The organism is Micromonospora sp. CNZ299, assembly GCF_002754415.1.
Genome location: NZ_PEFG01000001.1, coordinates 4,911,665 through 4,969,125 on the forward strand (window position 1 = coordinate 4,911,665; position 57,461 = coordinate 4,969,125).

Here is a 57,461-nt window from a genome sequence, read left to right on the forward strand (position 1 = left end):
GCCGGCCGCTACCTGGACCGCCTGGCCGAGCAACGCTTCGGACGTTACGGCCTGAGCGCCGCCGACATCGCCCAGGTCCGGCAGCGCTTCGACGCCTGGCCGCGCTGACCCAGCCGCCGTCGGCGAACCACGCAACGAGACGGCCCACGCCCTTGCGGCGGTGATCTGGTCGGCGGGTCCGCCGCCCGCGCAACGAACCACGCACCGAGACGGGCCGCCGGCCCAGCGCAGCGCCCGGAGGCCGGAGGCCGACTCTCCGGACCGAGCCGCGTCGGGGCGGGCACCCGAACAGCGCCCGCCCCGACGGCAGATCACTTGGTCGGTCGGCCGCCCGTGACGCCCAGGATCTCGCCGGTGACGTAGCTGGATTCCTGCGAGGCGAAGAAGACGTACGCCGGGGCCAGCTCCGCCGGCTGGCCGGGGCGACCCTCCGGGGTGTCGGTGCCGAACTGCTTCACCTTCTCCTCCGGCATCGTCGACGGGATCAGCGGCGTCCAGACCGGACCGGGCGCGACCGCGTTGACCCGGATGCCCTGCTCGGCCAGGTCGGCGGCGAGGGCCTTGGTGAAGTTGGCGATCCCCGCCTTCGTGGTCGCGTAGTCCAACAGCTGCGGCGACGGGTCGAACGCCTGGATCGACGCCGTGTTGATGATCGCCGACCCCTCGGCCAGGTGCGGAATGGCGGCCTTGCACAGCCAGAACATCGCGTACAGGTTGGTCTTGAGCACTCGGTCGAACTGCTCGGTGCTGATTCCGAGGATGCCCTCGTCCTGCGACATCTGGTACGCCGCGTTGTTGACCAGGATGTCGATGCCGCCCAGGTCACGGACCGTCCGGTCGACAAGCTCCTGGCAGTGCGCCTCGTCGGTGACGTCGCCGCGGACCGCGATCCCCCGCCGGCCGGCGTCCTCGATCAGGCGGATCGTCTCCTGGGCGTCGGCGTCCTCCTCCTCGCTCAGGTACGAGATCAGCACGTCGGCGCCCTCCCGGGCGAACGCCAGCGCGACCGCCCGGCCGATCCCCGAGTCACCCCCGGTGATCAGCGCCCGTTTGCCGTCGAGCTTGCCGCTGCCCCGGTACGACTCCTCGCCGTGGTCCGGCTTCGGAGTCATGTCGGCGGTCGAGCCGGGCGGTGACTGCTGTTGTGCGGGCTGGCCGGACTGCTGGCCGTACTGGCTGGTGGGGTCCTGCTGGGTGTGCTGGTCCTCGCTCACCGATCTCTCCTCGCGCCGCGCGGGAAGCGGGGGCTGCCCCGCGAATGTCGTCCTGACCGCCGTACCCTGCGCCGGCCTGCGGAAACCGCAGCAGCACCTGGGGCTGGCGTGGCAGGAGTGTCCGCTGCTGGTTATGGTGCGCAAGGCGCTCACGAGGCGCGTCCACCCCCATGGAAAGGCACGTCATGACCTCTCCCTCCGGCCCGTCGCGTCGCCAGGTGCTCGTCGCCGCGGCGGCGGCCGCGACCGCCCCGCTGATCGCCGCCGCGCCCGCGCAGGCGGCCGGCGCGGCCCGGCCGCGCACCTGGGACCTCACCCTCCTGGGCACGTCGGACACGCACGGCAACGTCTACAACTGGGACTACTACCGCGACGCCGAGTACGACGACAGCAAGCAGAACGACATCGGCGTCGCGAAGCTGGCGACTCTGATCAACCAGATCCGTCGGGAGCGGCGCGGCAAGGCGACGCTGGTGCTCGACGCCGGCGACACCATCCAGGGCACGCCGCTGGCCACGTACTACGCCAAGCAGGAGCCGATCACCGCCACCGGGGAGAAGCACCCGATGGCCCGGGCGATGAACGTCATCGACTACGACGCGGTGACGCTGGGCAACCACGAGTTCAACTACGGCCTGCCGTTGCTGGACCTGTGGATCCGTCAGCTCGGCTTCCCGGCCCTCGCCGCGAACGCGGTCAACGCGAAGACCGGCAAGCCGGCCTTCCTGCCGTACGTCATCAAGAAGGTCTCCCTCGGTTTCGCCGCACCGACCCTGCGGGTCGGCATCCTGGGGTTGACCAACCCCGGTGTGGCCATCTGGGACAAGGGCAACGTTGAGGGCAAGCTGCGCTTCGACGACATGGTCGCGACCGCGGCGAAGTGGGTGCCGATCATGCGGGCCCGCGGCGCGGACCTCGTGCTGATCTCCGCGCACGGCGGTGACAGCGGCACCTCCAGCTACGGCCCGGAGCTGCCGAACGAGAACCCGGTGGCGTTGATCGCGCAGCAGGTGCCGGGGATCGACGCGATCCTCTTCGGTCACGCGCACAACGAGGTGGTCGAGCGGTTCGTCACCAACGAGCGGACCGGCACGCAGGTGCTGCTCTCCGAGCCGTCGAAGTGGGGCCAGCGGCTCACCCGGATGGACTTCACCCTGACCCGCGAGCGTGGCCGGTGGACGATCACCAAGAAGGCCGCCAGCATGTTGAACACCAACACCGTGGTCGAGGACCCGAAGGTGCTCGCCGCCGTGCGGGCCCAACACCAGAAGACCATCGCGTACGTGAACCAGGTGGTGGCGCAGTCCACTGTGGAGTTGTCGGCGGCGGAGTCGCGGTACAAGGACACGCCGATCCTGGACTTCATCAACCACGTGCAGACCGAGGTGGTCGGCGCGGCCCTGGCCGGCACCACGTACGCGGACCTGCCGGTGCTGTCGATCGCGGCGCCGTTCAGCCGTACCGCGGTCTTCCCCGCCGGGGACGTCAAGATCCGCGATGTGGCCGGCCTGTACGTGTACGACAACACCCTCGAGGCGGTCGTGCTCAGCGGCGCCGAGGTGCGCGCGTACCTGGAGTACTCGGCGAAGTACTTCCGTACCCTCGCGCCGGGCGCCCCGGTCGACCCGGAGCAGATCAGTGACCCGGCGGTGCCGGACTACAACTACGACGTGTTCTCCGGCCTCGACTACGACATCGACATCTCCAAGCCGGTCGGGCAGCGGATCACCCGCCTGGTGCTGTCCGGCACCGACACTCCGGTGGCGGACAACGCCCAGTTCGTGGTGGCGGTGAACAACTACCGGCGCAGCGGCGGCGGCAACTTCCCCGGCATCGTGAAGACCCAGGTCTACAACGCGCAGCAGGAGATCCGTCAGCTGCTCATCGACTGGGCGCAGGCCAAGGGGACGATCGACCCGGCCGACTTCTTCCAGCAGAACTGGCGACTGGTACGCGAGGGCGTGCCGGTCTTCTGACCCCAGCACATCGCGAACGGGCCGTGGGTGGCGACACCCGCGGCCCGTCGTGCGTTCTCAGCCCTGCACGTTCCAGCGGATCGGGTCCTCGGCCTCCTCCGGGCGGTCGCGCCCGGGGTCGGTCTCGGTCAGGGCGACGCGTTCGTCGGGACGCACCGCGAGCGGCAACTCGCCGAACCGCGCGTGGCGCAGGAACGCGTACTCGTCATCGGTGAACGGCTGCTCGGCCATCTGCACCTCCCACTCCCCCACCATTGTTCAGCGGCTGGGCCACCGGGCACCAGTGCGCGGCCACACCGCGTAGGGCATCCTAGGATCCTGGGTGAATAGAAGGAGCCCGGCGCGGGGCTGGCACCCGATCCAGCACCGCGAGGGCCGCCCGGATGGGCCGACGCCGCAGCATCTCGTCGAAGCTCGCCCGCCCCTGGCAGAACTGGACGAACATCCGCCAGCCCGGCGGCGTCGCCAGCAGGGCGTGGAACACGTCCGGGCGGCGGGTGAACACGCCCAGCAGCCGGAAGCCCGCCCGCATCTCCGGCACAAGCCCCTCGGCGACCGCCCGCTCGTACCCGGACAGGTCACCGGCCGCGACCGCCGCACCGGCCAGCCCACCGGAACGCAACGCGAAGCTGATGCCCTCCCGGCTCCACGGCTCCAACAGCCCCGCCGCATCCCCCACGACCAGCACCCGGCCGTTGCGCAACGGCGAGTCCTCCTCCCGGCACCGGGTCAGGTGCCCGGAGTCGTGCTCCGCCGGTAAGCCGGTCAGCCCCAACCGGTCCACGAACCGCCGCAGGTACTCCCGGGTCCCCTCCCCCGCGCCCCGCCCGGCGATCACCCCGACAGTCAACCGGTCACCCTTGGGAAAGACCCATGCGTACGACCCCGGCATCGCTCCCCAGTCCAGCAGCAACCGCCCCCGCCACCGCTCCTGCTCGGCCGGGGGCACCGGGATCTCCAGCTCCAGACCCAGGTCCACCTGCCGGTACCGGACCCCCACATGCCGGGCGGTCACCCCCGACGAACCGTCCGCCCCGATCACCGCGCGGGCCGCGATCGTCGTACCGTCGGCCAGCCGCAGGCGTACCCCCTCGGGGTCCTGCTCGATCGCGCGGACGGCGACCCGCTCCCGCATCTGCGCGCCCGCAGCGACCGCCGCCGCGCGCAGCCGGTCGTCGAACTCCTCGCGGCGCACCATGGTCACGACCGGGCTGTCGTTGCGGCGGGTGAACTCCCGACGGCCGTCGCGGGTGAACGTGACCCGGTCCACCCGGTCGTGCGCCGGCACCTCGATCCGATCCGCGACGGCCGCCAGGGAGGTGCCGATCAGGCCACCACCACAGGTCTTGTAGCGCGGATGCGCGGCTCGCTCGACAACAAGGGTGGAGACACCGGCGCGGGCAGCGGCGTGCGCCGCGGAGAGCCCGGCGGGGCCGGCGCCGACGACGACGAGGTCCCAAACGATCACGAAAGCAGCCTAGGGCACCACCGAAGGCCCGGACCGTTCGCCACAGCCGACACCGACCGCCCGATCGGGTGTGCATCTTCGGTCACCCAGGGGGTAACCCGCGCACGGCAGCCGCCGCACGACGGCGGACGAACGAAGGAGGAAGCATGCAGCAGGTGCAACTGTCGGAGGCCGAGCAACGCGTGTACCAGGCGGTCACCACCCTGGAGGCACGCGGGCAGGTGCCGTACCCGGACCTCATCGCCGAGGTATCAGGGCTGACCCAGGAGCAGGTGGACAGCCCTCTGCACCTGCTCACCGAGAAGGGCCTGCTGCACCGCGAGGACTCGCCGATGGCCGGCCTCGACTTCGGCCCCCGGTTCTGCGCCCGCCAGATGGCGTGAGGGCACCGAACAAATCCACGACGATTCGCCCCCCGATGCTCCGGGTAGCGATCAGCAATGCGTGATCGACGGCAACGGGGGGCGCGATGAGTGCGGCGCAGACGCCGCAGCCGGTGACGGCGGCCGAGAACCGACGACGCTGGCAGGCGGTCGGTGTCGGGTTGGTCGCCGCGTTCATGACGCTGCTCGACGTGAGCATCGTCAACGTCGCGGTGCCCTCCATCGACCGGGCGCTGCACGCGTCGCCGAGCGACCTGCAGTGGATCCTCTCCGGGTACGCGCTCACCTTCGGCCTGGCGCTGGTCCCCGCCGGCCGCTTCGGCGACGCACGCGGTCGGCGCAACGCGTTCGTCTTCGGCATCTCGCTCTTCACCGTGACCAGCGCGCTCGCCGGCCTCGCCACCTCACCGACGTGGCTGGTCATCGCCCGACTGCTTCAGGGTGCCGCCGCCGGCGTCGTCAACCCGCAGGTCATCGGGCTCATCCAGCAACTCTTCCGGGGGCCCGAACGGGCGCGCCCGTTCGGGCTGCTCGGCGCAACCATCGGAATCTCCACAGCGGTCGGGCCGTTGCTCGGCGGGCTGCTCATCGCCATCGGCGGCGAGGACCACGGGTGGCGGTGGGTCTTCTTCGTCAACGTGCCCGTCGGCATCGTCGCGGTGATTCTCGGCTGGCGTCTGCTGCCCGGCCGCCCCGCCGGTCAGGTCGGCTGGCATCGACTCGACCCCGTCGGTGTCCTGCTGCTCGGTGTGGGCGTCGTCCTCGTCCTGCTTCCGCTCGTGCAGGAGCAGCAGTGGCAGACCCCCTGGAAGTGGGCGCTCATCCCGGTCGGCCTGGCCGTGCTGGTCGTCTTCGGGCTCTGGGAGCGGCGCTTCGCACGCCGTTACGAACCCCTGTTCGACCTTCGACTGTTCAACCTCCAGTCGTACACACTGGGCTCGATCCTGGCGCTGGTCTACTTCGGCGGCTTCACCGCGATCTTCTTCATCTTCACCCTGTTCCTACAGATGGGTCTCGGTTACAGCGCGTTCATCGCCGGTCTGGCCATCACCCCGTTCGCCCTGGGATCGGCGGCTGCCGCCGTGCTCGGTGGCCGCGTCGTCAACCGCTTCGGCCGACCACTGGTCGCCATCGGTCTGCTCACCGTGGTGATCGGCCTGGCCGCAACTGTGGTCGCGCTGAAACTCGCGCCGGACGCCCCCGCGCCCTGGGTTGCCGCCGGTCCACTGCTCGTCGCCGGCATCGGCAGTGGGCTGGTGATCGCCCCCAACCAGACGATCACCCTCTCCGAAGTGCCGGTAGGGCAGTCGGGCAGCGGCGCCGGGATGCTCCAGACGGGTCAGCGCATCGGCGCCGCGGCCGGCATCGCCGCCGTCGGTTCGATGTTCTTCTCGTCGCTGGCCGACAGCCGCGGCAACTGGACCAGCGCCTTCGAGCGATCGCTCCTGCTGGCCACCGGCATCATCGTGCTCGCGCTGATCTGCGCGCTGATCGACATCGTCCGCACCCACAACCACCACAAGATCTGACACGGGTACGCCGCTGGCCGGCACCCCGGGTAGGGGTGCCGGCCAGCGGCGGGTCGTTCAGTGTTCGTGTTGGTATCAGTGTCAGCTGTTCCAGTGCTGGGCGACGAGGTCGGTGGCCTGCTGCTCCCACTGGGCGTAGGCGTCGGGGTACGCCGACACCTGCACCGTCTGCGCGGCGTCGGTCAGCGCCATGTCCTGCCACCCGTCAACCTGCTTGAGGCCCTTGAGGAACGCGGTCGTCGAGTAGGCCGGGTCGGTGATCTGCTCCGGCGTGCCCCAACCACTGGACGGGCGCTGCTGGAACAGGCCCAGCGAGTCATGGTCATTGGCGTCGCCGAGGTGGCCCAGGTTCTCCAGCTTCGACTCCTGCAGGCTCGTCGCGATCGAGATCACCGCGGCGCGCTCGGGCAGGCCGGCCTTCTTCGTCGCGGCGATGATCGCCTTCACGTTCGCGGTCTGCTCATCATTCAACGTGATCCGGGACTGCTCGCCCTGCGGCTTCGGTGCGGCCGACTGCACCGCCACCGCCACCGGCTTGCCATCCACCGGGTTGGCAGCGTGGGCGGCGATCGGGCCGGCGAAGACACCACCGACGAACGCGAGACCAGCAACAGACAGCACGCTCTTACGGAAGATCGTGTTCATGGGGGTAGCTCCTTCGGGGGTAGGAAACACCCGCACCGCCAATGGGGGTCGGCGACACAAGGGTGTGAGCACCTCGTCCGGCGCAGCATCAAACAAAGGGGAAAAGTCTTCGGGGAGATCGGCACCGTCAGGCCGGGGGGCTTGTGGGGGCCGGGTCGGCGACCTGCGAGCGGGGCTCGGGCGCCGGGGTCGGCGGCCTACGAGCGGGGCTTGTGGCGCCGGGTCCATGTGTAACGACCGGGGGTCGGGGGTCATTCCCCGGTGGGCCCACCCGCCGATGTCCGCTCGGGTGAAGCGGTGCTCGGGTGGTCGCTCGTGGGGACTGCAACGACCGGGGGCCCGGGGTCATTCCGGGGGCCGGGCCATTCCGGGGGCCGGGCCATCCCGTGACACCCGATGGCGCGGGGTGCTGCAACGATGTGGCCCGTGGCCGCATTCCAACCCCGCCACCAGCGGTTTCGACCCCGTGGGCGGGGCGGTGAGGCGGTGGTCCTGCGATCGTCAGAGTGTTTAACGACCCCGCCCCGGCCATCATTCCGACCCACCGGTGCGACCGGTCACAGCCCAGACCCCCCTGAAACGGACAAACTTGCGTCAGCCTGTCGCCGGCACCCCGGCACCCCGGCACCCCGGCACCCGCGACAAATCACCCGAGCCGGGCGTGATCCACTCGGGTTCACGGATGACGCGGTAACCGGGACGGGTTGACACCCCGACTTCAAGGAAACCGAGTCGATCAAAGAGGTCTCGCCTGCGCCGAGGCTGCTAAACCCGGACAAATGACCCCGGGCGGGCTGACGAAGAGCTGGCGCCCGTCGGAGTGGTCCGACGGGCGCCAGCTTCAGTGCGAACCGGGCGTTGCCCGGTGGTGCGGGTTAGTGCGCAGCACCGCCGAGGCGCTGGCGGCGACGCCAGGCCAGGGTCAGCAGCAGCATGACCGCTCCGGCGCCGACCAGGCCACCGCCGAGCTTCATGGGCGTACCCATGCTGTCACCGGTGACGGGCAGCGGCTGCTTCTTGTGCAGCACCCGCAGCTGCGTGCTGGCCGTGCGGCCGGACTCGCGACCGGTCGCGGTGAAGGTCAGCAGACCCGTCACCGACGGCTTGTAGCTCCTGGTGAAACGACCCTGGGCGTCGGTTCGCGCCGTGAAGGTCAGGGGCGCGCTCGCCTGGTGGGCCACCGGGGCCATGGCGACGGTGCTGCCGTCGCTGCGGCGAGCCGGAGCCTGACCGCCGGCCGGAGCGGCGAACGGGGTCACCGTCACCACGATGTCGACGGTCTCGTTCGGACCGAAGCCGGTGCCGGTCAGGATGACCGTCTCGCCGAGGTAGATCGTCGGCCGGTTGACGGTGAGCGACGCGGCGGCCGGTGGGTACGGCGGCGGCTGCGGCGGGTCAGTGGTCGCGGTCGCGCTGGGCGTCGGCTGCGGCTGTGCCGCCACCGCTGCCGTCGGCACGGCCACCACGGCCAGGCCGACCGTGAGCGCCATGATGATGCGGGATAGCCGCATGATTGGTTCCCTCCTACTGGTCACAGCTTGGTGCGGAATGAACTTGGGTGGTCCAGGGGCTGGCGGTGGGGGTCAGTCGCAACTCGGCCTGGCCGACGCCGGTCTTGGCCGTCAGCACGGTGACCTCCAGCGCCCTCTCGGCACCGGGGCCGACGTCGACGCTGGCCGTCGCCACCTGGCGGTGGCGTTCGGTGCCGCTGCCAAGCGCCGTCTCGGCCCCGTCTAGCCGGGCGTCGAGCACCGCCCCGCCGGCCGGGCTGAAGATCGACACCAACGTGCGGGCGGTGTACGGATCGCCGGCCAGGCCGAGGCCGAGGACCGACTCGCTAAGTCCGGACTTCGGCGCCGTCGAGCGCAGAGTCACCCGCAACCGGAGCTCACGGCGTCCGTCGGGTCGGCATTCGCCCACCGTGAGGTTCGCCGTCGGCCGCAGGTAGTAGCCGAGCTTCGCGCCGCTGCCGTCGTTGAGGAACACGCCGACGGTCGGCACGGTGTCCTGTTCCGGAAGCGTCCCGGCCATCCGGCTGTCGCCGAACGTCCGCTGTTCCTCAGGTCGGGCACTCCAGAACAATATCCGCCGTTCGGTGATAGCACGGTCAAATGCGGACAACAACACCCGTGGGTTGACATTCTTCTTGAAGAAGGCATCAAACACCGAGGCTGCTGACGAGGCGAAGAACTCGTCCTGCTGCTTCACGTTCAGCCGTTGGTAGCTGTCGTTGAGCAGGGTCTGCACGACCTTCTCGCTGGCGAGCGGGACCCCGCCGGGCACCAGAACCGGGCCGGTCGCCTTGAGCAGATAGGACAGCACCACCGGGTCCACGGCGAGCACACCGTCGACTGTGGTGCCCGTCTTACGGCGGAACATCTCGCGGTACAGCGCGGCCGCGGTCGGGAAGTGCGGGGAGAGATTGACGTCGGCCGGGTAGATGCCGGGCAGGTCGGTCCAGAGCGCGCGGGTCTCGGCGGGCAGCTTCAACGCCGGGGTGAACTGGCCGAGCGAGGCACTGCTGCCCTGCTTTCCCATCTTCACCTTGCCGTTCTCCGCCTCCATGATCGCGTACGCGCCGAACATGCCGCCGGTGGCGCGCAACTCGGCGAGGTTCTGCGAGACCAGCAGGTAGCGTCGCGGGCCGCTCGCGCCGAGCAGTGGCGGCAGCAGACGGGCTCCCTGGTCGGCGGCCGAGGTGAGGCTGGCCAGGCGGTCGATCTCGCCGCGCAGGTCGATCAGCGCCTGCCGGACCTGACTGACCAGACTCTCGGCGGGCACCGCGGCCAGGTCTCGACGCGTCCGCTGCACCGACTCGTCCGCGCGAGTCAGTTCGGCGGAGACGTCGCTGAGCCGGGCCAGGTCCAGTCGACCACCGGCCGGCACCAGGCTGGTCAGATCCGTCCGGAGCAGGGTCGGGAACGCCTGCCGGGCCAGCTCGTCGATGGCGATGGCGATCCGCCGGACGGCGTCGAGGTCGTCGCCTGCGATCGGGGTACGCCGACCGAGTTGCCAGCTCGGGTCGCCCGTCGCCTTCCGGGCCGCGCCCGACTGCGACTGCAGAGCGGCGAGCGTCCGCAGAGCCCGGTCGGTGTCCCCACCGACGACCTGGGCGCTCAACTCCCGAGCCAGACCGGCGGCGTTGAGCAGGTGGGCGCGCGCCTGCCAGCCGCGGAAGCCGACCCACCCGCCGGCCGCCAGCAGCAGCGAGCCGACCACCAGGGCACTGAGGAGGACACGTCGCAGTCGGGCACGCCGACGACGCCGGGACCGGCTCCTTCGCCGGGTCGGCCGTTCGCTTTCCGTCACACCACACTCCCGTTCGCGGAATCGGACAGATGGTCGATTCCCTGACGTTCTTAGCACGCGCCAGGGAGCTTCGTACCGTTATTGCGATTGTTGTCCTTTAGGCGAGGTTTCCTCGCGAGTTGCCGGCCGGCTCCGCGACTCGTCCTGCCGCCTCATGCAGCAGTCGCTCGATCCGGTCCACACCGGCGGGCAGCGACATCTCCCGCAGGTACGCCGCCCGGCCGCGCCGACCCATCTCGGCCCGGGTCGGCGGAGGAATGGTGGCGGCCAACCAGAACCGGTCGGCCAGAGCCGCCCAGTCCTCCGGGGGGCAGGAGAGCCCCGCTCTGGCTCGTTCGACAAGCTCGGCCGTGTCCCCGCCGGCCGACGCCACCACCGGTGCGGCACACGAGAGCGCGGCCTGGAGCTTGCCCGGCACCGTGCCGCGCAGCTCCGGAAGGTCACGCAGCATGACGAGCTGATAGTCGGCGGCGGCATACAGCTCGGGCATGTCGACGGGCGACCGTCGCTCCATGAAGCGGACGTTGTCCGCGCCCAGCTCGGCGGCGAGCCCCCGCACCCGCCGCTCTTCAGCGCCCGAACCGACCAGGACCAGATCCATCGTCCGGTCCAGTGCCGCCGCCGCCCGGACAGCGGTCTCCAGTCCTTGCCGGGCACCAATGGTCCCGGCGTGCATCACCACGCACCGGCCGTCCCGGCGAACCAGCTGACGGGCAGCCGCGCCGGGCGCCACCGGATGGAAGATCCGCTCGTCGGTCCAGTTCAGCACCAGTCGGACCCGGGTCGGGTCGGCGCCCGCGGCGACCACCAGGTCCCGCATCGACGGTGCGGCTACCGCGATCCGCGCCGCGGCCCGGTAGATCCGGGTCATCGCGCTGCCCATCCGCACCGCCCAGCGGCCCTCGCCCGTCTCGTCGACGCCGTCCGAGGCCCAGACATCCTGCACGTGCAGCACCGCCGGCACCCGGCCGAGCAGCCGGAGCACCCCGGCGGTGGCGAACGTCGTTGCCGGCAGTTGAAAGACGTAGAGCGCGTCCACGTCGCGGAAGTACCGGCGCGCGGCCAGCGTCGCGCTGCCGGCGAAAGAGAGGTAGCTGGCCATCCGGGTACCGGTGGACGCGGCACGCCCGGGGTAGCGCGGCACCCGTCGGACGGTCAGCCGTTCGCTGTGCGTCTCGTGGTGCCAACGCTGCCGCCAGCCGGGATAGACGTGCCCACCGGGATAGTCCGGAAAGCCGGTGAGCACCCGGACCTCGTGCCCCCGCGCGGCCAGTTCCTCGGCGAGGCTGCCCGGGATGAACGCCGGCTCGGGCGGAAAGTGGTACGACAGGATTCCGATCCTCACCGCAGCGCCCCCGTCCGGCGTGGATCGACGTCGACCGGCGCGGCACCACGACCGGCAGGCGCCCGGCCCGCGTACGATGCCGACAACCCCTCCCCGCGCGGCCTCCGGCGTCGACGCACCGCCCTCGCGGTGCGGACACCCGCGTCCGCACCGATGAGAGGGGCACCGATGGCTGATCGCGTGTTGTTCGTCTGCCACGCCAACCTGTGCCGGTCGCCGATGGCCGAGTTCCTGGCCCGCCGGCTGTTGGCCGACCGGCCCGTCACCGTGGCCAGCGCCGGCACCGACGCGATCGACGGGCTGGCGATGCACCCGTACGCGATGGAGGTCGCGGCCGACAGCGGCGCCGACCCGGCGGAGTTCCGGACCCGGGGGTTGCGTCCCGAGTACCTGGCCGACGCGACGCTGGTGCTGACCGCGACCCGACGCCAGCGCTCGGTCTGCACCGCGCTGACACCGGCGGCGCTGCACCGGACGTTCACCGTGCGCCAGTTCGGCCGGCTGGCCGCGGCGGCCGAGCCACTCGACGGATCGAGCGACGACCCGTTGGGCGCGGCGATCGCCGCCGCCGCCCAGGCCCGGGGACGGCTGCAACCTGCCGCCCCCGAGGCGGACGACCTTCGGGACCCGATCGGCGGCACCGCCGCCGACTTCCGACGCTGTGCCGAGGAGATCGAACGGTCGCTGCGACCCCTCGCCGCGCTCATCGGGGCAACCGGCTGAGTTCCTGGGTGTGGTCGGCGACGCCGTTGACCCCGTCGGTGGTCGCGACGTGTCTGCCGGACGCGGCCCGGTCGGCCGGCACCGACGCCTTGGGCGTCGAGGTGACCACCCGGTAAGCCTCGTACTGGTACGCCTCGGCCTTGGCCACCTTCGCCATGTTCAGCACGCAGCCGAGCAGCCGGACCGAGACCGAGTGCAGCGAGCGGGCCGCGGCGGCCACCTGGGTCCGGGAGGTACGGCCCTGCTGGGTCACCAGCAGGGCACCGTCGGCCTGCACGGCGACGACCACGCCGTCGGTCACCGCGAGCAGCGGCGCGGTGTCGATGATCACGATGTCCGCCGACTCGCGCAGCGCCAGCAACAAATCCGACATCGCCTTGGAGCCGAGCAGTTCGCTCGGGTTCGGCGGGGCCGACCCGCTGGGCAGCACCAGGAGCGACTTGTCCCCCCAGCGCTGCACGACATCACCGACCTGCACGTCGCCGACCAGCACGTCGGTGAGACCGACACCGGCGTCCAGGCCCAGGTAGTCGTCGACCTTCGGGCGGCGCAGGTCCGCGTCGACCAGCAGCACCCGCCAGCCGGCCTCGGCGAGCGCGATGGCCAGGTTGCAGGAGAGGGTGGTCTTGCCCTCCCCCTGCAGGGCGCTGGTCACGGCGATGACCCGGGCCGGCTCGTGGACATCGACGAAGCGCAGGTTGGTCCGCAGCTTGCGAACCGCCTCGGCACGCGCCGAGGTCGCGGCCTCGCCCACGATCAGCGGCGCGGTGCGGGCGCTGGCCTCGAACGGGATCTCGCCGAGCAGCGGGCTGCCGGTGGCGCGTTGCAGGCCCGCGGAGTCGCGCAACCGTACGTCGGCGATGCCGCGCAGGATCGCCAGGCCGACGCCGAGGAGCAGCCCGATCAGGCCGCCGAGGGTGAGGTTGCGGACCGGCTGCGGCGAGACAGGGTTGGCGCTCACCCGAGGGCCGCTGACCACTTCGATCTTGATCGGCGCCTTACCTTCGGGCGTCGTCTCGACCTTCTGCACCAGTTCGACGAACTTCGCGGCCAGGGACTCCGTCACCCGCAGCGCGCGGGTCTGGTCGGTGTCGGTGACCGACGCCCGCAGCAGAACCGTGCCGGTCTCGGTCGAGGTGGTCACCCGGCGCTGCACCTCGTCCGCGGTCAGGCCCACCGGGGTCTCGGCCACCACGCTCTGCGCCAGCCGGTCACTGCTGAGCAGGTCGGCGTACGACTTGACGCGCTGCTGGAGGAAGAGCCCGCCCTGGTAGGCGTCGCTGATGCCCGAGTTGGGGGTGGTGACGAAGAAGGTCACCGAGGCGACGTACCGGGGTTGGGCCCGCACGGTCAGGAACGCCGAGACGCCCAGAGCCACCATGATCGTGACCAGCGGTACCCACCAGTGCCGACGCACGTGACGCAAATGGCGGAGCAGGTCCATCAGGAGCGCCTCCGTGCCGGTCCGGTTACGCCAATAAACTTCACGAAAACCCCCAAGGTCGTCTCTAAACTCGTGAAACCATTAAAGCCGTTGGTGCGCCTTATGTCCGGAGTTATGTATTTTCCGCTTGTGCGATGTGCATCCGGATGACCAACCCGAGAAACGCCCATTCGGCAGCGGCGACAACGAGGAAAAGGTCGAAAGCCGATCAGGTCGCGTCCGATCGGCCCAGCGTTCGCCGCCCGACGCGAAGCCGGATAGGGTCGGTGGCGGTGTGCCGGGAAGTCTGGTCGGCGAGTGGATTCCTGCCGTCCTGACTCCCGAGGTGACCCCGCACATGACCTCCCGCACTCCGCCGTCCGAGCAGCGCCCGCCGAGGGTCCGGCTGTTCTCCCGCTCGTCCTGGCCACAGGCCCGACACCTGGCCGACGTGCTGCGTACCGAGACCGTCGGCGGGGCGCTGCTGCTGCTCGGTGCCGTGATCGCGCTGATCTGGGCAAACTCCCCCTGGTCCGACTCGTACACCCGGCTCGGCGCCTGGGTGCCCTGGCCCGGCGGCGCGTGGGCGCACCTCGACCTGAACCTGGCCACCTGGGCGGCGGACGGCCTGCTGGCCGTCTTCTTCTTCGTGGTGGGTCTGGAACTCAAACGGGAGTTCGTCGCCGGGGAACTGCGCGACCCGCGCCGGGCGGCGCTGCCCGTGGTGGCCGCCCTCGGGGGAATGCTGCTGCCGGCGCTGATCTACGTGGGGGTCGTCCTGAGCGCCGGCGGGGACGGGTTGCGCGGCTGGGCCATCCCGACCGCGACCGACATCGCCTTCGCGCTGGCCGTGCTCGCGGTGGTCAGCTCACACCTGCCCCAGGGCCTGCGCGCCTTCCTGCTCACCCTCGCCGTGGTCGACGACCTCTTCGCGATCACCATCATCGCGGTCTTCTACACCGCCGACTTCCAACCTCTTCCGCTGCTCGCGGCGCTGCTGCCGATCGGGCTCTTCGCCCTGCTGGTGCAGCGCGGGCGCACCTGGTGGTGGGCGCTGATCCCCCTCGCGGTCGCCGCCTGGGCGCTGATGCACGCCTCGGGTGTGCACGCGACGGTGGCCGGTGTCCTGCTCGGTTTCACGGTCCCGGTGCTGGCCCGCCGCGGAACGGTGGCTGGTGGCCAGCCGGCCGCCGCGTCGGACGAGGGCGGGCTCGCCGAACGCCTGGAGCACCGGTGGCGCCCGGTGTCGGCCGGCTTCGCGGTGCCGGTCTTCGCGCTGTTCGCCGCCGGGGTCACGCTGCGCGGCAGCGACCTCGGCGCCCTGCTGACCGACCCGATCGTGATCGCCGTCGTCGCCGGCCTGGTCTTCGGCAAGAGCATCGGCATCTTCGGATCGACGTACCTGCTGGCCCGATTCACCCGCGCCGAACTGGACGAGGACATCAGCTGGTCGGACCTGCTCGGGATCGCACTGCTGGCCGGCGTCGGGTTCACTGTGTCGCTGCTCATCGGCGATCTGGCCTTCGGCGCCGGCAGCGCGACCGACGGTCGGGTCAAGGTGGCCGTGCTGCTCGGGTCGGTGATCTCCGCCGGCCTGGCCGCCACGGTGCTCGTCCGCCGCAACGCGACGTACCGCCGGGTGGCGGAGCGGGAGCGGCTCGACGCCGACGGCGACGGTGTACCCGACGTCTACCAGCGACCCGCGGGCGCTTGAACGGGTGGCCGCGCGGGCCGGCGAACGGCCGACCCGCGCGGTGTGCCGCCTGAGCGCCGTACGACGGACCTCCGGTCAGCGACGACGACCGGCGGCCGGCGGCTCCTCGGTCTCTAGGTATTGATCGTCCCGGCCGCAGGGTGCCGGGGATTGTCGCCCGGACCACGGCGGTGGAGCGCTCATCGCCGCACCGAGCAGTTGCCGCAGGGCGATGATCGCCACCGCGCCGGCCAGACCGCTCCAGCCAGGGTCGCCGGCCAGCCGCAGCAGGCCGGCCGCGGTCAGCAGGTCCAACAGCAGCCGTACGCCGGTTCGCAGCACCCCGGTGCTGAGCACGGTGACCACCCCGACGACCAGGGCCAGAGCGGTGACCGCCGTGAGCAGGAGGCCCATCACCGGGAATGCTCCCCCTCGGCCACCTGGCGCTGCTCCTGACGGATCTCGCGGCCCAGGAAGTAGTTCAACGCCGTTCGGATCGTGGCGATGGCCGCCAACTGGCCGATCTGCTCGAACGACGGCGACACCGCGGTCCGCAGCACGTCGGCCGCCAACTGGAACTCCAGGCCGAGGGTCAGAAACCGGCCGAGCGAGAGCCGGATCGGCGTGAAGAGGGCGGCGGAGCGGTGTCGTAGTCCCTCGACCACGAACCGCACCGCCGCCCAGACCGCGCCAACGAAGATCACCAGTGCGCCGGCCACCTCCACCACAGCCACCAGCACCTGGTCGCCCTGACGCAACAGCTCGGCCGGCTCCACCCCGGGCCGTTACCCGCCCTCGGGGCAGCTAGTCGACACTCAGGTCAGCTCGTTCACCGCCTCCAGGATCAACCAGAGACCGGAGATGGCGAACAGGATCGCGGCACCGTACTTGATGGCCTTCTCCGGCAGCCGGCGACCCAGCATCCGGCCGACCAGGATGGCCAACGCGTCCGCCGCCACCATGCCCAGCGTGGAGCCGAGCCAGGTGCCGAACCAGCCGTACTTGGTGGCGAGCGTGATCGTGGCGAGCATCGTCTTGTCACCCAGCTCGGCCAGGAAGAACGCCACCGACACCGCCACCAGCGCGGTCTTGCTGGTCTTCTCCGCCTTCCGCTTCTCCTCCTCGGTGAGCTTGTCCCCGCGCAGGGTCCACGCGCCGAAACCGAGGAACGCCACTCCGGCCACCAGGGAGATCCACTCGGTCGGCAGCACCGCCCCGAGACCCGCGCCGATGGCCACCGACGCCAGGTGCACCACCGCCGTGGCGATGGTGATGCCGATCAGCACCGGGATCGGCTTGAACCGCGTGGCGAAGGTCAGCGCCATCAGCTGGGACTTGTCCCCCAGCTCGGCGACGAAGATGACGCCGAAGCTGACGACCAGCGCGGCGAAAAATCCCTCCATGACGTCCTTCCCGCTCATGCCGGGAGGAGGTACAGGGGCGCCCTCGACCCGGCTGCAACAGCCTGAGTCGAAGGTCTCGCCCGCCTCGGAGACCGAGGCCGCGTGGCCGGATGCGGAACGCACCAGTATGTCGACCACGACATTGGGGGCTACTCCCCTTCGCCCGGTCAGCCTATCCGATCATCGGAGGGCCGTTTCCAGGCGGGTTGACAGGCTCACCGGGCTCGCGCCAACGTGACCCCGAAGAGCCCATCCGGGTCGGTCCAGAACTCCGTCGTCTCGAAGCCCGCAGTGGCCAACTCCGCGGCGATCCCCTCCGGGTGGAACTTCGCCGAGACCTCGGTGCGCAGATCCTCCCCGGCCGCGAAGTCGACGGTCAGGCCCAACACCCGCACCCGCATCGCCCGGGTCGCCCGCAACCGCATCTCGATCCACTCATGGTCCGGGTCCCAGAGGGCGACGTGTTCGAACGCCGCCGGCTCGAAGTCCGCACCCAACTCACGGTTGATCACCCGCAGCACGTTGCGGTTGAACTCGGCGGTGACCCCGGCCGCGTCGTCGTAGGCGGGCACGATCACCGACGGATCCTTCACCAGGTCGGTGCCGAGCAACAGCCAGTCGCCGACCTCCAACGCGGCGCGCATCGCCGTCAGGAAACCGGCCCGCTCGGCGGGCAGCAGGTTGCCGATGGTGCCGCCCAGGAAAACCACCAGCCGCCGGCCGCCGGTGGGCAGCCGGTCCAGTTGCCGGGTGAAGTCCCCCACGATGCCCCGAACCCGCAGGCCCGGATAGTCGGCGGCGATCTGGGCGGTGGACCCCCGCAGCGCGCTGACCGACACGTCGAGCGGAACGAACGTGCCCAGCCCGCCCTGACGGGTGAGGGCGTCCAACAGCAGCCGGGTCTTCTCCGACGAACCGGAGCCCAACTCGATCAGGGTCTTGGCCGAGGTCAGCGCCGCGATGTCGGAGGCCCGCTCGGCCAGCACCGCCCGCTCGGCCCGGGTGGGGTAGTACTCGGGAAGTCGGGTTATCTCCTCGAACAGCTCACTGCCCCGGGCGTCGTAGAACCACTTCGGCGGCAGCCACTTCTGCCCGGCGCTCAGCCCGGCCCGGACGTCGTCGCGCAGGCCACGCTCCAGATCGCGCTCTTCGAGGTAGATCTCCAGCGGTTCCGCGGTCATCGGTTCGCCTCTCTGCTCGATCAACTCTGCTCGATCAACCGTTGCGTGCCCGACCGATGCGACTCACCGGGTCGGCAGGGGACGTGTCCGCACCTCGTCAGCGGTGGCGACGACCAGATGCCCCTCCGGCACCGCCCGCCACCCGGGATCGTCGTCGTGCGGCTCCGAGGCGAGCAGCACCGAACCGGGCCCCTCGCGGACCGACAGCGCGTGCCCGGCCACGCTGGCCACCGCCCGGTGACCGTCGGTGAGCAGCAGGTTGAGCCGCGATCCGGGGGCGGCCGCGGCGACGTCGGCCACCGTCTGCCCGACCGCGTCCGCCGGGTCGTCGCCGGCCCGCAGCCGATGCCGCACCAACGCCCACAGCAACGCCGAGTCGGTGGCGGCGTCCAGGGTGAGCAGGTCACGGACCGGCAGGTCGGCCGCGAGTGGCACCACGGTGTCCGGCCAGCCACGAACCACCCCGTTGTGGCTGAACAGCCACCGCCCCTCGGCGAAGGGCGCGGCGGCGCCGTCGAGCACCGCCATCCCGACGGTGGCCGAGCGCACCGCCGCGAGCACCGCACCGGAGCGGGTCACCGACGCGAGCTGGGCGATGGTCGGGTCGCTCCAGATCGGCTGCGCCCGCCGGTAGCGCACCGGCTCACCCTCGCCCGGGTACCAGCCGACGCCGAACCCGTCAGCGTTGATCGTGCCGCCGCCGCGCATGTCCCGGGGCGCCCAGGACTGCCGCACCAACGAGTGCGAGGGGTCGAACAGGACCTCGGCCAGGGTGACCGGCGGCCCCAGATAGGCAAGGTGACGACACATCAGCGCGCCCAGCCCGCCGGGCCGCCGACAACGCAGTGGATCACCGGTGCGACTCGTCGGGCCGGGCGTCGCGGGCGCAGCGGAAACCGCTGAAGATCTGCCGGCGGATCGGATAGTCCCAGTTGCGGAAGGTGCCCCGGCAGGCGGAACGGTCGGTGCCGAACGAGCCGCCCCGCAGCACCCGGTAGTCGCCACCGAAGAAGACCTCCGAGTATTCGCGGTAGGGAAACGCGGTGAAGCCGGGATGCCCGCCGAACGTGCTCGACGTCCACTCCCAGACGTCACCGATGAGCTGGTGCACCCCCAACGGCGACACACCGGCCGGGTACGCGCCCACCGGCGCCGGCCGCAGGTGACGTTGGTCGAGGTTGGCGTGCGCCTCGGTGGGGTCGTCGTCCCCCCAGGGATAACGGCGCGAGCGCCCGGTCGCCGGGTCCCAACGGGCCGCCTTCTCCCACTCCGCCTCGGTCGGCAACCGCTTACCGGCCCACGCCGCGTACGCCTGCGCCTCGTAGAAGCACACGTGCACCACCGGCTCGTCGGCGCGCACCCGGCTCCACCGGCCGAAACGCTGGTAGGACCATTCGTCGCCGTCCCGACGCCAGTGCATCGGCGCCTCCAGCCCATCCCGGAGCCGATGCGCCCAGCCGGCCGCGCTCCACCAGCGCTGATCGCGATAGCCGTCCTCCGCGATGAACGCCGCGAACTCCCCGTTGGTGACCGGGGCGGCGTCGATGACGTACGCCGGGAGGTCGACCCGGTGCGCCGGACGTTCGTTGTCCAACGCCCACGGGTCGGTGTCGGTGCCCATGGTGAACTCCCCGGCCGGCACCAGCACCTCCCCACCGACCCGCACGGACGGCTCCGGCGGCGGCGGGGCGTGCAACACCGCCGGCCCCGAGCGCAGTTGATGGGTGGCGAGCATGGTCTCGTCGTGCTGCTGCTCGTGCTGCACGATCATGCCGAACGCGAACCCGTCGGCGACCAGCGGCCGCTCGGTGAAGGTCACCGCGTCGAGCAGATCGTGCACCTTGTCCCGGACGGTGCCCAGGTAGGCACGCGCCTCGGCGGGCGGCAGCAGGGGCAGCGCCGGGCGGTCCCGGCGCGGCTGCTTGAACGCGTCGTACAGCTCGTCGATGTCGCACCGGACCGGCTCGCGGCCCCCGACATCGCGCACCAACCACAGCTCCTCCTGGTTGCCCACGTGGGCGAGGTCCCAGACCAGCGGCGACATCAGCGGAGAGTGTTGGCGCATCAGGTCGGCGTCGTCGACCACCTCGGTCAACAACGTGGTGCGGGCACGGGCGCGCGCCAGCTCCACCGCGATCCGCTCGCGCAACCGCTCGCCGTCGACGTGCCCCATGGCGCCGGCGGGCACCGCGTCCCCCTTCACACTCACCGCGTCCCTCTCCGTTCGCGACTGCGGGGCTCGCAACCCCGGCTCACTACTCGCGCTCACCGCCTCCCCTTCCGTTCGCGACTGCGGGGCTCGCAACCCCGGCTCACTCCTCGCGCTCACCGGTCGTCTCCCCTCTGGGCGGCGGCCAGCCGCCCTCGTACGCCTCGCTCGATGTCGTCGTGGGTGCCGGCCGGCAGGTCCAGCCGGGGCAGGGTGGTCAGCGCCAGGTCGAGCAGGGCCGCCGCGGCGGCGGCCAGCGCGGCGTCGGCCAGACCGTGCCGGGCGGCAGCCGACCAGCGGTGCGCCACCGGCGCGGCGATCGCGTACGCCCCGCGCAGCGTGCCCGGGTCGTGGAAGAGGGCGCTCAGCACCGCCAGCGGGAGCCGCCAGTCCCGGTCGGGTTGGGCGTCCAGGTAGCGCAGCTCCAGGTAACCGCGCGGCCGCACCGGCGGAAAGAGGGTGCTGACGTGGTAGTCGAGGTCATCGGTGGTGGGTGGTTCCGGCAGCGCGCCGTCGAGCCAGTCGGCGAAGGTCACACCGGCCGGCGCGGTCCAGTCCGAGCCGTCCCGACGCCGGCACAGCAGCGGCGCGGCCAGCACGTACCGGATCCAGGCGGCGGTCGGGTCCTCATCGGCGCGGCCCGGCGTCCAGACCGGGCGGGTGCGGGCCGGGTCGATGGCCAGCCAGGTGGCCATCCGGGCGGAGGCCCAGCCGGTGCGCCGCCCGGCGTGTCGGGCGGCGGATGCGAACGCCGCGAGCAGCGGCGGCCCGACGGCGTGGGCCGCGGCCCAGCGGTCAGCGACCTGGTCCGGCTCACCGGCGTCCAGACAGACCTGGAGGCCGGCGGTGCTGTACATCATGGTGCGGCCGGCCGGACCGCGCCGGTCGAAGGCACCGCGCATCGCGCGGTAGCGGGGAGTTTCCAGCACCGGGCGGGGCCGTCGGTGTGGGTCGATGCCGCTGCGGCCGAGAATCAGCCCGGCGGTGGCCAGCAGGTCGGTGACCTGGGCGATGTCAGCCTCGGTGGCTCGGATCAATGCGGCGGTCGAGGCGCGGGGCGGGGTGGAGATCTCCAACTGGCCACCCGGCTCCAGGGTCACCATGCCGCCGTGCCGCAGAGGCTCGGAAGGGCTGGTGGGATCCAGTGTGACGGGGCTGTGCCGCCCCAGCGCCGCCCGCAGCCTTGTCGGATCGACGGGGCGGACGGGGTCGGCGGCGTCGTGCACGGTCCATTCCAGTTCGACGCCGGTGTGTGTCGGTGGACCGGTCTTGAAGCAGATCCGGGCGAGGTGCCGGCCTGCGGCTGCGGACTCGCGCAGAATGGCGCTGCGGTCCAGCTCGGGCGACGTCACCAACGGTCAGGCCCCCTCTCGTGTGCCGCCTTCGCGACACTGTGCCACCGTAAACCCACCCACCGACACCGTCGGGGGCATGCACGGCGCCACCAACTTCTGTCTAACAGACGAATTTCCGACGCAGGGCGGAACCGACCGCCCCCGGCCGCCGGCCGATCACTGCGGGGTGGGGCGGCCCGTCGGTGGAGGTGGCGGGCTGACCTTCGCCGGTTCCGACCGCTTCTCCTCGGGCACCAGCCGCCGGCAGTACTCCTCGACCTGGCCGGCACTGCCCGCTGCCGTCACCAGCCTCTCGTAGGCCGGCGTTCGCAGCGCCTTGTCCCGCTGGTCGGGCTTCTTGGCCAGCCAGGCGCGGCACAGACCGTGCAACGACCCGCCAGGCGCGGTCTGCGCCGATGGTGTGCCGGGGGCAGATGGCGTGCCGGGCGACGGCGGGCGGGGCGACGGGGTGCCGGCCGACGGGGTGCCCGGGGAGGACGGCGATCGACTGGGCTCTCCGGACCGGGGAGAACCCTGGCCCGGGGTTGGTGACGTGCGGGTCGGCTCCGGTGCGCCCGGGTCGGGCACCCAGTCCTGACTGACCGCGGCGAAGGCCGCACCCGCCGTCGCGGTGACGGCCACCGCACCGATCCAGGCCGCCGCGCCAGCCGTCAGACGGCGACCGCGCGGCCGGTGCGGCACCGGCGGCGTCGGGTCTGCTCGGGCCGCCAGGAACGCGGCAACGGCCGCGTCCTCGCCAGCCAACTCTCGCGGGAGGCCCGGGCCGGCGGCCGCGGCGAGCAGCCGCGCCACCGGCTCGGCGGGGGCGGACCCCGGGACGGACGTCGAGGGGGTGTGGGCCTGGCCCGGGGCGGTGTCGGAGCTGCCGTGGGCGGAGTCGAGCAGCCGGTCGGTTTCGGCATGGTCGGCCCGCCGGAACGGGTTCATCGGAAATCCCCTCACGTCAGCCGTCCGCCGGCTCGGTGTGCGGTGCCCGCAGGGCTGGACTGCTGGCAGGGCGGGGCGCCGGCACCCCCTCGACACCGACGGACAACCCGGCCGGGCCCTCGCGCTCCAGCAGTGCCGCGAGCCGCCGCAGGCCTCGGTGGGCGGCGGTCCGAACGGCACCGGCCCGACGACCCAGCACACGGCCCGCGGACCCCGCGTCGAGCCCGATCACCGCCCGCAACAGGACGGCTTCGGCCTCGCGGGGAGGCAGGGTCGCGATCAGCGCCAGGGCGGTCTCGGTGCCGATTGTCTCGCTGGCCCCCTCGGCGGTGTCCGCGTCGCTGGCGAGGTCGGCGAGCGCCTGCACCGGGACCGGAAGTGACGGGCGGCGGCGCATTCGGCGCAGGTGGTCCATCGCCCGGTTGCGGGCGATGGTGACGGTCCAGGCGCGGAACTCGCCGCCGGTGAAGCTGGGCAGGTCACGGGAGATCTGCAGCCAGGTCTCGGAGGCGACGTCCTCGGCGTCCGCGCCGACCAGCGCGGTCAGATAGCGCAGCAGGCCCGGCTGGAGGCTGCGGTAGAGGAAGCGGAAGGCCTCCTCGTCCCCGCTCTGTGCCGCGCCGACCGCTTCCGACAGGTCGCCGGTCATCCGCAACCCGTGCACTGCCCGGGGCACGTCGGCCCGATCCGCCGGGCAAAGGCAGACCACGCGGTACGAGAGGACCCGCCGACCAACTCCCGCACCCGCACCGCCCCCCGCCGATCTGATCGCGCCCGCTACCGGAAGTGGCCCGGGCGGGACGTCCGGGGCCGACGCCAGGGTGGGCGACGCGGCACGACCGCACGCCGAGATCGCCGGGCGGGCCCGAGCCGGGCTAACGCTAGGAGGGGGACCCCCGACGAGCAAGTCGGCACCGTGTCACGGAAGAGTGACAATTATCAACCCGGCGGGACGGCGCGTTGCCGTAACAGGCAGTCGCCAGGAAGTGCGCTCTGTGCCCGACGGCGGAATTTTTCGACCATCCAGCGTTCCCATGCCGAAAGATGTCAGTTTTCGTCACACCCCGTCGCGGCCCGATCACAGAGACGCAGCGTCCACAGAGGTCAAGCCGGATGACCCGACGTGTATGACCCGATCGGCCGGCCGGCCGCGGCGCGCCGCGCGGCGCCGCTCTAGGTACGGTAATGCGGTGTTGTCATCGGAGGTCGTGCTCAGCGGTCGGTACCGCCTGGACGAACGTGTCGCCACCGGCGGTATGGGCGACGTCTGGCGTGCCTCCGACCTGGTCCTCGGCCGGCAGGTCGCGGTCAAGGTCCTGCTGCCGGCGCTGGTCTCCGACCCCGACTTCATCGCCCGGTTCCGGGCCGAGGCCCGGATCATGGCGGCGCTGCGGCACCCCGGCATCGTGCAGGTCTTCGACTGCGGCGCGGATGATCTGCCCGACGGCGGGCGGGCGGACTACCTCGTCATGGAGTTCGTCGCCGGCGAGCCGTTGTCCAAGCGGATCGAGACGGCCGGCCGGCTCGACGTGGCCGAGACGATGTCGATCGTGGCCCAGGCGGCGGCCGCGCTGAACGCGGCACACCGCGGTGGCATCGTGCACCGCGACGTCAAGCCCAGCAACCTGCTGGTGCACGAGGACGGCACTGTCGTCCTGGTGGACTTCGGGGTGGCACGTTCCACCGACATCACCAGCATCACCAGCGCCAACGCGGTGCCCGGCACCGCCCTCTACATGGCCCCCGAGCAGGCCGCAGGCCGGCCGGTCAGTGGCGCCACCGACATCTACGCGCTGGGTGCGGTCACCTACTGCTGCCTCACCGGCAGTCCCCCGTTCACCGGCGACAACCCGCTCCAGGTCGCCGTGCGACACCTGGACGACGAACCACCCGAGCTGCCGCACGACATCCCGGAGGCGGTCCGGGCCCTGGTGTCCCGGGCCCTGGCCAAGGACCCGCTCGACCGGTTCAGCAGCGCTGCGGCGATGGCCGAAGCCGCCCGGACCGCGGTCACCGGCGGCGAGCAGCCGACGGCGATGGCAGCGGCGGTCCCGTTGCGCGACGCCGGCCCGGGCACCCGCACCGACGTGCCGGCCGGCGCGACGGTGGCGAGTGGGGCGCAGGCCGGGCGTCAGCGTCGGCGAGGCCCGCTGGTCGGTGCGGCGGCGGCCATGCTGGTCGCGCTGGTCGGGCTCGGTGCCGCACTGGGCGCGGCGCGCAACGCCGCCGATGAGGACCCGGCGGTCAATCTGCCGACCACCTCACCGACGGTGCGGCCGAGCGGGCCGCTGGACCTGCCGGCCGCGAACGAGCAGGTCGCCACCGGCGACCCGGACCGACCCGATCGGGGCCCGGTCCCCAACACCTCCCCGTCGGCCCGGGTCTCCGCCACGCCAAGCATCCAGCCGAGCCAGACGACCACCCCGCCAACGCCGGCGCCGACGGTCACCACAGCACCGCCCAGCGATCCGCCGAAGACCGGTACGCCGAGCAACCCGCCACCCGCGCCCGATCCGACCCCCACCACGAGCCCACCGACCGCGCCGGAAGAACCGATGGGCGGCTGACCGCCCAGTCCCACCAGCACCGATATCCCCAAAACGGACTTACGTCGCCGAAGACGCCTCTAGGCTCTCTGCAGGTCATTTCCACCATCTGCCGCAGGAGCCTGGGTGAGCGCTGAAAAGCTGGTCGTGATCGGTCAGGGGTACGTCGGACTGCCGCTGGCCATGCGTGCCGTGGAGGCCGGGCTGGACGTGGTCGGTCTCGACGTCGATGCCGATCGGGTGAAGCGTCTCGCCTCCGGTGAGTCGTTCATCGAGGACATCCCGACCGACCGGCTGGGCCGGGCGTTGAGCAGCGGCCGATACCACCCCAGCACGGAGTACACCGACGCCGAGGATTTCGACATCTGCGTCATCACCGTGCCGACCCCACTGCGCGACGGCACCCCCGACCTGAGCTTCGTCGAGCAGGCCGGCGTCGGCATCGGCCCGTACGTCCGGCCGGGTTGCACGGTGATCCTGGAGTCGACCACGTACCCCGGCACCACCGAGGAGTTGCTGCGCCCGCTGTTGGAATCGGCCAGCGGGCTGACCAGCCCCGGTGACTTCCACCTCGGCTACAGCCCGGAGCGGATCGACCCGGGCAACCCGGACTGGCGGCTGGAGAACACGCCGAAGGTCGTCTCCGGTGTGGACCCGGCGTCACTGACCCGGGTGGACGAGTTCTACCAGCGCCTCGTGCACCGCACCGTGCCGGTGGACTCCACCCGCGTGGCCGAGCTGACCAAGCTGATCGAGAACACCTTCCGCCAGGTCAACATCGCGCTGATCAACGAGCTGACCATGCTCTCGCACCACCTCGACATCGACGTCTGGCAGGCCATCGAGGCCGCGGAGACCAAGCCGTTCGGCTTCATGCCGTTCCGGCCCGGTCCCGGCGTCGGCGGGCACTGCCTGCCGATCGACCCGTGCTACCTGTCGTGGCAGGTCAAGCGCCGCCTCGGCCGGCAGTTCCGGTTCATCGAGCTGGCCAACGACATCAACCACGAGATGCCCGAGCACGTCGCGCAACGGATCATGGCGGGGCTGAACCGGAGCGGCCGGGCCGTCAGCGGCGCACGACTGCTGCTGCTCGGTCTGGCGTACAAGAAGAACACCGGCGACATGCGGGACTCCCCCGCGGTCGACGTGGCCCGCCGCCTGCAGGCCCTCGGCGCCGAGGTCCACGCGGTGGAACCGTACGCCGAGCCGCACCAGATCCCGGCCGGCGTCACAGTGGTCGGGCTCTCGGAGCGGGAGGTGAGCGCCGCCGACGGGGTGGTGGTGGTCACCGACCACGACAGCATCGACTACGACCTCGTGGTGCGGCACGCCCGCTACGTCTTCGACACCCGCAACCGGTGCGTCGGCCCGATGGTCGAGCGCCTGTAGACCCGGCACCGCTGGCCGGTCCCGCCGCCGGGGAAGATGGCGGGGCCGGCCGGCGGATGTCCGTTCGGGTCGCGCGCGGCCGGGACCGCGTCGGTCACTGGTCGGCGAGCGCCTCGACGACCGGGCGGGACAGCGCCCGGCGGGCGGGCAGCACCGAGGCGAGCAGGGCGGCCAGCACCGCGACGCCGAGGGTCAGCCCGAGCTGGCCGAGCGGCAGCACCACGTGGAAGTCCCCGCCGAGGCGGGTCAGCAGTGCCATCGCGGAGGCACTGACCCCGGTGCCCAGTCCCACCCCGAGCACCGCGCCGACCAGCGCCATCAGCACCGCCTCGATGGCGAGCACCGCCCGCATGCGCCCTCGGGTGAGCCCGACCGCCCGCAGCACGGCGTTCTCCCTGGTGCGCTCGACCACCGACAGGCTCAGCGTGTTCGCCACACCGACCAGGGCGATCACCACGGCCAGGCCGAGCAGCGCGGTGACGAGGACGAGCAGCATGTCGACGGTGCCGGTCAGCATCTTCTTGTACGCCCCCTGGTCCATCAGGTTCACCGTCGGGTACCGGCCCAGCACCGCCTCGATCGCGTCCCGGGCCCGTTCCGCGCTCACGCCGGTGGCCGGGTCGATCTCGGCCAGGTAACCGCGCTGGGTGGGGAAGAGCGCGGCGAAGTCCTCGTCTGCCATGTCGATGACGTGCCCGACGGGCGCGCCGTCGGAGCGGGTGTCGTCGGTGACCACGGCGGCCACCCGGAACGACCGGCCCTGGACGGTCACCGGCGAGCCGACCTGCCAGCCGCGGGCCTGCGCCAGCTCACGATGGACCAGCACCTGCCCCGGTCCGACCCGGCCTGCGTCGCCGGCGAGCACCCGCTCCAGCGTCCGGCCGACCAGCGCCGGGTGGGCCGCGCGGATCTCGACGTCGGCGACGACCGTGCTGCGCTGCTCGTGCACCACACCCAACTCGGGGCGGGCGGCAAGCTCACCAGCGAGCGCGCCAGGCAGATCCTGACCGATACCGCTGACCACGAAGTCGGTCCCGATCTGGGCGTCCACGCTGCGTTCGATGCCGTCCTTGGTGCTGCGGGCACCGACCATGAACGCCGACACCAGTCCGATCCCGATCACCAGGGCGGTGGCGGTCGCGGCGACGCGCCGCGGGTTGCGGACCGTGTTGGCGACTGCCAGCGCTCCGGTCGCCCCGAGCACGCGCCGTGCCGGCCAGCCGAACACCCGGGCCAGGGCCGGGACGAGCACCGGTCCGAACAGGACGATCCCGAAGAAGGCCAGCACCCCGCCGCCGGCCACCAGGATCAGTTGGCCGGCGCTGGCGGCGCCGACCAACGCCGCGACCCCGATGGCCAGCACCACCGCGCCGAGGGTCAGCCGTACCCGGCCAGCACTCCGGGCGGGCTGCACCGCGGCCTCGGTGAGAGCGGCCACCGGGGCGACCCGCGTTCCCCGCCAGGCCGGCAGCAGGGCTGCGCACACGGTCAGCGCGGTACCCAGCAGCAGGCCGGTCAGGACTGTCGAACCGGACACGGTCAGGCCACCGGCGACCGGCACGTCCAGTCGGGACATCACCAGCCCCATCCCGCCGGCGAGGCTCACCCCGAGCAGCACCCCGAGCGCGGAGGCGACCAGCCCCAGCACTGCCGACTCCAGCACGGCGGCCCGGAAGACCTGTCCGCGGGTCGCCCCGATCAGGCGCAGCAGCGCGGTACGCCGGGTGCGCTGGGCCAGCACGATCGCGAAGGTGTTGGCGATCACGAAGCCCGCCACGACCACGGCGACCCCGACGAAGATCAGCAGCAGCATCCGGAACTGGTCCACGTTGCGCACCGCGTCCTCGACGGCCTCGTCGAGGATCTGCTGGCGACTCTTCACTGTGGCTTCGGCGCCCGCCGCGGCGCGCACACGGTCGGTCAACGCCGAGACGGAGGCCCCCGGTCGGGCCGCCACCAGAATGCGGCCGTAGCCGCGCTCGCCGGTGAGAGCCAGCGCGTCCGGCCCGACCATGCCGACGAACGGACCGCCGACGTCGCGGACGGTGCCAGCCACGTCGACGGTGCCGACCAGGGTGTACGGGCGGGCCGGGCCACCGGAACCGCCGACGCGGACCGGCGTGCCGAGCACGAAGCCCTCCTTGGCGACCGTCGGCGCGTCCAGCACCACCTCCCCGGCACGGTCGGGCAGTCGGCCGGCGACCACGTCGTACGAGCGCAGGGCGTCCTCGGTGGGAATGGCGGCGAGCACGGTGAAGCCGAGCACCGGGCGGCCGTCGACGCCGACGACCCCGGCGGTGTTGGTCAGCTCACCGGCTGCGGCGGCCACCCCGTCGACCGCGCGCACCTCATCGACCAGGGTCGGGGGCAGCAGCTCACGGCCGGCCGAGTAGACGCCCAGGTCGGTGTGGCGGTCGAAGGTGCCGGCCCGCTCGTAGGTGCCGGCGCGCATCCCGTCGACGAAGATCATGGTGCCGGCGACGAACGCGACACCGAGCACGACGGCCAGCGCGGAGAGCAGCATGCGCAGCGCTTCGGCACGCAGCGAGCGCAGGGTCAGGCGGATCAAGCAGGGCTCCCGGTGCAGGTGGCGGATCGGACCCCTCCGACGCTATGGCCGGTGTCGGTCCGTCCATCTCCACCTGTGCGCTCGACCTGCGTGCGTCCCGGGTCGCGGTGCACACGTCGGCCGCTACGACCCAGGTCGTACGCGGGGTCATCCGCCGGGTGTGACCAGCCCGCTCTCGTACGCCAGGACCACCGCCTGGACCCGGTCACGCAGCTGGAGTTTCGCCAGGATCCGCCCGACGTGGGTCTTGACCGTCGCCTCGGCCACGTGCACCCGGGCGGCGATCTCCGCGTTGGACAGCCCCTGGGCGACCAGCAGCAGCACCTCCCGTTCCCGGTCGGTGAGCTGCGTCAGCCGGGGGTCGGCGCTCGGGCCGGCGCCGAGCTGCCCGGCGAAACGGTCCAGCAGCCGCCGGGTGATCGACGGTGCCACCACGGAGTCGCCCTGGGCGACCACCCGGATCGCGGCGAGCAGTTCCTCCGGTGGGACGTTCTTGAGCAGGAACCCGCTCGCGCCGGCCTGGAGGGCCGCGAACGCGTCGGCCTCGGTGTCGAAGGTGGTCAGGACCAGCACCCGGGGCGGGCCGGCGGGCCGGTCGGCGCAGAGCCGCCGGGTCGCCTCCACCCCGTCCATGGTCGGCATGCGGATGTCCATCACGACGACGTCCGCCTCGGTGCGGGCGAGCACCCGCAGGGCGTCCGCGCCGTCGATCGCCTCGCCGACCACCTCCAGATCGGGCTGGGAGTCCAGCACCATCCGGAACCCGGCGCGGACCAGCGCCTGGTCGTCCACGATCACCACCCGGATCGTCATGCCGCGATCACCTCCGTTGCCGGCTCCGACGGTAGCGGTAGCCGCACTTCGACCTGCCAGCCCCCGACGGGTCGGGGGCCGGCGGTGAGGCTGCCGTCGTACACCGTCACCCGCTCCCGCATGCCGAGCAGGCCGTGACCACCCGACGGAGTGGGGCTGACCAGCGGGCGGCCCTGGCCGTTGTCGACCACCCGGACGACGACGGCCTCGGCGGTGTAGGCCAGACAGACCTCCACGCCGGCGCCGACGCCGGCGTGCTTGAGCGCGTTGGTCAGTGCCTCCTGCACCACCCGGTAGACGGTCAACTCCAGGCCCGGGGGCAGGGCCGGCGACGCGCCGGTGACGGTGCTGCGGATGCGCAGCCCGGCGTCGCCGAACCGGGTCAGCAGGTCGGGCAACTCGGCCAGGGCCAGGCGCCGGTGCTCCGGGTCAGCGGCCACCACGAGCCCGTCGGCCCCGTCTGCGGCGCCACCCGGGCCGGCGTCGCGCAGGACGCCGACCAGCCGGCGCATCTCCTCCAGTGCCTGCCGGCCGGTGTCCGCGACCACCTTGACGGCGGTGCGCGCCTGGGCGGGGTCACGGTCGAGCATGAACCGGGCGCCGTCCGCCTGGACGATCATCACCGCCATGCTGTGGGCGACAACGTCGTGCAGCTCACGAGCGATCCGGGTGCGCTCCTCGGCGACCGCCGCCCGGGACTCGGCCTCCCGTTCGCGTTCCAGGGTCGTGGCCCGTTCCTCCAGGCTGAGCACGTAGAGCCGGCGGGTCCGCACGTTCAGCGCCACCAACCACACCGCGCCGGTGACCAGCGCGTACCACAGCGCGGTGATCCACCACTGGACGACGTGGGGGGTCTGCGCGGCGGCGAGCAGCACACCGACGGCGGCGACCGCGCCGGCCACCACGCCGTCGCGGAGCCGTTCGCCGTACTTCACCACGCTGTAGAGCGCGATCAGGACGGCGATGTCGTAGACGAGCGGGCCCCACCCGGCGATCACCTGGACCAGGGCGAGCGCCGCGACCACCACGGTCACCGCGCTCGGGTGGGTGCGGCGCAACACCAGCGCCGCCGCCATTGCCACACCGACCAGGGTGGCCGCCCAGCCGCCGGGCTGGTTCACCGCCGCGGTCAGGCTGACGAGCGCCACCAGGGCGGACACGGCCACGTCGAAGGCGACGCCGCGCAACGGCCGACCGAACATGGTGCGTCTCACGGTCACCCAGCGTACGTGCCGGGAGGCCGGGCTCAGCCCCCGAGGACCTCACGCATGCGGTCGATCTCGACGGTCTGCTCGGTGGCGACCGAGTTGGCGAACTCGTTGAGCGTCAGGTCGGAACCGACCTTGAGCAGGTTGGTGGCCATCTCGATGGCGCCCTCGTGATGCTCGGTCATCATCCGCACGAAGAGCCGGTCGAAGTCCGCGCCACGGGTCGCGGCGAGCTGCCGCATCGCCTCGGGCGTCTGCATGCCACGCATGGTGCCGTGGTCGTGCCCCTGGACCTCCGCCGGGAGCCCGCTGGTCTGGAGCCAGCCCCGCATCATGCCCATCTCCGGCCCCTGGCTGGCGCGAATGCGGTCGGCGAGCGCGCGGATGTCGGGGTCGGCGGCCCGGTCGGGGGCGAGTTCCGCCATCGCCAGAGCCTGCGCGTGGTGCGGGATCATCATCCGCACGAACCAGACGTCCAACGAGTTGTGCGGCGCCGGGCCGGCGTCGCGGACCTCGTGGGCCGCGCGGGTGGTCGCCGACTCACCCGGACGACCGGGCGCGATGACGGTCAGGTCGGTGGGCACGGGGCTGGCGGAGGGCGACGCGGGGGGCGCCGAGGTGGCGGGCGCGGAGGCCGGCCGCGCGGCCCCCGTTGCGGTGTCGTCCCCGGAGCGGATCACGATGAAGGCCACCAGCGGCAGCACAAGCGCCAGTGTGACGATCGCCAGGGTTCGTGCACGCCGGTTGGTCATGGGCAACTCCCTGGGGTCGAGGTCATCGCGATGTTATCCATTGAAGAAGACACTTTCATGTGACACAGGTCACATCGACGTCCTTCTCCGGGCGGTAAGGTGTCGACCATCGTCTTCCCCTTGCGAAGGGCCTCGCCGATGATCAGACTCCACAAGCCACGGTTACGACAACTCCGCATCGTGGCGCTCGCCGCGACCGGTTTCCTCGTCGCCGGCGTCCTCGTCGCCCCGGCGAGCAACGCCCAGGTGGTGCCCCAGGCGGCGCCAGCTGCCGCCCCCACCAACACGATCCCCGGCGTCGACGAGATCGTGAGCAGCCCCAACCTGCGTCAGATCGCCAACGTGCCGAAGGTCGCCCCACTGGACGCGACCAACAGCGACATCGCCTTCCAGGGCAAGTACGCCTTTGCGGGCAACTACAACGGCTTCGTCATCTACGACATCTCGCGGCCGAGCGCGCCAACGGTCGTGTCCCGGGTGCTCTGCCCGGGGTCGCAGAACGACATCTCCGTCCACGGTGACCTGCTGTTCCTCTCCACCGACTCGTCCCGCAGCGACGACTCCTGCAACAGCACCGCGCAGGGGGCGGACGTGAAGGAGTCCTGGGAGGGCATCAAGGTCTTCGACATCAAGGACAAGGCAAACCCGCGGTACATCAAGTCCGTCGAGACGGCCTGCGGCTCACACACCCACACCCTGGTGCCGGGCAAGAGCGGCAAGACGGTCTACCTGTACGTCTCGTCGTACAGCCCGCGGGCCGAGTTCCCGGACTGCCAGCCGCCGCACGACTCGATCTCCATCATCAAGGTGCCGGTGAAGAAGCCGACCGACGCCGCGGTGATCGCAGCCCCGAACCTCTTCCCGGACGGCGGTTTCCCGGGCAGTGAGACCGGCTCGGCGACCACCGGCTGCCACGACATCACCGTCTACCCGGCCAAGGACCTGGCCGCCGGCGCGTGCATGGGTGACGGCATCCTGCTCGACATCAAGAACCGCGAGAAGCCGCGGGTCATCAACCGGGTCCGCGACACGGTCAACTTCGCGTTCTGGCACTCGGCCACCTTCAACAACGCCGGCACCAAGGTGATCTTCACCGACGAGCTGGGTGGCGGCGGCGCCGCGACCTGCAACGAGGCCGTCGGACCGACCCGGGGCGCGGATGCCATCTATGACATCAGTGGTCGCGGTGACGCTCGGAAGATGAACTTCCGCAGCTACTACAAGATCCCCCGCAACAACTCCGACACCGAGAACTGCGTGGCGCACAACGGCTCGCTGATTCCGGTGCTCGGTAAGGACATCATGGTCCAGGCGTGGTACCAGGGTGGCATCTCGGTCTGGGACTTCACCGACTCGGCCAAGCCGAAGGAGATCGCCTTCTGGGAGCGCGGTCCGCTGTCGGCCGACAGGCCCGTCGGTGGTGGCACCTGGTCCGCGTACTACTACAACGGCCACATCTACTCCAACGACATGGTGAAGGGCCTGGACGTCCTGGAGCTGAACGACTGGCGTACCTGGACGGCCAACCTGACCCGCTACAAGGAGCTCAACGTGCAGACCCAGCCCAGCTACCTGGGCTGGTAGGCACCGGGCACGAAACCGGGCCCGGCCCCCGATCCCCGGGGGCCGGGCCCGGTCGTGTTCGGGCAGGTCCGCCCGGTCTGTCTGGTTCCCCCGCACCGGGCCACCTCGCCCGGCCGATCGCGCTCCCCCGGCGATGGTGGGGCTGGTCACGACGGCGATGCCAGCGCGGGCGGCAGACCGACCGTCATGCGAACGTCGTCAGACGTGAAGCTTGCCGCCGTCGCCGATGCGCCGCCCGCACCGCCCGAGCCGACCAGGCGCTGGCGACCCCACCCGCTGGACCTGGTCGCGGTCGTCCTCGCCGTGGTCGGCGCGGCCTGCGCACTGAGCGGGCTGCTGCCCCGCGCGGAGACCACCGCGACACTGCACCGGATCCTGCCGCTGCTGCTCTTCCTCGGCACCGTGATCGTGCTCGCCGAGCTGACCGCCGTCGCCGGCGTCTTCGACGTGCTGGCCAGCCGGCTGGCCATCGCCGCCCGGGGCCGGTGGGCTGCCCTGTTCCTGCTCTGCGGCGGGCTGGCCACGGTGACCACCCTCGTGCTCAACCTCGACACCACCGCAGTGCTGCTCACCCCGGTGCTGCTCGCGCTGGCCCGCAACCTGCGCGTCCCCGCCGCCCCGCTCGCGATCACCACCGTCTGGCTGGCGAACACCGCCAGCCTGCTGCTGCCGGTGTCGAACCTGACCAACCTCCTGGCCGCCGACCGGGTCGGACTGACACCGCTGGCGTACGCCGAGCGGATGGCGCTGCCGCAGCTCGCTGCGGTGGCGGTCACCATGGCGCTGCTCTGGTACGCCTGGTGGCGGCGCGAGCGGCCGGTAGGGGGACGGTTCGTTGCGCCGGCCCGGTACGTACCGGCCGATCCGGTGCTGCACCGCACCGCGCTCGCCGGCTGCCTGCTCTTCGTCGCCGGCATCGTCGCCGGGGTGGAGATCGGGCTCGCCTCCACCGTCGCGCTCGCGCTGGTGCTGCTCGGCTTCGTGGTCCGGTCCCCCGCCACGTTGCGCCCCGGGCTGGTGCCGGTGCGGCTGCTGCTCTTCGTCACCGGCCTGTTCCTGGTCGTGCAGACCCTCGGCCGGCACGGGCTGGACGACCTGGTGGGCAACCTGCTGGGCACCGACGGCGGGGCGCTGGGCGCGCTGCGCGCGGGCGGCACCGGCGCTTTGCTGTCCAACGCGGTGAACAACCTCCCCGCCTACCTGGCCGGGGAGTCGGTGCTGCCGGCCGGCGACCACACCCGTCTGCTGGCCCTGCTGATCGGCACCAACGTCGGCCCGCTGGCCGCCCCCTGGGCGTCACTGGCCACCCTGCTGTGGTTCGAGCGGTGCCGGGCCGCCGGGGTGAGGGTGCCGGTGACCCGGTTCGTGGTGACCAGCACGATGCTCGCGGTCACCGGCACCCTCGCCGCTGTCGGCGCGCTGCTGCTGGTCAGCTGAGCGCTCGCGCCGAGCAGGGCCAGGTTCACCCGGTCGCCCGCCGCACGACGAACATGAGGCAGCCGTACACCACGTTGCGGCTGTGCAGCTCACGCGCCGTCGGGTCGGCCAGCAGCTCGGCGATCACCCCCTCCGGGTCCGTGCCGTCGTGCAGCCGGCCGCCGCAGATGCGGCCCTGCCGGTCGTACGCCCGAAGGACCTGGGGTCGCCCCCGCCAGGCCGGCGGGTGCCCGCCCGCCGGGTCCGGGCCGGGGCAGGCGGTGGCGTGCGCGAAGACCGGTCCGATCTCCCGGTACGGGCCGGCGGCGCCCGGCGGCGCGTACCCGAAGAGCAGCAGCTCCTCACCCTCGTCGGCATCGCGCAGACAGCAGCGCAGGGCTTCGCCGCCACCGGCTCGGAGCGACTCGACGGGCCGGTCGGCAGCGTCCCGGCCGGCCCGGCGGACGGTGTCGAGCGCGGCGGCCGGCAGGGCGTGGACGCGGAACGTGGTGCTGTTCGTCATCGGTCCAGCCTGGCGCGGTGACGGCGGGAGTGCTGGCGGCGATCGGACCTGACGCTGGGCCGCCGGTCAATCAGTCCCGGTGGACGGCGAGCTGGAGTTCGGTGACGCCCTTCTCCGGGGCGTCCGGACAGTAGTCGAGGTATACCTCCCGGGCGAACCCGTCGGTGCGGTAGCCGTTGTCCTCGATCCACCGGGCGAGGACCTGCATGCTCTCCTCCACGTCGTCCATTGCACCGTGGTGGATGATCGTCGCGGCGGTGCGCACCGCGGGCAGATCCACCACCGCGACGTCGGAGGCGGCCTCCGCCCCGACCCCCACGGTCACCCCGGCATGCACCACCACCGCGTCGCCGTCGTCGCCCGGGGCCGGCTCGTACCAGGCGATGCTCGGCCCCGCCGGCGTGATCCCCGCGCCGGCCAGCCGACGGAACAACTCCGGGTAGAGCGGTTGGATCACCGGGCCGATGTCCTCGCCCTGGTAACTGGGCGCAACAGCGGTCAACTCCGCGACGCGGACCGGCACGATCTCCTTGAGTACGACCTCCTGGGTGGTCATCCGACCCTCCGACTCGATCAAACGGAGCCTCGCCTCGACGGCCGTCAACCGGGCGGTGTCGGCAGCCAGCTGTTCCGCCAGTTGGCTTCGGCGCAGCCGCAGCATGCCGCGCAGCTCGGCCACGTCGACGGCGTCGTCGACGATCGCGCGCACCTGTTCGAGGGTGAGGCCCAACTCCTTGAGGGCGATCACCCGGTTGAGCCGGCGCAGCTGGTCGGCCCGGTAGAAGCGGTAACCGGTGTGCGGGTCGACGCTGGCGGGGCGCAGCAGGCCGATGCTGTCGTAGTGGCGCAGCATCCGCACCGACACCCGGCCGAGTCTGGCGAAGTCTCCGATGGTGAACATGGTCCCTCCACGCTCGTCCCTGACACCGTGTCAGAGTCAAGCGTGGCCTGCGGGGCGGTTCAGCGGCGGGCCGGGCGTGGGCCGACCAGCCGACGGACCATCGGCGCGGCGTTCCACCTGGCCGCACCGACCAGGTCGCGGGCGTGCTCCAGGACCGTGTAGTCGGGCCGGGTCAGCCCGTCGGCGATGGCCCGGTCCAGGTCGTTGCCGCAGCGGCTCAGGACACTGTCGAAGTCCCGGCGGACCGGCTCCTGCAGGTCGTAGCCGAACGAGCGGTGCAGCCGGGCGAAGAGCGGCTTGTACAGTCGCACCCGCTCGTGCAACCCCGACGAGTACGACATCGGGTTCTTCGGGCGGCGCAGGATGTAGTCGGGCAGCACGTCGGCGAACGCCCGCCGGACGATCCACTTCTCCTGCCCGTGGCGCAGCTTCAGATCCAGCGGCAGCCGCATCGCCAGCTCCACCACACTGAGGTCGAGGAACGGCAACCTCGCCTCCACCCCGTGCCCCATGGCGGCCCGGTCGACGCGCTGCAACTCCGTACGGCACAGATTGCGGATGCGGTGCAGGAACAGTCGGCGGGCCGCGGCCGGGCCGACCTGGTGGTACATCCGGTAGCCGCCGAACAGCTCGTCGGAGCCGTCGCCGGTGAGCACCACCTTGATGCCCAGGTCACGGAGCCGTCGGAAGATCGGCACCGACACGACCGCGTTGATGATGTCGCCGTACTCGGTCAGCTCGGAGATCCGGATCGCCTCGCGGACGTCCGCGAGCCGGATGTCGCGCGGACGCAGCTCGACCACCACGTGCGGCACGTCGAGGTCAGCGGCGAGCCGCCGGGCGTACGCCACGTCGGGGCTGTCCGCAGCGCCGACGGTGACCGCCACGCAGTCCGGGTGGATGTCGCGCACCTGCCGCAGGGTCAGCGAGCTGTCCAGCCCACCGGAGAGCACCACCCCGACGGTCAGGTCGGTTTCCACCCGCATCCGGATCGAGTCGCTCAGCGCGGCGCGGACGAGCAGGGCGGCCTCGTCCGGGTCGTCGATGATCGGCAGGCCGTCACCGATGGTGAGCAGGTCGACGTACGGGTTCAGCCGCACGTGCCCGTCCGCCTCGGCCCAGCCGTGGTGCCCGGGCGGCACCTCGGCGATCGGGGCACCGTGCCCGACGAGTGCCTTGACCTCGGAGGCGAGGTGCAGGCAGCCGGGCCGGCGGGACCAGTACAGCGGCTTGACCCCGATGGGGTCGCGGGCCAGGTACGTCCGGCCGGTGGCCCGCTCGACGACCGCGAAGGCGTACTCGCCGCGCAGCCGGGTCACCGCCGCCTCGCCCCACTGCTGGAACGCGGCGAGCAGCACCTCGGTGTCGCTCTCGGTCCGGAAGGCCTGCCCGAGGCGGGTCAGTTGGGCGCGCAACTCCCGGTAGTTGAAGATCTCTCCGTTGAAGCAGAGCAGCCAGCGCTCATCGGTCGAGGTCCACGGCTGCACCGCCCGGTCCCGGTCGACGACCCGAAGCCGGCGGGTGCCGGCGAGCAGGCCGTTCTCGGACCGGGTCTCGGTGACCTCACCGCGGGGGGCCAGGACGGCGAGCATCCGCCGGAACGTCGCCGGGTCGGCCTCGGGGCCGATGCTCAACGCGATGCCGCACACCGGGGTCAGGCCCCCATCTCGGCCTCGTAGGCCCGGCGCAGGCGACGCCGGGCGGTGGGCGCGAGGCACAGGTGCCAGGCCTGCCCCTCGTCGATCACGTTCAGCTCCCCGGCCCGCTGCCTGTTCAGCAGCACCTCCGCGAGGGTGTCCCGCGCGCTGAAGCGCTCGAACCAGGCCAGCTCGACGTCGACTGAGTAGCCGAGGCAGTGCCCGCTGGGCAGCATCGCGGCGTACCCCAGGCGGCGCAGCCGGTACTGGTGCTCGGCGCTGCGGACCAGGCTGGTCACCCACAGCGGCGGGGTGGCCGGCGGCGCGGCGGCGGCGAACTCGCGTGCGATGTCGTTGAGCAGCGCCACCACCTCGCGTCGTGCCCGACGGAACAGCAGCCCCGCCGTACGCGGGGTGAGGTCCGGTCGCAGCCGCCGACGCAGCCCGCGCGCGGCCCGGCCCAGCATGGTGGCGGGCTGCTCCTGGTAGCGGAAGCCCAGCAGGTCGCGGCGGCGCAGCCATTCCAGGTCGACCAGTTCGGCGCTGCCGTTGACCTGGTCGTCGGTGAGGAACGTCGGGGCGTCCTGCCACCACAGCACGTCGATGCGGGAGAGCAGGTAGATCCGGACCAGCGCGGTGAGGTCGCGCGCCGAGGTGCGGTCGTTCGGCTGGTAGCGGGCCATCTCCAGCAGCAGCGTCTCGCGGGCGCCGATCAGCCCCTGCGGGGTGGCGTCGAGGACGTCGGCGAGCGCCGGTTCGCGCAGTCGTTCGTCGATGAGCACCTGTCGAGCGCGGGTGCTCGACGCGTCGGCCAGCGCGCCCACCTCGACCAGGAGCTCGGCGACGGCTGTCCGGTAGGCGGCGAGGTCCGGCTCGGGGGTGGGAAGGCGGCGGGGAGTCGTGCCGGGGGGCCGGCGGCGTGCCGGCGCGGTGGGCGACACGGGCGAACCGGGTTGCTGTCCCGGGCTACGGCTGGGCACACGCATGACGGGGGTCCCTTCTCCGGTCACGACACTGGGTGGTTCGCCCTGTAACACACCGTAATTGCCAAGACCGGAGGGGACCGAACAATCCTCCTATCTACTCCTAAGGGAGCCGACCGTCCGGTTGGACACCGGCGCTCGGCGGCACCAGGCCCTGCACCTCGGCGTACGACGGCAGCCCTACCGGCGCCGCGAGCCCGCCGGCGCGTACCTGGTCGGCGGCGGCGAGCGCGGCGGCCAGCGCCACCCGGAACAGCAGGGAGCCGGTGCTGACCCGGGCAACCCCCGCGGCGGCCAGCTCGTCCGGTCCTGGTCCACCCGGCTGGTACAGCGCGTTCACCGGGGCGTCGATCCGCCCGGTGAGCACGCGCAGCGTGGCCGGGTCGACGATGCCGGGCACGAAGATCCCGTCGGCGCCGGCGGCCCGGTAGGCGTGGGCCCGGGCGAGAGTCTGCGGCAGCGGGTCGTCCACCCCCAGCCACCAGGTGTCGGTCCGGGCGTTGACGAACAGGTCCGGCACCGCCGCCTTCACCGCCGCGACCTTGGCGGCGACGCAGTCCGGCTCGGTGAGGGTGCCGTCGGCACGCCCGTCCTCCAGGTTGATGCCGACCACGCCGAGCACGGCCAGCTCCGCCACGTACCCGGCGACCGCCGCCGGATCATCGCTGAACCCGGCCTCGATGTCGACGCTGAGCAGCACCGGCAGGTTGGCCAGCCGGCGGGCCAGGGCCAGGGTCTCCTGCGCGGTGGCCGCGGTGCCGTCGGGTCGGCCCGCGGCCGCGGCGACCCCGAGGCTGGTGGTGCCGATCGCCGGGTGGCCGCGCGCGGCGAGCGCCGCCGCCGAGGCGTGGTCCCAGGCGTTCGGCAGCAGCAGGGGTCGGCCGGTGTGGTGCAGGGCACGGAAGTCGGCACGGCGGTCGGTCATCGGACGCTCACCTCCAGGTTCGTCGGGACACGCAGGGTCGGGTGCGGCTCGTGGCGCAGGTCGGCTCGGAGACGCCGGCAGCGTGCGCGCAGCACGTCGAACACCCCGGCGGCCAGGGCCAGGGCGTGCCGGTCGCCGGGGCAGCCGCGCTCCCCCGCCCCGAAGGTCAGCAGACCCGCACCGGGCCGACCGGGCCGGAACGCCGCCGGCTCGCGGAACACCCGCGGATCACGGTTGGCGGCGTCGAAGCGCAGCAGCACCGGGCTGCCCGCCGGCAGGTCCCGCCCACCCAGGCGTACCCCGGCGGTGGTGACGCGCCGGGTCGCCCGCACCGGCGGGTCGAGCCGCAGCACCTCGGCCAGCATCGCGCCGGTCTCCGCCGGCCCGGGCACACCGCCCGGCAGGCCGCCGAGCGGTGGCAGCAGGTGGTGGGCGGCGGCACCGATCAGACCGGCCGTCGCGTCGCACGCCTGGACCAGCAGACCGATCAGGTTCGCCCGTACCTCCGGCGGGCCCGGCGGCGCGAGCGCCAGCAACGTCGCGACCGCCTGGTCGGCCCGCCGGGCCAGCGCCGGATCAACCCCCGGGTGGTACGCGGCAGCGACGACAGCGACCGCCGTCCCGGCGGCTGCCGGATCGGCGAAACCGAGCCGACCGGCCAGCACCCGCAGCGGCACCACCCGGGCCACGTCACGCGTCACGTCGAGGCGGTCGCCGGCCCGGTCCAGGACAGCGACGGTCAGCCGGGCCGTCTCGTGCCGCAGCTCGTCCGGGTCCAGCTCGGTCAGCGCGCTCACCACGACCGCCCGGCGCTCGGCGTGCCGCTGCGGCGGGCTGAACCGGCTGACCGAGGCGCGCAGCCAGGCGAGCGTGCCGGGCGGGCCGCTCTCGACGGCCGGCACCCGGAAGGCCGGGTCGGTGAGCGCCGCCCGTACGTCGGCGTGCCGCGTCACCCACCAACCGCGCTCCGGTTCGAACGAGGGCGGGCCGCAGTCCGGCGTTCCGGGAGCGGGAGCGATGTCAGGCCAGCTGTCAGTCACGGCCCGACCGTAGAACCCGAACCCTTCGCTTCCCACCGAACAGTCCCGCCGACCGCGCGCGCCCCGCCGCTGGCGGGGTGGGCGGGAGGGTCAGGCTCGGCCGCTGGTGGGTGTCGGGGGCGACGTGGGGGTGAGGGTGTCGTCCGGGACGTGCAGGGTCTCGGCCAGGGCGACGCGACCGATCGGGGTGAGGCGGATCGCGCGGCCGGCGCCCTGGGTGATCCAGCCCAGGTCGGTGAAGCGGCGGCACAGTGCCGCCCCGAGCGCCCCGGCCAGGTGCGAGCGGCGTTCGGTCCAGTCGAGGCAGTCGCGGACCACCGGGCGGCGGGCGGTGCGCAGCACCTGCACGGGTACGCCCAGGTCGGCCGCCCACGCCCACCCGTCGGCGGTCAGCGCCAACCCGCTGGACCGGTCCAGCCGTCCGTCGGCCAGCAGCGCGTCGTACATCAGCACACCGAGGCGCCCGGCCAGGTGGTCGTAGCAGGTCCGGGCGTACGCCAGAGCGGCGCTCGCGGTGGCGGCCCGCAGCGACCCGACCGGCGCGGGTGGGGTCGGCGCGTGCCCGGCCAGGTCCTCGATCAGCTGGGCCACCGACGGCCCGGCCAGCCGCAGGTAGCGGTGCCGGCCCTGCCGTTCCTCGACCAGCAGCCCGCCCCGGACCAGCCGGGTGAGGTGGTCGCTGGCCGTCGACGGGGCGACCCCGGCGCGGCGGGCCAATTCCCCGGCGGTCCACGCCCGGCCGTCGAGCAGCGCGAGGCAGATGCCGGCCCGGGTGCCGTCGGCCAGCAGCGCGGCGAGTTCGGCCATTCCCCGGCCCTCGGTGCCACCACTCATGGCCCCATCATCGCCCCGGCCACCGGCGCGGTGAGCGGCCGGGTGCGGCACGCGGGTACGCGAGACCGCAGGCGTCGATCTCTTTACAACGTTGTATCCATCGTTGTAGAAACGAGGGCACGACCCCACGCCCACTCCCCCGAGGCAGGTCCACATGCGACACCTCCGCCGCGGCGGCGCGCTCGCCGCCGCGCTCGGTCTGATCCTGGCCACGTTGGCGCCCCCACCCGCCGCCGGCTCCGGTGGGCCGTCCCGCTACGACAATCCGATCTCGGTCGGGGTGGGCGACACGTTCGCCGACCCGGTCATCGTGCGCGGCGACGACGGCTTCTGGTACGCCTACGGCACCACCGACCCGCTGCGCGAGGGCGAGCACGAGTTCCACCGGGTGCCCACCGCCCGCTCGGCAAACCTGGTCGACTGGGCGTACGTCGGGGACGCGTTCGGTCCGGAGCAGCGGCCACCGTACGCGGCGCCCGGTGCGGCCTTCTGGGCACCTGACGTGCGCCGCGTCGGCGATCAGTGGGTCATGTACGTGACGGTCACCGACACCACCGTCTCCGCCGAGGGCAGCGACTACGCCATCGGCGCGGCCACCGCGCCCACCCCGACCGGCCCGTGGACCTTCGCCGCGCAACCCGTGGTGGCCCCCCGCCCCGGCGGGGGCGGCGGCTATCTGTGGACCATCGACCCCAGCCAGTTCACCGACGTCGACGGCCGGGGCTACCTCTACTACGGCAGCTACTACGGCGGCATCTCGGTCACCGAGCTCAGCGCGGACGGGCTGACCGCCGTGGGCACACCCACCCAGGTGGCGATCGACAACAAGTTCGAGGGCAGCTACGTGCTGCGCCACGACGGCTGGTACTACCTGTTCGCCTCAACGGCCAACTGCTGCGCCGGCCCGGCCACCGGCTACTCCGTCCAGGTGGGACGCGCGCGCAGCCCGCGCGGCCCGTTCACCGACCGCGACGGCGTCGCGCTGACCGCGTCCCGGGCGGGTGGCACGCCGGTGCTGACCCAGAACGGCAACCGGTGGATCGGCACCGGGCACAACGGCTTCCTCACCGACCTGTCCGGCCAGGACTGGATCGTCTACCACGCGATCGACCGCGCCGACCCATACCTCGACGAGCCGTTCGGCATCAACGAACGCCCGATGCTGCTCGACCGCCTCGACTGGATCGACGGCTGGCCGGCCGTGAACGCCGGCGCCGGACCGTCCGAGGGCGCCCGACCCGCACCGGTGACCACCGGCCGGGTCGACGACCGGTTCGACAACACCGGGCTGGCCGGCTGGCGACGTGCCACGGGCCAGTGGCGGGTCACCGACGGCCGGCTCATCGGCAGCGGCGCGCTGACCAGTCGTACCACTGTGGGCGGTGACGTGCGCGCGGAGACCGACCTGCGGCTCACCGGCGCGGCCAGCGCCGGGGTCACCCTCGGCGACCGGGTCGAGGTCCGCGTCGACGCGGCCGCCGGCCGGCTCGTGGCCAGCGACGGCCGCCGCCGCGCGAGCACGCCGCTGCCCGTCGGGCTCGACCTGGCCGACCCGCACAACCTGGCCATCGAGGTACGCGGACAGCAACTCGTCGCCGAACTGAGCCCGGCCCGCCTCGGTGACCAGGTCGCCGTGGTGTCGCTGCGGCTGGACCGCCCGGTCGCGGGGCGCCCTGGGCTGGCCGCCGCCGGTGGTCCGGCCGAGTTCGACAACGTCAGCGTGGCCCGACTGTTCCAGCCGGCGAGGAGGGCGGTGCCCGAGCCCCGCGTCGGGGCGCCGCTGCGGGCGTACTCCGACGAGTTCACCGATGGGCTCGACGGCGACTGGCGGTGGGTCCGCGACGACCCGGCGGTCACCGCCGCCGACGGCGCGCTGCGCTGGCCGGTGCAGTCGGCCGACCTCACCGGCACCGGCAACACCGCCGGTGTGCTGCTGCGCGACGCGCCGCGCGGCGACTACGTCGTCGAGACGAAGGTGACGCTGGACCTGGGTGAGGAGTCCGTCCGCAACTACCAGCAGGCGGGCCTGGTCGCCTACGTGGACGACGACCGGTTCGCCCGGCTGACCCAGGTGGCGATCTGGAACACCCGGCAGGTCGAGTACGGCTACGAGCTGCCCTTCGCCGGCCAGCCGGTCTACGGCGGCAGCATCGTCGGCACCCCGGCCACCACCACCTGGCTACGACTGGCGCACCACGTCGACCCGGCCACCGGGGAGCACGAGTTCCGGGCCGGTTCCAGCCGGGACGGGCGTACCTGGACGTGGGCTGCGGTGTGGACGTTCCCGGCCGACACCACTCCCCGGATCGGCCTGGTGGCGCACGGCGGCGCCGAACCGGCGGTCACCGCCGAGTTCGACTACCTGCGCTTCTACCGCTAGAGCGGCGGGCCCCCTGACGAGGTGCGGGGGGCCCTTCGACCCGGTCAACGTCGTATCCATTGACGCACTTGCCGACTGCCCTACCCTGAAGGAGCCGCGGCGCCACTTCGGCAAGTCGAGGCCCTAGCGCCCGCAGCCTGGGCGGATGGAAGCAGCCGCATGAACAGGACAACGTTCAGAAGCAACCGAACCCCTCGTCGACTGCGCGCCGTGACCGACCTGCAGTTCCCGGCCAGCGGGCGGCAGCAGCTACGAAACCGGCACCCCCATCTCAGCGACGACGACATCGCCCTCGTCGAAACCGCAACCCGGCAGTGGTTCCGGATCATCGCCCGCCAGGGCAGCGCGAAGCTGTCGGTGCCGTCGGTGGTCGTGGACGATCTGTGGCAGGAACTGACCCGGCATACGCAGGACTACGCCGCCTTCTGCGACGCCGCGTTCGGGCGCCCTCTGCCGCACCAGCCCAGGCCCGCGACCGGCGGAGGCATGACCAACGCCGATCGCAGCGCCCTGCTCGCCACGCTGGACCACGGCCGCCGGGACGAGGGTTGTGCTCCGACCGGCCTTCCCCTGCTGTTCCGGGTCGACCAGGAGGTGCGCGTCCAGAATGGCAACCGCTACCTGGCCGACTGTGGAGGCCGTGGCGAATGTTTCCCGGTCTCCGACCGCGTCTGCCTGCAACACCTCGCGGGGCCGGGCAAGCGGCCCAAGCCGCGCGGCATCCGCGGTGATCTGCCCTTCAACGACGGCCGCCACGGATACGCCGGCGGTGCAGGCGGCAGTGGCGGAGGCGAGTTCAGTGGCGGGAGCGACGGAGGGGGCGGCGACGGCGGTGGCGGCGGGGGCAGCAACTGAAGGCCCCTGACACGCCGCGACGGGCCTAGGGCGTGGTCAGCTGTGTCAGCGTCCGGTCCGTGCCGTCGTAGCTGCGCGCGGCGTCGAAGTCCCCGGTCGGGCGCTGCCCACCGGCGACGGCACGGGCCAACCGCAGGTCCGCGTTGCGAAAGCGCAGGGCCAGGCTCAGGTGTGGCACCCACGCCCCCGGAGCGTGCCACGGCCGGTGCCCGTCGGCCTCGGCGAGAACGTCCCAGGCGGCGGCGTGCAGCGCGGTCAGTGCCGACGTGGGTTGCACGAGCCAGACCAGCGGGGCGCTGCCGTCGAGGACGACAACGCGGTCGAGCGTGACCGGGATCGGGAGCGCGGCGTCGAACAGCTCGGCGAGGCGGCGCTCCACGCCGGGCGGGAACTCGTCGACGGCGGCGAGGGTCAGGTGCGGCCGGTTGGTCGGGTGGGTGTTGCGGGCCAGGCTCGGCAACCCGGCAGCCGCCAACCGGTCCCAGACCGCCCGAACCTCGGCATCCAACCCGGACGAGCAGACCAGTTCGACGGTACGCACCCCGCCACGCTAGCGGGACTGCTCCGCCCGACCGTCCGATCCCCCAGGCAATGCGCTCCGCGCAGCCACCCCCCGCGTCGATCATGAAGTTAGCGTCGCGACACGCCGGCATCGACGCCGCTAACTTCATGATCGACGGGGCGGGCGGGGCTCGGGGAGGCCGATGAGTGGGTGGGCGGGGGTGGGCTCCGTCAGAGCCAGCCGTTGTTTCGGGCGGTGCGGACGGCTTCGGCGCGGTCGGTAGCCCCGAGTTTCTGTACGGCGGCGGAGAGGTGGTTGCGGACGGTGCCGGTGGACAGGTGCACCCGGCGGGCGATCACCGCGACCGGCGCGCCGACCTCGGCCAGCCGTAGCGTCTCCAGCTCCCGTGGCGTCAGCGGGCACGCCGGCAGGGTCAACGCGTCGGCGGCGAGCGACGGGTCGACGTACCGTCCGCCGGCGTGCACCCGGCGGATCACGTCGGCGAGCGCGCCACCGGGCGAGCCCTTGGGCACGAAACCGCGCGCCCCGGCGGTCAGTGCCTGACGCAGGTGCCCCGGGCGGCCGTGCCCGGTCAGCACGACCACCGCGCACTCAGGACGGACGCGGGCCAGCTCGGCGGCCACCGCGATGCCGTCCAGGCCGGGCATCTCCAGGTCCACCACCGCCACGTCCGGGTGGTGCGCGAGCGTCGCGGTGACCGCCGTGGGTCCGTCGGCGGCCTGGGCCACCACGTCGATGTCCGGTTCGAGGCCGAGCAGTGCGGCGACCGCGACCCGGATCAGGTCCTCGTCGTCGGCGAGCAGGACACGGATCACGACGGCACCGGCACTGTCGCCTCCAGGGTGAACACCCTGTCCTCCCGGCGGACCCGCAGCTCTCCCCCGACCGCGGCCAGCCGGTCGGCCAGGCCGCGCAGGCCGTGGCTGTGCTCGTCCGGGCCGCTGTCGTCGGCACCGTCGTTGGCGATGGTCATCCTGGCCCCGCTCTCGTCCCGGTCGATGTGGATCCGGCACCACTCGGCCCGGCTGTGCCGCAGCACGTTGGTGCCCGCCTCGCGCAGCACCGCCGCCAGTTCGGTGGCGGCCGGCTGAGGCAGGTCGACGTGTGGCGGCACCGTGCAGCGCACCCCGCAGGAGCGCAGCACGTCTGCCACCGCGGTCAGTTGCTCGCCGAGGTCGACGGCCCGGTAGCCGTGCACGCTCTCGCGGACCTCGGTGAGCGCGGACGCGGCCAACCGTTGCACCTCGGCGGCCTCCCGCCCGGCCCGCTCCGGGTCGACCGGTGCGAGCCGCGCGGCGAGTTCGGCCTTCAGCGCGATCACGGTGAGACTGTGCCCCAGCAGGTCGTGCACGTCACGGGCGAAGCGCAGCCGTTCCTCGGCGGCGGCCAGCCGGGCCTGGGCGGCCTGACCCTGCCGAGCCTCCACCAGCAGGTCCCAGAACCAGACCTGGAACCAGTTGACCGCGGCCACGCCCACCCCGACGCCACCGGTCACGGCCAGGGACCGCCCCACGGAACCGCCGGTCCACCAGGCCACCGCCGCCGACACGAGCAGGGCGCCGGCGGTGACCGCCAGCGCGCCCGGGAGGCGGACCAGCAAGGGGGCCATCCCGACCAGGGAGGCCCCGATCCACGCCCAGGTCGGCCAGGTCCCGGCCGCGACCGGGGCCACCAACGGCACGGTCAGCGCCGCCACGACGACCAGGCCGAGCTGCGCGCGACGTCGCCACCGTTGCGCGAGCCAGGGGGTGACCGCCGCGTACAGCACAGCGGTCTGGGTGGCCGCGAAGAGGAGGATCCCGACCGCGCCGAGCGCGACGCGGCCGGGGGACGGCTCCCGGGCCAGGCCGGCCGTGGGCAGCAGGACAGTCGCCCACACGCCGGTGGCCAGCGACAGCAGCGTCGCCCGCCGGGCCCGGTGCAGCCGGCGGTCCGCCCGGGGAGTCACCGCCTCGCTCGCCACGCACCGATCCTAGGACCGCCCGGTGTCCGGTCCACCCGTGCGAGATGTCACGGTTGGACCGTGCGATCCGCACGGGTTTCCGGTGACGGACGAGCCTGCCCACCGCGCCGGGACACCGGCAGTGTCAACGGCATGGAAAACACACGGGTGTACGCGGACAGCATGGTCGTACCGTCGCCTGCGCCGATGCCGGCAGCGCCCGGCACCGGCACGCGGCGGCTGTGGTGGCATCTCGCCGAGATGGCGCTGGCGATGGTCGTCGGGATGCTGCTGCTCGGGCCCCTGTGGGACGCGGCCGGCGCCCCGCTCGGGATCACCGGGACGCTGGACCGGCCGGACGTCGCCGCGCTGGTGATGGCCACGAACATGACGGTCGGAATGACGGTGTGGATGCGCTACCGGGCGCACCACTGGCGTGGGGTCGTCGAGATGGCCGCGGCGATGTACGTGCCGTTCCTGTTGGTGCTCGTACCGTTCTGGGCCGGCCGGCTGGATGGCGACGCCCTGATGCTCGGCGGTCACCTGCTGATGGTGCCGGCGATGGTGCTGGTGGCGGTGCGCCATCGGCACGAGACGCCGGTGTCGGTACGCCGGCACCCGGCCGTGGTGGCGCTGGCCCACCGCTGGCCGACCGGGCTGGCGCTGCTGATGACGGTGGACATGTGGGTCGAGCCGAGGGTGCTCAACCCGTGGACGATGCTGGTGCTGCCCGGCGGGTACCTGCTGATCGGCGTGGTCCGACGCACCCTGCGCGGGCCGGGCGTGCTTGCCACCCAACTGGTCGGCCTGGTCGTCTGGGTCACGCTGACGCTGGTCGCGGTCGCGGTGGGGGGTCAGACGGCCGCGTGGCTGGTGGCGCTCGGTTGGCTGGCGCACGCCGGGTGGGACCTGGCCCACCACCGCACCGGCCGGGTGGTGCCGCGCTGGTACACCGAGGGGTGCGCCGTGCTCGACACGACGCTGGCGGGCATCATGATCCTGGCAATCCTGAGCGGCGCCGTCTGACGGCTCTGCCCGCCGGGGGCCGAAAGGGCAGGATCTGCACAGGAATGGTGAAACTGCTGCCTCAGGCGTCGCGGAGGCAGCAGTTTCAGCGTTGCTGCGCAGATCCTGTGGGGGTGTCCCGGGGGCGCTGATCGCGCTCTTGTGGCGGTCGGCGCAGCGGCTTGGACGGCGTAATGAAAGGCTTGGCACATGAGTTCCGCACCTGCACAGCACGACGCACCGATCGACGCACCGATTGACGCCGCCCCCGCCGGCGCCGAAGAGGTGTACGCCTTCACCGAGCTCGGGCTGCGTCCCGAGCTCCTGGGCGCGCTGTCCGCCCTCGGCTACGAAGAGCCGACCCCGATCCAGCGGGAGGCGATCCCACCACTGCTGGAGGGTCGGGACCTGCTGGGCCAGGCGGCCACCGGCACCGGCAAGACGGCGGCGTTCGCGCTCCCGCTGCTGAACCTCATGACGGCACACCGCCAGGGCGGTGACCCGGTGGCGCTGGTGTTGGTGCCGACCCGTGAGCTGGCGGTGCAGGTCTCCGAGGCGTTCCACCGCTACGGCAAGGACCTGGGCGCCCGGGTGCTGCCGATCTACGGTGGGCAGCCGATCGGGCGGCAGCTGCGGGCACTGGACAGCGGTGTCGACGTGGTGGTGGCCACCCCCGGGCGGGCCCTCGACCACATCGCCCGGGGCACCCTGCGCCTGGGCGGGCTCGCCACGGTGGTGCTCGACGAGGCCGACGAGATGCTCGACATGGGCTTCGCCGAGGACATCGAGGCGATCCTGGAGCACGCTCCGACCGAGCGCCAGACTGTGCTCTTCTCGGCCACCATGCCGTCGCGCATCGACGGGATGGCCCGGCAGCACCTGCGCGAGCCGGTCCGGATCGAGATCGGCCGGGAGCCGACGGTCGCGGGCGAGGCGCCGCGGGTGCGGCAGAGCGCGTACATCGTGACCCGGGCCCACAAGCCGGCCGCGTTGGGCCGGGTGCTGGACGTGGAGTCGCCCACCGCGGCGATCGTGTTCTGCCGCAGCCGGGAGGAGGTCGACCGGCTGACCGAGACGATGAACGGCCGGGGCTACCGCTCCGAGGCGCTGCACGGCGGCATGAGCCAGGAGCAGCGCGACCGGGTGATGGGCCGACTGCGGGCGGGCACCGCCGACCTGCTGGTGGCCACCGACGTGGCGGCCCGTGGGCTGGACATCGAGCAGCTCACCCACGTCGTCAACTACGACGTGCCGTCCGCCCCGGAGTCGTACGTGCACCGGATCGGCCGGGTGGGCCGGGCCGGCCGCGAGGGCGTGGCGATCACCCTCGCCGAGCCGCGTGAGCACCGGATGCTCAAGACCATCGAGCGGGTGACCGGCCAGCGGATCACCATCGACAAGATCCCCACAGTGGCCGACATGCGGACCCGCCGGTTGGAGCTGACCCAGGCGGCGCTGCGGGAGAGCCTGCTGGAGGACGACCTCGACCCGTTCCGCGTCATCGTGGAGACGCTGACCGACGAGTTCGACCTGATGGAGGTCGCCCTCGCCGCCGTGAAGCTGGCCCACGAGGTGACGTCGCCGGGCTCCGACGACGAGGAGGAGATCCCGCAGGTCCCGGTACGCGGTCCCCGCGAGGGTCGACCGGAGACCGGTGGCCGGGGCGGAGACCGTCGGGGCGGGGGCCGGCCGCGCTCCGGCGGCGGCAACACCGTCCAGGTCTTCGTCGGCCTGGGCCGGCGCGCCGGGGTGCGCCCGCAGGACCTGGTCGGCGCGATCACCGGGGAGACCGGGATCCGTGGTCGGGACATCGGCTCGATCGAGATCGCCGACCGGTTCTCGCTGGTCGAGGTGCCGCAGGGAGTCGCCGACGAGGTGATCTCCGGGTTGCGCCAGAGCACGATCAAGGGCCGCAAGGCCACAGTGCGCCGCGACCGCGGGGGCGACGAGCGCTGAGCACGCCGCCGGCGACCGCCGGCCCGAGCACGCCGCCGGCGACCGCCGAGGTACGACGGTCGCCGGCGCTGCGGATCAGAAGGAGTACGGCCCGAACCGGCCCCACGCCACCACAGCGGCGAGCACGAGCAGCACCGCGCAGGTGATCGCGCCTTGCAGCTCCGTACGACGTTGCTCCGCCGTGTCCTGCTTCTTCCTGTCGCGCAGGTGCACGAGGACGCCGCCGATCATGACGATGACCAGCCCGGTGGCGGCGAGCGGGGTGAGCACGGTGGCGATGCCGGTGAGTGGGGGCAGCACCAGCCCGAGGGCGGCCAGCAGCTCGACGGCGCCGAGCGCCTTGACCTGGGTCGGCGGGACCGGGTCCACCCACCGCATCAGCTCGCGCAGCTTGTCCTTGGGCTGGGTCAGCTTGGCGAAGCCGGCGCCGGCGAAGACGACGGCGAGCAGGATCTGGATGATCCAGAGCACCACGTTCACGGGGGTTCCTCCAGGGGGACGCCTCGCGGCGAAGAAGAGGTAGTTGAGGATTCAAGCGAGACAGTAGACCTCTCCTCGCGTACGCAGAGGACCCCCGCCGTCTTCACAGACGGCGGGGGTCCTTGTGCTCGGAGCGTCAGGCCGCGAAGAGCGCCGGACCGTCCAGCGTCTTGACGTCGGCCGGGCGCAACGCCAGGGCGAGCACGTCGGCCACGTCGGCCAGGGTGTGCACGGTCAGCGCCTCGCGCACCTCGGTCGGCAGGTCGTCCAGGTCGGGCTCGTTGCGCGCCGGGATGATCACCTCAGTGAGGCCGGCCCGGTGCGCGGCGAGCAGTTTCTGCTTCACCCCGCCGATCGGCAGCACCCGACCGGACAGCGTCACCTCGCCGGTCATCCCGAACTCGGGACGGACCGGGCGGCCGGTGACCAGCGAGGCCAGGGCCGTCACCATGGTGATGCCGGCGCTCGGGCCGTCCTTGGGCACCGCGCCCGCCGGGAAGTGGACGTGGATCCGGCGTCCGGCGAGGACGTTCGGGTCGATGCCGAACCGGCGCCCGTTGGAGCGCAGGTACGACAGGGCGATGTGCGCCGACTCCTTCATCACGTCGCCGAGCTGGCCGGTCAGGGTCAGCCCCGGCTCGCCCTCCATGCTGGTCGCCTCGATGAAGAGCACGTCCCCACCAGCGCCGGTGACGGCGAGGCCGGTCGCCGCACCGGGCACGGCGGTGCGCTCGGCCGACTCCGGGGTGAACTTCGGTCGCCCCAGGTAGCGGGTGAGGTTGTCGGTGTCGACGCGTACCGGCGACGGATCGGTCGCCAGCGTCACCGCCACCTTGCGCAGGATCTTGGCGAGGCCACGTTCGAGCTGCCGGACACCGGCCTCCCGGGTGTACTCCCCCGCGATCAGCGCCAACGCCTCGTCGGCGATCTCCACCTCGTCGGCGGTCAGCCCGGCCCGCTCCCGCTGCCGGGGCAGCAGGTGGTCACGGGCGATGGCGACCTTCTCGTCCTCGGTGTAGCCGTCCAGGGTGACCAGCTCCATCCGGTCCAGCAGCGGGCCGGGGATGGACTCCACCACGTTGGCGGTGGCCAGGAACAGCACGTCGGACAGGTCGAGGTCGACCTCCAGGTAGTGATCCCGGAAGGTGTGGTTCTGCGCCGGGTCGAGCACCTCCAGCAGGGCGGCGGCCGGGTCACCGGCGTAGCCGGCGGCCAGCTTGTCCACCTCGTCGAGGAGCACGACCGGGTTCATCGAGCCGGCCTCGCGCAGCGCGCGGACGATCCGACCGGGCAGCGCGCCGACGTAGGTGCGCCGGTGACCGCGGATCTCCGCCTCGTCGCGGACGCCACCGAGCGACACCCGGACGAAGTTACGCCCGAGCGCGCGCGCCACGGACTCTCCGAGGCTGGTCTTGCCGACTCCGGGAGGGCCGGCGAGGGCGAGCACCGCGCCGGAGCCGCGACCCCCGACCACGCCGAGGTTGCGCTCGGCACGACGGTTGCGCACGGCCAGGTACTCCAGGATGCGGTCCTTCACGTCGGCCAGGCCGGCGTGGTCGGCGTCGAGCACCGCCCGGGCCGCGGCCAGGTCGGTGTTGTCCTCGGTACGCGTGCCCCACGGCATCTCGAGCACGGTGTCCAGCCAGGTGCGGATCCAGCCCGCCTCCGGGGAGGCGTCGCTGGCCCGCTCCAGCTTGCCTACCTCGCGCATGGCCGCCTCGCGGACCTTCTTCGGCAGCTCGGCGGACTCGACCCGGGAGCGGTAGTCGGCCGAGCCGTCCGGCTCGTCCTCACCCAGCTCCTTACGGATCGCGGCGAGCTGCTGGCGCAGCAGGAACTCCCGCTGGGACTTCTCCAGCCCCTCGCGGACGTCACTGTTGATCTGCTCGGTGACCTCCTGCTCGGCCAGGTAGTCCTTCACCCAGCCGACCAGCAGCTCCAGCCGGGCGGTCACGTCCGGCGCGGTGAGCAGCTCGGTCTTCTGGTCCAGGGTCAGCCAGGGCGCGTAGCCGGCCGAGTCGGCCAACTCGGACAGGTCGGTCATCCGCTCCACCGCGTCGATGACCTGCCAGGCACCCCGCTGCTGGAGCACGGAGGTCACCAGGGCGCGGTACTCGCGGGCGAGTTCCCGGGCGCGGCCGGCGGGAGCGGGTTCGTCAAGTTCGGAGGCCTCGACCCAGAGTGCGGCGCCGGGGCCGGGCACGCCGGAGCCGATCCGGGCCCGGGACAGGCCACGGATGACGGCGGCGGGCTCACCCTCGGGCAGCCGGCCGACCTTCTCGATGGTGGCGACCACGCCGACCGGGCCGTACTCGCCGTCGATGCGCGGCACGGCCAGCAGCTTGCGGTCACCGGTCGCCCGGGCTGCGTCGATCGCGGCCTGGGTGGTCGGGTCGAGGGTCACCGGGATGACCATGCCGGGCAGCAGCACGGCGTCGGTCAGGGGAAGTACCGGAAGAGTTGCCATCGAACACCTGCTATCGCGTTGAGTTGAGCGTGTCTGGCTCAAGTAACAAAGCGTTCCCCTTGTTCCGCTCTGTGACCCAGACCACTCTTCCGGCCGGTCCGTCGGGCCGCCCGAAACCGGCGGGCGACCCGACCGGACACGTCAGGTGAGCTTGCTCTTGACCGTGTTCACGACCGAGCCGGCCACACCCGGATTGGTGCCGTACAACCGCGGGTCCCCCGGCGGCAGCACCGGCTCCGGGGCGTTCGCCCGCGGGCTGTCGCCGTACCGGAACTCACCCTTGCCATCCGGCGTGGGCCCGGACGCCCAGCGCCCCTCGTTGGCATCGGTGCCCGAGGAGAAGCTCAGGTAGGTGTAGCCGAACTCCTCGGTGAACTCGCCGGAGTCCGGGAACGCCTCGGGCACCGGCATGTCCTCCAGGCCGTCCTCCTTGAGCTGCTCGATCGCCGCCAGCCACATGTTCTGGTGCATCGTGTCGCGGGCCAACAGGAAGCGCAGCATCTGCTTGACGCCCGGGTCGTCGGTCATGTTGAACAACCGGGCGACCTGGAGGCGACCCTGCGCTTCCGCCGTGACGTTGAGCTGGAAGTCGGCCAGCAGGTTGCCGCTGGCGGTGACGAACGAGCCGTTCCAGGGCACCCCGTTGGAGTCGGCGGGCAACGCCCCGCCACCACCATGGATGAAGTGCGCCGGGTTCGACGCGGCGTAGGTCGCCGCGCCCCCAGGGTTGGCCGCGACGCCCTCCGACAGCGACAGTGGCGCGTTGTCCAACAGCCGGGTGATCATCGTGACGATCATCTCGACGTGGCCCATCTCCTCGGTGCCGACATCGAGCAGCAGGTCCTTGTACTTACCGGGCAGCCGGCAGTTCCACCCCTGGAACAGGTACTGGTTGGCGACGGTCATCTCGCCCCACTTGCCGCCCAGAACCTCCTGCAACCGGCGGGCGAACGCGGCGTCCGGGCCATCCGGTTTGGCCTCGAACTGTAGGTCCTTGACATGGCTGAACATCTGACCTCCTTGGTACGGGAACTGGCAGACGGTGTCGTTCCCGCCTCGGTGACCCGACCGGGCCAACCCGTGTCCCGGTGGGGTCAGCGCAGCGGGTGAACCGTCGGCAGCAGCACCTCCAGCGCCACGCCGCGCGGTCGCAGTCGGTGCACCCGCAGCGCTCCCCCGTGCGGCACGAGAAGCTGCCGCACGATCCACAGCCCCAGCCCGGACATCCCGACCGCGGGCGCCGGGCGGCGCAACGCGGACAGCAACGCGTCGTCGACCCGTCCCTCGTCGGTGACCAGGACACTCAGGCCAGGCCCGCGCACTGTGGCGTACAGACCGACCTGCCCGTCCGGTGGCCCGTGCCGCAGCGCGTTCTCCACCAGGTTGACCAGCACCTGGCGGGTCCGTCCGGCCGGCACCTGGCAGGCGCCCGCCCGCCGGGTGGCCCGCGCACGCCGCCGACCGGCCGGCACCAGCGCGGCGGCCTCGCGCAGGATGCCCGCCAGCGGGACGGCCGGCTCCGGCTGTGGGGCCAGCGCCAGCACGCCGGTGCCGGCGGTCGCGTCGCGCAGCAGGCTCTGCAGGTGGACGGCCTGGTCGCGGGCCAGCTCGGTGATCGCCCGCCGGTCGGCGCCGCTGAGCTCTCGCTGCTCGTCGGCCAGGGCGCGGGTCAGCGAGGTCAGGGTGCTGATCGGCGTACGAAACTCGTGGCACAACACCCGCAGCAGCAACTCCGAATCCGCCACCGGTGGTCCCATCTCACCCGGAGTTGGCTCGATCCGGCGCAACCCTCGCAGCAGGCCCTGCAGACCGTGGCGTGCGCGCATCCACCCGACTCCCCTCGTTCGGTGCGTACCCGCATGATCGGTACCCGCTGGGGAACGGCGCAGACATGCCGGGAGCCTCCACCATGCGACTTGTCGTCGTGGACGATCACCCCCTCTTCGTCCGCGGCCTCGAACTGCTGCTCCCCATCACCACCGAGGGCCGTGCCGAGGTGGTCGCCTCGACCGGTGACGCGGCGGCCGCCGCGGCGCTGGTCAGCCAGTGGCAGCCCGACCTGGCACTGGTCGACCTGCACATGCCGCCACCGGGCGGCATCCGGGCGGTAGGCGCGATCCGACGGACCGCCCCACGGGTACGGGTGGTCGCGATGTCCGGTTCCGCCGACCCGGCACCGGCCCTGGAGGCGCTGCGGGCCGGCGCCGAGGGGTTCCTGCCCAAGACCAGTGAACCGGAGGAACTGCTGCCCCCGCTGCTGGCCGTCCTGGAGGGGTGGGCGGTGCTGCCGGCCGAACTGCTGCACGCCATGCTGCGGCCCACCCGCGCCACGCCGGTCGACCTGGACGGTGAGGAACGTCGGCTGCTGCGGGCGATCGCCGCCGGCCGCAACACCATCGAGATCGCCGACGAACTGCACGTCTCGGAGCGGACGGTGAAACGAATGACCGCCGCGTTGCTGCGCAAGTTGCGGGTGTCCAACCGGGCGGAGGCAGCCGCCCTCGCCGGGCACGCCGGCCTCCTCGACGAATGAGACCGCTTCATCGCGTGCGATTCACGGTTTTGCTTGGTAACGGAATCGCGACGCGCCGAATGGATGGGACGCATATTGTTGCGGATTACCGGGGTGATAGGTCAGACTTTGGACACATCCCGCCGCACACAGGGAGTAATCGGCAATGGCGAGAAAAGTAATCACGGTCCTGACCGACGACCTCGACGGTGGGAAGGCCGACCGGACGGTCGAGTTCAGTCTCGACGGCGTGGCCTACACGATCGATGTCTCGGACGAGAATGCCGGTGTCCTGCGCAAGGCACTGGACCCGTACATCAATGCGGGTCGGCGGATCGGGCGTGGCCCGGTGGAGAGCGCCCGCACAGTCCGGCGGCCGGGGCGCCCCGTCGGCGCGGGAATGGATCGGGCGCAGAACCGGGCCATCCGGGAATGGGCCGTCAAGAACGGCTACAAGATTTCCGAACGAGGCCGGATCCCGGTCGAGGTCGTCGAGGCTTACAAGAGCCGCTGACGCAGGATTTGACGATGGGGCCCCCACCGGAAACGGTGCGGCCCCATCGGTTTGTCCGGGCACCGAAACGACACGGCGGCCGGTCACCCGGGGATTGTCGCCCCGGATGACCGGCCGCCGCCGGTCACGCTGGATCAGTTCACGGTGATCCGCACCGAGTCGAACGCGGGCGTCTGGTTGGCCCGCTCCATCATCGGCAGGCGGTGCGAACCGTCGCCGGCCCAGACGGAGCACTGTGCCGTACCCGACTCCGGCAGGCCCGGGATCTGGATGGTCACCTCGTCAGGCTGGGCGCCACCGCGGCCGTCCTCGGTCGCGACGAAGAACGCGGGCACCTCCTGCGGCTCCGGCGGAGCGGTCAGGCTGTCCAGCATCCGGCATGCGGTGTGGAAGTGGCCCCGGACCAGGCCCTGGGCGTTGAGCAGCGAGCTCTCCACGTAGTAACCACCCTGACCGGCGGCGAGGAAGCGGTCCCGGACCAGGTTGCGGGTGCTGACCCGCAGGGTGAAGGCCTGGTTCTGGCCGACCTGCTGGGGGGACTGGGTGATCAGCAGTGACGGGTTGTTCGCGGCGGCGCCGACCTCACCGAACTCGGTGCTCACGCAGCGGTTGCCGTTCTGGAAGCCGTTGTGCGGCTGGAGCTGGCTCTCGTCACAGTCGTTGGCCAGCACGCCGAGCCCGGCGCCGGGGGCGGTGCCACCGTTGTTGCCACCGGGAGTGGTGGTGGGGGTGGTGGTGGGGGCGCCGCCACCGTTGTTGCCGCCGGAGTTGTTGGTCGGCTGCACCTGGCACTCGGCGAGCTGCGCGAGACCCTGCGGCCGGGGACCGACCCGGTCGATGGCCGTCGTGATCCGGTCCAGCACCGCGCGCCGCTTGCCGGCCAGCGGTTGAAGGATCGCGCTGCGGATGAACGCCTCACCCTTG

The 57,461-nt window shown here is 72.3% G+C and carries 52 protein-coding genes (2 of these 52 running past the window's edge); 16 read left to right on the plus strand and 36 right to left on the minus strand.

The genetic code is table 11. The features are described 5' to 3' along the window. A protein-coding gene (locus tag CLT68_RS22405; protein ID WP_099853710.1) for a nucleotidyl transferase AbiEii/AbiGii toxin family protein crosses the window boundary here: on the plus strand, positions 1–108 show its 3' end. 552 nt of this gene lie to the left of the window's left edge; only the last 108 of its 660 coding nucleotides appear in the window; its start codon lies beyond the left edge, outside the window; the stop codon is at positions 106–108. A 203-nt stretch (positions 109–311) separates the two neighbouring features. Here the strand turns inward: CLT68_RS22405 and CLT68_RS22410 are convergent, their stop codons facing one another. Then, positions 312–1,214: an SDR family oxidoreductase gene (locus tag CLT68_RS22410; RefSeq protein WP_099853712.1), complete on the minus strand. Its 903-nt coding sequence runs from the start codon at positions 1,212–1,214 to the stop codon at positions 312–314. 185 nt (positions 1,215–1,399) lie between these two features. On the opposite strand from CLT68_RS22410, the gene CLT68_RS22415 reads away from it, so the two are divergent. Beyond that, the gene (locus CLT68_RS22415; RefSeq protein ID WP_099853714.1) at positions 1,400–3,190 is read left to right on the plus strand and encodes a 5'-nucleotidase C-terminal domain-containing protein; all 1,791 of its coding nucleotides are present in this window, start codon (positions 1,400–1,402) and stop codon (positions 3,188–3,190) included. 57 nt (positions 3,191–3,247) lie between these two features. On the opposite strand, the gene CLT68_RS33420 is transcribed toward CLT68_RS22415, so the two are convergent. Beyond that, complete coding sequence (locus tag CLT68_RS33420) at positions 3,248–3,421, minus strand: hypothetical protein (protein ID WP_199177120.1); 174 nt, start codon at positions 3,419–3,421, stop codon at positions 3,248–3,250. Positions 3,422–3,500: 79 nt separating this feature from the next. Further along, on the minus strand, positions 3,501–4,658 hold the full coding sequence (locus CLT68_RS22425) for a geranylgeranyl reductase family protein (RefSeq protein WP_099853736.1): 1,158 nt from the start codon (positions 4,656–4,658) through the stop codon (positions 3,501–3,503). A gap of 146 nt (positions 4,659–4,804) precedes the next feature. On the opposite strand from CLT68_RS22425, the gene CLT68_RS22430 reads away from it, so the two are divergent. Continuing rightward, positions 4,805–5,041, plus strand: a complete 237-nt coding sequence (locus CLT68_RS22430; protein ID WP_088948267.1) for a hypothetical protein — start codon at positions 4,805–4,807, stop codon at positions 5,039–5,041. 86 nt (positions 5,042–5,127) lie between these two features. Next, on the plus strand, positions 5,128–6,570 hold the full coding sequence (locus CLT68_RS22435; protein ID WP_099853738.1) for an MFS transporter: 1,443 nt from the start codon (positions 5,128–5,130) through the stop codon (positions 6,568–6,570). Positions 6,571–6,651: 81 nt separating this feature from the next. Here CLT68_RS22435 and CLT68_RS22440 read toward each other — a convergent pair whose 3' ends face one another. The 4 genes from CLT68_RS22440 to CLT68_RS22455 form a co-directional block, all read right to left on the minus strand. Next, positions 6,652–7,215, minus strand: coding sequence for a hypothetical protein (locus CLT68_RS22440; protein WP_099853740.1), 564 nt, complete (start codon positions 7,213–7,215; stop codon positions 6,652–6,654). Between the two features lie 875 nt (positions 7,216–8,090). After that, on the minus strand, positions 8,091–8,726 hold the full coding sequence (locus CLT68_RS22445) for a hypothetical protein (RefSeq protein ID WP_099853742.1): 636 nt from the start codon (positions 8,724–8,726) through the stop codon (positions 8,091–8,093). Between the two features lie 13 nt (positions 8,727–8,739). Next, complete coding sequence (locus tag CLT68_RS22450; RefSeq protein WP_099853744.1) at positions 8,740–10,524, minus strand: DUF4012 domain-containing protein; 1,785 nt, start codon at positions 10,522–10,524, stop codon at positions 8,740–8,742. A gap of 97 nt (positions 10,525–10,621) precedes the next feature. Continuing rightward, positions 10,622–11,869 carry a glycosyltransferase family 4 protein gene (locus CLT68_RS22455; RefSeq protein WP_099853746.1) on the minus strand — a complete coding sequence of 416 codons (1,248 nt, stop codon included), beginning with the start codon at positions 11,867–11,869 and terminating at the stop codon, positions 10,622–10,624. A gap of 168 nt (positions 11,870–12,037) precedes the next feature. Here CLT68_RS22455 and CLT68_RS22460 point away from each other — a divergent pair, with 168 nt between their 5' ends. Beyond that, complete coding sequence (locus tag CLT68_RS22460) at positions 12,038–12,592, plus strand: arsenate reductase/protein-tyrosine-phosphatase family protein (protein ID WP_099853748.1); 555 nt, start codon at positions 12,038–12,040, stop codon at positions 12,590–12,592. Here the strand turns inward: CLT68_RS22460 and CLT68_RS22465 are convergent. After that, positions 12,573–14,036 carry a tyrosine-protein kinase domain-containing protein gene (locus tag CLT68_RS22465; RefSeq protein WP_099853750.1) on the minus strand — a complete coding sequence of 488 codons (1,464 nt, stop codon included), beginning with the start codon at positions 14,034–14,036 and terminating at the stop codon, positions 12,573–12,575. The genes CLT68_RS22460 and CLT68_RS22465 overlap by 20 nt on opposite strands. A 337-nt stretch (positions 14,037–14,373) precedes the next feature. On the opposite strand from CLT68_RS22465, the gene nhaA reads away from it, so the two are divergent. Continuing rightward, the gene (gene nhaA, locus CLT68_RS22470; RefSeq protein WP_099853752.1) at positions 14,374–15,729 is read left to right on the plus strand and encodes a Na+/H+ antiporter NhaA; all 1,356 of its coding nucleotides are present in this window, start codon (positions 14,374–14,376) and stop codon (positions 15,727–15,729) included. 75 nt (positions 15,730–15,804) lie between these two features. Here the strand turns inward: nhaA and CLT68_RS22475 are convergent, their stop codons facing one another. The 9 genes from CLT68_RS22475 to CLT68_RS22515 form a co-directional block, all read right to left on the minus strand. Beyond that, on the minus strand, positions 15,805–16,122 hold the full coding sequence (locus CLT68_RS22475) for a hypothetical protein (RefSeq protein WP_099853755.1): 318 nt from the start codon (positions 16,120–16,122) through the stop codon (positions 15,805–15,807). Further along, positions 16,122–16,484: a DUF1622 domain-containing protein gene (locus tag CLT68_RS22480; protein ID WP_099853757.1), complete on the minus strand. Its 363-nt coding sequence runs from the start codon at positions 16,482–16,484 to the stop codon at positions 16,122–16,124. The genes CLT68_RS22475 and CLT68_RS22480 overlap by 1 nt, the downstream gene beginning before the upstream one ends. A gap of 39 nt (positions 16,485–16,523) precedes the next feature. After that, positions 16,524–17,111, minus strand: coding sequence for a TMEM165/GDT1 family protein (locus tag CLT68_RS22485; RefSeq protein WP_099853759.1), 588 nt, complete (start codon positions 17,109–17,111; stop codon positions 16,524–16,526). Positions 17,112–17,326: 215 nt separating this feature from the next. Next, a complete protein-coding gene (gene egtD, locus CLT68_RS22490; protein WP_099853761.1) occupies positions 17,327–18,292 on the minus strand; it encodes an L-histidine N(alpha)-methyltransferase in 966 nt (321 codons plus the stop codon). Between the two features lie 63 nt (positions 18,293–18,355). Further along, entirely contained in the window at positions 18,356–19,102 is a 747-nt protein-coding gene (gene egtC / locus CLT68_RS22495; RefSeq protein ID WP_099853762.1) for an ergothioneine biosynthesis protein EgtC, read from the minus strand. Between the two features lie 40 nt (positions 19,103–19,142). After that, a complete protein-coding gene (gene egtB / locus CLT68_RS22500; protein ID WP_099857487.1) occupies positions 19,143–20,465 on the minus strand; it encodes an ergothioneine biosynthesis protein EgtB in 1,323 nt (440 codons plus the stop codon). Positions 20,466–20,617: 152 nt separating this feature from the next. Further along, entirely contained in the window at positions 20,618–21,856 is a 1,239-nt protein-coding gene (gene egtA, locus CLT68_RS22505) for an ergothioneine biosynthesis glutamate--cysteine ligase EgtA (protein ID WP_099853764.1), read from the minus strand. Between the two features lie 156 nt (positions 21,857–22,012). Continuing rightward, entirely contained in the window at positions 22,013–22,783 is a 771-nt protein-coding gene (locus CLT68_RS22510; protein WP_099853766.1) for a hypothetical protein, read from the minus strand. Between the two features lie 16 nt (positions 22,784–22,799). Continuing rightward, positions 22,800–23,432 (minus strand): RNA polymerase sigma factor, encoded by a 633-nt coding sequence (locus CLT68_RS22515; RefSeq protein WP_088948283.1) that lies wholly within the window; start codon positions 23,430–23,432, stop codon positions 22,800–22,802. 541 nt (positions 23,433–23,973) lie between these two features. Between CLT68_RS22515 and CLT68_RS22520 the strand changes: the two genes are divergently transcribed. Both CLT68_RS22520 and CLT68_RS22525 read left to right on the plus strand, forming a co-directional pair. Then, complete coding sequence (locus CLT68_RS22520) at positions 23,974–25,350, plus strand: serine/threonine-protein kinase (RefSeq protein ID WP_199177121.1); 1,377 nt, start codon at positions 23,974–23,976, stop codon at positions 25,348–25,350. Between the two features lie 105 nt (positions 25,351–25,455). Further along, positions 25,456–26,718 (plus strand): nucleotide sugar dehydrogenase, encoded by a 1,263-nt coding sequence (locus CLT68_RS22525; protein WP_099853770.1) that lies wholly within the window; start codon positions 25,456–25,458, stop codon positions 26,716–26,718. 94 nt (positions 26,719–26,812) lie between these two features. Here the strand turns inward: CLT68_RS22525 and CLT68_RS22530 are convergent, their stop codons facing one another. The 4 genes from CLT68_RS22530 to CLT68_RS22545 form a co-directional block, all read right to left on the minus strand. Next, complete coding sequence (locus tag CLT68_RS22530) at positions 26,813–29,287, minus strand: FtsX-like permease family protein (RefSeq protein ID WP_099853772.1); 2,475 nt, start codon at positions 29,285–29,287, stop codon at positions 26,813–26,815. A 147-nt stretch (positions 29,288–29,434) separates the two neighbouring features. Next, positions 29,435–30,100: a response regulator gene (locus CLT68_RS22535; RefSeq protein WP_099853774.1), complete on the minus strand. Its 666-nt coding sequence runs from the start codon at positions 30,098–30,100 to the stop codon at positions 29,435–29,437. Further along, entirely contained in the window at positions 30,097–31,320 is a 1,224-nt protein-coding gene (locus CLT68_RS22540; protein WP_099853776.1) for a sensor histidine kinase, read from the minus strand. Before CLT68_RS22540 ends, CLT68_RS22535 begins: the two co-directional genes overlap by 4 nt. A 26-nt stretch (positions 31,321–31,346) precedes the next feature. Further along, positions 31,347–32,060 carry a DUF305 domain-containing protein gene (locus CLT68_RS22545; protein ID WP_099853778.1) on the minus strand — a complete coding sequence of 238 codons (714 nt, stop codon included), beginning with the start codon at positions 32,058–32,060 and terminating at the stop codon, positions 31,347–31,349. A gap of 138 nt (positions 32,061–32,198) precedes the next feature. Between CLT68_RS22545 and CLT68_RS22550 the strand changes: the two genes are divergently transcribed. Together CLT68_RS22550 and CLT68_RS22555 are read left to right on the plus strand one after the other, a co-directional pair. Beyond that, positions 32,199–33,644, plus strand: coding sequence for an LVIVD repeat-containing protein (locus CLT68_RS22550; RefSeq protein ID WP_099853781.1), 1,446 nt, complete (start codon positions 32,199–32,201; stop codon positions 33,642–33,644). A 186-nt stretch (positions 33,645–33,830) separates the two neighbouring features. Then, entirely contained in the window at positions 33,831–35,081 is a 1,251-nt protein-coding gene (locus tag CLT68_RS22555; protein ID WP_099853783.1) for an SLC13 family permease, read from the plus strand. A 25-nt stretch (positions 35,082–35,106) separates the two neighbouring features. Here the strand turns inward: CLT68_RS22555 and CLT68_RS22560 are convergent, their stop codons facing one another. The 7 genes from CLT68_RS22560 to CLT68_RS22590 form a co-directional block, all read right to left on the minus strand. Beyond that, positions 35,107–35,583, minus strand: a complete 477-nt coding sequence (locus CLT68_RS22560; protein ID WP_099853785.1) for a DUF1203 domain-containing protein — start codon at positions 35,581–35,583, stop codon at positions 35,107–35,109. 70 nt (positions 35,584–35,653) lie between these two features. Further along, positions 35,654–36,484, minus strand: coding sequence for a MerR family transcriptional regulator (locus tag CLT68_RS22565; RefSeq protein WP_099853787.1), 831 nt, complete (start codon positions 36,482–36,484; stop codon positions 35,654–35,656). Positions 36,485–36,543: 59 nt separating this feature from the next. Next, positions 36,544–38,133 carry an asparagine synthase-related protein gene (locus tag CLT68_RS22570; protein ID WP_099853789.1) on the minus strand — a complete coding sequence of 530 codons (1,590 nt, stop codon included), beginning with the start codon at positions 38,131–38,133 and terminating at the stop codon, positions 36,544–36,546. A 5-nt stretch (positions 38,134–38,138) separates the two neighbouring features. After that, entirely contained in the window at positions 38,139–39,107 is a 969-nt protein-coding gene (locus tag CLT68_RS22575; RefSeq protein ID WP_099853791.1) for a DUF5715 family protein, read from the minus strand. A gap of 100 nt (positions 39,108–39,207) precedes the next feature. Continuing rightward, positions 39,208–40,029: an isocitrate lyase/PEP mutase family protein gene (locus tag CLT68_RS22580; protein ID WP_099853793.1), complete on the minus strand. Its 822-nt coding sequence runs from the start codon at positions 40,027–40,029 to the stop codon at positions 39,208–39,210. Beyond that, positions 40,026–41,069: a cytochrome P450 gene (locus tag CLT68_RS22585; protein WP_486482280.1), complete on the minus strand. Its 1,044-nt coding sequence runs from the start codon at positions 41,067–41,069 to the stop codon at positions 40,026–40,028. The genes CLT68_RS22580 and CLT68_RS22585 overlap by 4 nt, the downstream gene beginning before the upstream one ends. 90 nt (positions 41,070–41,159) lie before the next feature. Next, positions 41,160–41,903 (minus strand): ArsR/SmtB family transcription factor, encoded by a 744-nt coding sequence (locus tag CLT68_RS22590; RefSeq protein WP_099853797.1) that lies wholly within the window; start codon positions 41,901–41,903, stop codon positions 41,160–41,162. A gap of 154 nt (positions 41,904–42,057) precedes the next feature. On the opposite strand from CLT68_RS22590, the gene CLT68_RS22595 reads away from it, so the two are divergent. Both CLT68_RS22595 and CLT68_RS22600 read left to right on the plus strand, forming a co-directional pair. After that, positions 42,058–44,283, plus strand: a complete 2,226-nt coding sequence (locus CLT68_RS22595; RefSeq protein WP_099853799.1) for a glycoside hydrolase family 43 protein — start codon at positions 42,058–42,060, stop codon at positions 44,281–44,283. A gap of 210 nt (positions 44,284–44,493) precedes the next feature. After that, complete coding sequence (locus CLT68_RS22600; protein ID WP_099853801.1) at positions 44,494–45,138, plus strand: hypothetical protein; 645 nt, start codon at positions 44,494–44,496, stop codon at positions 45,136–45,138. A gap of 25 nt (positions 45,139–45,163) precedes the next feature. On the opposite strand, the gene CLT68_RS22605 is transcribed toward CLT68_RS22600, so the two are convergent. The 3 genes from CLT68_RS22605 to CLT68_RS22615 all read right to left on the minus strand — a co-directional run bounded on the left by CLT68_RS22605 (position 45,164) and on the right by CLT68_RS22615 (position 47,624). Beyond that, on the minus strand, positions 45,164–45,679 hold the full coding sequence (locus CLT68_RS22605; RefSeq protein WP_099853803.1) for a 2'-5' RNA ligase family protein: 516 nt from the start codon (positions 45,677–45,679) through the stop codon (positions 45,164–45,166). Between the two features lie 191 nt (positions 45,680–45,870). Continuing rightward, the gene (locus CLT68_RS22610; protein WP_099853805.1) at positions 45,871–46,476 is read right to left on the minus strand and encodes a response regulator transcription factor; all 606 of its coding nucleotides are present in this window, start codon (positions 46,474–46,476) and stop codon (positions 45,871–45,873) included. Continuing rightward, on the minus strand, positions 46,473–47,624 hold the full coding sequence (locus CLT68_RS22615; RefSeq protein WP_099853807.1) for a histidine kinase: 1,152 nt from the start codon (positions 47,622–47,624) through the stop codon (positions 46,473–46,475). The genes CLT68_RS22610 and CLT68_RS22615 overlap by 4 nt, the downstream gene beginning before the upstream one ends. A gap of 132 nt (positions 47,625–47,756) precedes the next feature. Between CLT68_RS22615 and CLT68_RS22620 the strand changes: the two genes are divergently transcribed. Beyond that, the gene (locus CLT68_RS22620) at positions 47,757–48,629 is read left to right on the plus strand and encodes a DUF6010 family protein (protein WP_486482281.1); all 873 of its coding nucleotides are present in this window, start codon (positions 47,757–47,759) and stop codon (positions 48,627–48,629) included. 189 nt (positions 48,630–48,818) lie between these two features. Next, positions 48,819–50,564, plus strand: a complete 1,746-nt coding sequence (locus tag CLT68_RS22625; RefSeq protein ID WP_099853809.1) for a DEAD/DEAH box helicase — start codon at positions 48,819–48,821, stop codon at positions 50,562–50,564. Between the two features lie 75 nt (positions 50,565–50,639). On the opposite strand, the gene CLT68_RS22630 is transcribed toward CLT68_RS22625, so the two are convergent. From CLT68_RS22630 to CLT68_RS32665, 4 genes are all read right to left on the minus strand, one after another. Continuing rightward, a complete protein-coding gene (locus CLT68_RS22630) occupies positions 50,640–51,044 on the minus strand; it encodes a DoxX family protein (RefSeq protein WP_099853811.1) in 405 nt (134 codons plus the stop codon). A gap of 136 nt (positions 51,045–51,180) precedes the next feature. Continuing rightward, positions 51,181–53,511: an endopeptidase La gene (gene lon / locus CLT68_RS22635; protein WP_099853813.1), complete on the minus strand. Its 2,331-nt coding sequence runs from the start codon at positions 53,509–53,511 to the stop codon at positions 51,181–51,183. 141 nt (positions 53,512–53,652) lie between these two features. Further along, on the minus strand, positions 53,653–54,522 hold the full coding sequence (locus tag CLT68_RS22640; protein WP_099853815.1) for a manganese catalase: 870 nt from the start codon (positions 54,520–54,522) through the stop codon (positions 53,653–53,655). Between the two features lie 83 nt (positions 54,523–54,605). After that, a complete protein-coding gene (locus CLT68_RS32665) occupies positions 54,606–55,337 on the minus strand; it encodes a sensor histidine kinase (protein WP_143743226.1) in 732 nt (243 codons plus the stop codon). Between the two features lie 83 nt (positions 55,338–55,420). Here CLT68_RS32665 and CLT68_RS22650 point away from each other — a divergent pair, with 83 nt between their 5' ends. Continuing rightward, positions 55,421–56,044 (plus strand): response regulator, encoded by a 624-nt coding sequence (locus CLT68_RS22650; RefSeq protein ID WP_433650721.1) that lies wholly within the window; start codon positions 55,421–55,423, stop codon positions 56,042–56,044. Positions 56,045–56,189: 145 nt separating this feature from the next. Continuing rightward, the gene (locus CLT68_RS22655) at positions 56,190–56,537 is read left to right on the plus strand and encodes a histone-like nucleoid-structuring protein Lsr2 (protein WP_099853821.1); all 348 of its coding nucleotides are present in this window, start codon (positions 56,190–56,192) and stop codon (positions 56,535–56,537) included. A 134-nt stretch (positions 56,538–56,671) separates the two neighbouring features. Here CLT68_RS22655 and CLT68_RS22660 read toward each other — a convergent pair whose 3' ends face one another. Then, positions 56,672–57,461 carry the 3' portion of a hypothetical protein gene (locus tag CLT68_RS22660; protein ID WP_099853823.1) on the minus strand. 458 nt of this gene lie beyond the right edge of the window, so 790 of the gene's 1,248 nt are visible here — the last part of the coding sequence; the start codon falls outside the window, past its right edge; it ends in the stop codon at positions 56,672–56,674.

Coding starts and splice junctions, on each gene's coding strand:
- CLT68_RS22440 (WP_099853740.1), bottom strand. CDS start 7,215: ATGAACACGATCTTCCGTAAGAGCGTGCTGTCTGTTGCTGGTCTCGCG.
- CLT68_RS22575 (WP_099853791.1), bottom strand. CDS start 39,107: ATGCGTGTGCCCAGCCGTAGCCCGGGACAGCAACCCGGTTCGCCCGTG.
- CLT68_RS33420 (WP_199177120.1), bottom strand. CDS start 3,421: ATGGCCGAGCAGCCGTTCACCGATGACGAGTACGCGTTCCTGCGCCAC.
- CLT68_RS22625 (WP_099853809.1), top strand. CDS start 48,819: ATGAGTTCCGCACCTGCACAGCACGACGCACCGATCGACGCACCGATT.
- CLT68_RS22465 (WP_099853750.1), bottom strand. CDS start 14,036: ATGGACCTGCTCCGCCATTTGCGTCACGTGCGTCGGCACTGGTGGGTA.
- CLT68_RS22415 (WP_099853714.1), top strand. CDS start 1,400: ATGACCTCTCCCTCCGGCCCGTCGCGTCGCCAGGTGCTCGTCGCCGCG.
- egtC (WP_099853762.1), bottom strand. CDS start 19,102: ATGTGTCGTCACCTTGCCTATCTGGGGCCGCCGGTCACCCTGGCCGAG.
- egtD (WP_099853761.1), bottom strand. CDS start 18,292: ATGACCGCGGAACCGCTGGAGATCTACCTCGAAGAGCGCGATCTGGAG.
- nhaA (WP_099853752.1), top strand. CDS start 14,374: ATGACCTCCCGCACTCCGCCGTCCGAGCAGCGCCCGCCGAGGGTCCGG.
- CLT68_RS22595 (WP_099853799.1), top strand. CDS start 42,058: ATGCGACACCTCCGCCGCGGCGGCGCGCTCGCCGCCGCGCTCGGTCTG.
- CLT68_RS22620 (WP_486482281.1), top strand. CDS start 47,757: ATGGAAAACACACGGGTGTACGCGGACAGCATGGTCGTACCGTCGCCT.
- CLT68_RS22545 (WP_099853778.1), bottom strand. CDS start 32,060: ATGACCAACCGGCGTGCACGAACCCTGGCGATCGTCACACTGGCGCTT.
- CLT68_RS22560 (WP_099853785.1), bottom strand. CDS start 35,583: ATGACGAACAGCACCACGTTCCGCGTCCACGCCCTGCCGGCCGCCGCG.
- CLT68_RS22535 (WP_099853774.1), bottom strand. CDS start 30,100: ATGACGATCCGGGTGGTGATCGTGGACGACCAGGCGCTGGTCCGCGCC.
- CLT68_RS22475 (WP_099853755.1), bottom strand. CDS start 16,122: ATGGGCCTCCTGCTCACGGCGGTCACCGCTCTGGCCCTGGTCGTCGGG.
- CLT68_RS32665 (WP_143743226.1), bottom strand. CDS start 55,337: ATGCGCGCACGCCACGGTCTGCAGGGCCTGCTGCGAGGGTTGCGCCGG.
- CLT68_RS22655 (WP_099853821.1), top strand. CDS start 56,190: ATGGCGAGAAAAGTAATCACGGTCCTGACCGACGACCTCGACGGTGGG.
- lon (WP_099853813.1), bottom strand. CDS start 53,511: ATGGCAACTCTTCCGGTACTTCCCCTGACCGACGCCGTGCTGCTGCCC.
- CLT68_RS22485 (WP_099853759.1), bottom strand. CDS start 17,111: ATGGAGGGATTTTTCGCCGCGCTGGTCGTCAGCTTCGGCGTCATCTTC.
- CLT68_RS22430 (WP_088948267.1), top strand. CDS start 4,805: ATGCAGCAGGTGCAACTGTCGGAGGCCGAGCAACGCGTGTACCAGGCG.
- CLT68_RS22515 (WP_088948283.1), bottom strand. CDS start 23,432: ATGACCGGCGACCTGTCGGAAGCGGTCGGCGCGGCACAGAGCGGGGAC.
- CLT68_RS22565 (WP_099853787.1), bottom strand. CDS start 36,484: ATGTTCACCATCGGAGACTTCGCCAGACTCGGCCGGGTGTCGGTGCGG.
- CLT68_RS22650 (WP_433650721.1), top strand. CDS start 55,421: ATGCGACTTGTCGTCGTGGACGATCACCCCCTCTTCGTCCGCGGCCTC.
- CLT68_RS22590 (WP_099853797.1), bottom strand. CDS start 41,903: ATGAGTGGTGGCACCGAGGGCCGGGGAATGGCCGAACTCGCCGCGCTG.
- CLT68_RS22550 (WP_099853781.1), top strand. CDS start 32,199: ATGATCAGACTCCACAAGCCACGGTTACGACAACTCCGCATCGTGGCG.
- CLT68_RS22460 (WP_099853748.1), top strand. CDS start 12,038: ATGGCTGATCGCGTGTTGTTCGTCTGCCACGCCAACCTGTGCCGGTCG.
- CLT68_RS22445 (WP_099853742.1), bottom strand. CDS start 8,726: ATGCGGCTATCCCGCATCATCATGGCGCTCACGGTCGGCCTGGCCGTG.
- CLT68_RS22580 (WP_099853793.1), bottom strand. CDS start 40,029: ATGACCGACCGCCGTGCCGACTTCCGTGCCCTGCACCACACCGGCCGA.
- CLT68_RS22435 (WP_099853738.1), top strand. CDS start 5,128: ATGAGTGCGGCGCAGACGCCGCAGCCGGTGACGGCGGCCGAGAACCGA.
- CLT68_RS22555 (WP_099853783.1), top strand. CDS start 33,831: ATGCGAACGTCGTCAGACGTGAAGCTTGCCGCCGTCGCCGATGCGCCG.
- egtB (WP_099857487.1), bottom strand. CDS start 20,465: ATGGGGCACGTCGACGGCGAGCGGTTGCGCGAGCGGATCGCGGTGGAG.
- CLT68_RS22510 (WP_099853766.1), bottom strand. CDS start 22,783: ATGAACCCGTTCCGGCGGGCCGACCATGCCGAAACCGACCGGCTGCTC.
- CLT68_RS22640 (WP_099853815.1), bottom strand. CDS start 54,522: ATGTTCAGCCATGTCAAGGACCTACAGTTCGAGGCCAAACCGGATGGC.